General features: G+C 71.0%; 49 protein-coding genes and 5 pseudogenes. 25 read left to right on the plus strand and 29 right to left on the minus strand.

All coding sequences use genetic code 11. The features are described 5' to 3' along the window. Together EV375_RS24195 and EV375_RS29900 are read right to left on the minus strand one after the other, a co-directional pair. The coding region (locus EV375_RS24195) for an AfsA-related hotdog domain-containing protein (protein WP_486588780.1) at positions 1 to 640 on the minus strand (640 nt) is incomplete at its 3' end. Positions 641 to 821: 181 nt separating this feature from the next. Next, the gene (locus EV375_RS29900) at positions 822 to 1,199 is read right to left on the minus strand and encodes an AfsA-related hotdog domain-containing protein (RefSeq protein ID WP_130302091.1); all 378 of its coding nucleotides are present in this window, start codon (positions 1,197 to 1,199) and stop codon (positions 822 to 824) included. 55 nt (positions 1,200 to 1,254) lie between these two features. Here EV375_RS29900 and EV375_RS29905 point away from each other — a divergent pair, with 55 nt between their 5' ends. From EV375_RS29905 to EV375_RS29915, 3 genes and pseudogenes are all read left to right on the plus strand, one after another. Then, positions 1,255 to 1,464 (plus strand): TetR family transcriptional regulator, encoded by a 210-nt coding sequence (locus tag EV375_RS29905; RefSeq protein ID WP_486588781.1) that lies wholly within the window; start codon positions 1,255 to 1,257, stop codon positions 1,462 to 1,464. Positions 1,465 to 2,330: 866 nt separating this feature from the next. Continuing rightward, positions 2,331 to 2,486, plus strand: a pseudogene (locus tag EV375_RS29910) (hypothetical protein); the annotation flags it as partial. A 158-nt stretch (positions 2,487 to 2,644) separates the two neighbouring features. Further along, positions 2,645 to 2,857: an SDR family oxidoreductase gene (locus EV375_RS29915; RefSeq protein ID WP_486588782.1), complete on the plus strand. Its 213-nt coding sequence runs from the start codon at positions 2,645 to 2,647 to the stop codon at positions 2,855 to 2,857. Positions 2,858 to 2,965: 108 nt separating this feature from the next. On the opposite strand, the pseudogene EV375_RS24215 reads toward EV375_RS29915, so the two are convergent. From EV375_RS24215 to EV375_RS24225, 3 genes and pseudogenes are all read right to left on the minus strand, one after another. Beyond that, positions 2,966 to 4,498: pseudogene (locus tag EV375_RS24215) on the minus strand (UvrD-helicase domain-containing protein). 311 nt (positions 4,499 to 4,809) lie between these two features. Continuing rightward, positions 4,810 to 5,073 (minus strand): helix-turn-helix domain-containing protein, encoded by a 264-nt coding sequence (locus EV375_RS24220; RefSeq protein ID WP_130297626.1) that lies wholly within the window; start codon positions 5,071 to 5,073, stop codon positions 4,810 to 4,812. A gap of 648 nt (positions 5,074 to 5,721) precedes the next feature. After that, positions 5,722 to 6,422: pseudogene (locus tag EV375_RS24225) on the minus strand (HNH endonuclease family protein). A 496-nt stretch (positions 6,423 to 6,918) separates the two neighbouring features. Between EV375_RS24225 and EV375_RS24230 the strand changes: the two are divergent. The 4 genes from EV375_RS24230 (at position 6,919) to EV375_RS24240 (ending at position 10,741) form a co-directional block, all read left to right on the plus strand. Beyond that, entirely contained in the window at positions 6,919 to 7,260 is a 342-nt protein-coding gene (locus tag EV375_RS24230) for a histone-like nucleoid-structuring protein Lsr2 (RefSeq protein WP_130297628.1), read from the plus strand. 530 nt (positions 7,261 to 7,790) lie between these two features. Continuing rightward, the gene (locus tag EV375_RS29920) at positions 7,791 to 7,868 is read left to right on the plus strand and encodes a 50S ribosomal protein bL37 (RefSeq protein WP_484600488.1); all 78 of its coding nucleotides are present in this window, start codon (positions 7,791 to 7,793) and stop codon (positions 7,866 to 7,868) included. Between the two features lie 202 nt (positions 7,869 to 8,070). Next, positions 8,071 to 9,903 carry a glycoside hydrolase family 43 protein gene (locus tag EV375_RS24235; protein ID WP_207227954.1) on the plus strand — a complete coding sequence of 611 codons (1,833 nt, stop codon included), beginning with the start codon at positions 8,071 to 8,073 and terminating at the stop codon, positions 9,901 to 9,903. Between the two features lie 163 nt (positions 9,904 to 10,066). Then, entirely contained in the window at positions 10,067 to 10,741 is a 675-nt protein-coding gene (locus EV375_RS24240; protein WP_130302092.1) for a dienelactone hydrolase family protein, read from the plus strand. A 21-nt stretch (positions 10,742 to 10,762) separates the two neighbouring features. On the opposite strand, the gene EV375_RS24245 is transcribed toward EV375_RS24240, so the two are convergent. Then, a complete protein-coding gene (locus EV375_RS24245; protein WP_130302093.1) occupies positions 10,763 to 11,395 on the minus strand; it encodes an ABATE domain-containing protein in 633 nt (210 codons plus the stop codon). Between the two features lie 75 nt (positions 11,396 to 11,470). Here EV375_RS24245 and EV375_RS24250 point away from each other — a divergent pair, with 75 nt between their 5' ends. The 3 genes from EV375_RS24250 (at position 11,471) to EV375_RS24260 (ending at position 13,936) form a co-directional block, all read left to right on the plus strand. Continuing rightward, complete coding sequence (locus EV375_RS24250) at positions 11,471 to 11,920, plus strand: VOC family protein (protein WP_130302094.1); 450 nt, start codon at positions 11,471 to 11,473, stop codon at positions 11,918 to 11,920. Between the two features lie 83 nt (positions 11,921 to 12,003). After that, positions 12,004 to 13,008: a LacI family DNA-binding transcriptional regulator gene (locus EV375_RS24255; RefSeq protein ID WP_130302095.1), complete on the plus strand. Its 1,005-nt coding sequence runs from the start codon at positions 12,004 to 12,006 to the stop codon at positions 13,006 to 13,008. Positions 13,009 to 13,147: 139 nt separating this feature from the next. Then, complete coding sequence (locus tag EV375_RS24260) at positions 13,148 to 13,936, plus strand: SDR family oxidoreductase (RefSeq protein WP_130302096.1); 789 nt, start codon at positions 13,148 to 13,150, stop codon at positions 13,934 to 13,936. A 26-nt stretch (positions 13,937 to 13,962) separates the two neighbouring features. Here the strand turns inward: EV375_RS24260 and EV375_RS24265 are convergent, their stop codons facing one another. Next, a complete protein-coding gene (locus EV375_RS24265) occupies positions 13,963 to 14,394 on the minus strand; it encodes a phosphatase domain-containing protein (protein WP_130302097.1) in 432 nt (143 codons plus the stop codon). Positions 14,395 to 14,468: 74 nt separating this feature from the next. Further along, positions 14,469 to 15,401, minus strand: coding sequence for a hypothetical protein (locus EV375_RS24270; RefSeq protein WP_130302098.1), 933 nt, complete (start codon positions 15,399 to 15,401; stop codon positions 14,469 to 14,471). A gap of 81 nt (positions 15,402 to 15,482) precedes the next feature. On the opposite strand from EV375_RS24270, the pseudogene EV375_RS24275 reads away from it, so the two are divergent. Both EV375_RS24275 and EV375_RS29925 read left to right on the plus strand, forming a co-directional pair. Beyond that, a pseudogene (locus EV375_RS24275) lies at positions 15,483 to 16,427 on the plus strand (GlxA family transcriptional regulator); the annotation flags it as partial. Between the two features lie 81 nt (positions 16,428 to 16,508). Beyond that, a pseudogene (locus tag EV375_RS29925) lies at positions 16,509 to 16,841 on the plus strand (ArsC/Spx/MgsR family protein); the annotation flags it as partial. Between the two features lie 9 nt (positions 16,842 to 16,850). On the opposite strand, the gene EV375_RS24280 reads toward EV375_RS29925, so the two are convergent. The 4 genes from EV375_RS24280 to EV375_RS24295 all read right to left on the minus strand — a co-directional run bounded on the left by EV375_RS24280 (position 16,851) and on the right by EV375_RS24295 (position 20,803). Beyond that, positions 16,851 to 18,017, minus strand: a complete 1,167-nt coding sequence (locus tag EV375_RS24280; RefSeq protein ID WP_130302099.1) for a DoxX family protein — start codon at positions 18,015 to 18,017, stop codon at positions 16,851 to 16,853. Positions 18,018 to 18,351: 334 nt separating this feature from the next. Then, positions 18,352 to 19,026, minus strand: coding sequence for a ScbR family autoregulator-binding transcription factor (locus EV375_RS24285; protein ID WP_130302100.1), 675 nt, complete (start codon positions 19,024 to 19,026; stop codon positions 18,352 to 18,354). Between the two features lie 209 nt (positions 19,027 to 19,235). Further along, positions 19,236 to 20,189: an NAD-dependent epimerase/dehydratase family protein gene (locus EV375_RS24290; protein ID WP_130302101.1), complete on the minus strand. Its 954-nt coding sequence runs from the start codon at positions 20,187 to 20,189 to the stop codon at positions 19,236 to 19,238. Then, a complete protein-coding gene (locus tag EV375_RS24295; RefSeq protein ID WP_130302102.1) occupies positions 20,186 to 20,803 on the minus strand; it encodes a ScbR family autoregulator-binding transcription factor in 618 nt (205 codons plus the stop codon). The genes EV375_RS24290 and EV375_RS24295 overlap by 4 nt, the downstream gene beginning before the upstream one ends. Positions 20,804 to 20,908: 105 nt before the next feature. On the opposite strand from EV375_RS24295, the gene EV375_RS24300 reads away from it, so the two are divergent. The 3 genes from EV375_RS24300 to EV375_RS24310 all read left to right on the plus strand — a co-directional run bounded on the left by EV375_RS24300 (position 20,909) and on the right by EV375_RS24310 (position 23,664). Then, positions 20,909 to 21,907 carry a ScbA/BarX family gamma-butyrolactone biosynthesis protein gene (locus tag EV375_RS24300; protein WP_130302103.1) on the plus strand — a complete coding sequence of 333 codons (999 nt, stop codon included), beginning with the start codon at positions 20,909 to 20,911 and terminating at the stop codon, positions 21,905 to 21,907. A gap of 165 nt (positions 21,908 to 22,072) precedes the next feature. Next, positions 22,073 to 22,927, plus strand: a complete 855-nt coding sequence (locus EV375_RS24305) for a putative protein N(5)-glutamine methyltransferase (RefSeq protein ID WP_130302104.1) — start codon at positions 22,073 to 22,075, stop codon at positions 22,925 to 22,927. Positions 22,928 to 23,379: 452 nt separating this feature from the next. Then, positions 23,380 to 23,664: a hypothetical protein gene (locus EV375_RS24310; RefSeq protein WP_165434839.1), complete on the plus strand. Its 285-nt coding sequence runs from the start codon at positions 23,380 to 23,382 to the stop codon at positions 23,662 to 23,664. Positions 23,665 to 23,737: 73 nt separating this feature from the next. Here EV375_RS24310 and EV375_RS24315 read toward each other — a convergent pair whose 3' ends face one another. From EV375_RS24315 to EV375_RS24345, 7 genes are all read right to left on the minus strand, one after another. Next, the gene (locus tag EV375_RS24315; RefSeq protein ID WP_130302106.1) at positions 23,738 to 24,154 is read right to left on the minus strand and encodes an ATP-binding protein; all 417 of its coding nucleotides are present in this window, start codon (positions 24,152 to 24,154) and stop codon (positions 23,738 to 23,740) included. A 254-nt stretch (positions 24,155 to 24,408) separates the two neighbouring features. Then, positions 24,409 to 24,789: a monovalent cation/H(+) antiporter subunit G gene (gene mnhG / locus EV375_RS24320; RefSeq protein ID WP_130302107.1), complete on the minus strand. Its 381-nt coding sequence runs from the start codon at positions 24,787 to 24,789 to the stop codon at positions 24,409 to 24,411. Further along, complete coding sequence (locus EV375_RS24325; protein ID WP_130302108.1) at positions 24,786 to 25,181, minus strand: monovalent cation/H+ antiporter complex subunit F; 396 nt, start codon at positions 25,179 to 25,181, stop codon at positions 24,786 to 24,788. Before EV375_RS24325 ends, mnhG begins: the two co-directional genes overlap by 4 nt. Further along, positions 25,166 to 25,915, minus strand: coding sequence for a Na+/H+ antiporter subunit E (locus EV375_RS24330; RefSeq protein ID WP_486588783.1), 750 nt, complete (start codon positions 25,913 to 25,915; stop codon positions 25,166 to 25,168). The genes EV375_RS24325 and EV375_RS24330 overlap by 16 nt, the downstream gene beginning before the upstream one ends. After that, positions 25,912 to 27,603 (minus strand): Na+/H+ antiporter subunit D, encoded by a 1,692-nt coding sequence (locus EV375_RS24335; RefSeq protein ID WP_130302845.1) that lies wholly within the window; start codon positions 27,601 to 27,603, stop codon positions 25,912 to 25,914. The genes EV375_RS24330 and EV375_RS24335 overlap by 4 nt, the downstream gene beginning before the upstream one ends. 58 nt (positions 27,604 to 27,661) lie before the next feature. Further along, positions 27,662 to 28,294, minus strand: coding sequence for a Na(+)/H(+) antiporter subunit C (locus tag EV375_RS24340; RefSeq protein WP_130302109.1), 633 nt, complete (start codon positions 28,292 to 28,294; stop codon positions 27,662 to 27,664). Beyond that, complete coding sequence (locus EV375_RS24345; RefSeq protein ID WP_130302110.1) at positions 28,291 to 31,299, minus strand: Na+/H+ antiporter subunit A; 3,009 nt, start codon at positions 31,297 to 31,299, stop codon at positions 28,291 to 28,293. Before EV375_RS24345 ends, EV375_RS24340 begins: the two co-directional genes overlap by 4 nt. 370 nt (positions 31,300 to 31,669) lie before the next feature. Here EV375_RS24345 and EV375_RS24350 point away from each other — a divergent pair, with 370 nt between their 5' ends. Together EV375_RS24350 and EV375_RS24355 are read left to right on the plus strand one after the other, a co-directional pair. Next, positions 31,670 to 31,864, plus strand: a complete 195-nt coding sequence (locus EV375_RS24350; protein ID WP_028434433.1) for a hypothetical protein — start codon at positions 31,670 to 31,672, stop codon at positions 31,862 to 31,864. A gap of 72 nt (positions 31,865 to 31,936) precedes the next feature. Further along, positions 31,937 to 33,541, plus strand: a complete 1,605-nt coding sequence (locus EV375_RS24355) for a hypothetical protein (protein WP_130302111.1) — start codon at positions 31,937 to 31,939, stop codon at positions 33,539 to 33,541. Here EV375_RS24355 and yczR read toward each other — a convergent pair. After that, positions 33,529 to 35,028, minus strand: coding sequence for a MocR-like transcription factor YczR (gene yczR / locus EV375_RS24360; RefSeq protein ID WP_130302112.1), 1,500 nt, complete (start codon positions 35,026 to 35,028; stop codon positions 33,529 to 33,531). The genes EV375_RS24355 and yczR overlap by 13 nt on opposite strands. A 155-nt stretch (positions 35,029 to 35,183) precedes the next feature. Between yczR and yczE the strand changes: the two genes are divergently transcribed. From yczE to EV375_RS24380, 4 genes are all read left to right on the plus strand, one after another. Beyond that, positions 35,184 to 35,921 carry a membrane protein YczE gene (gene yczE / locus EV375_RS24365; protein ID WP_486588866.1) on the plus strand — a complete coding sequence of 246 codons (738 nt, stop codon included), beginning with the start codon at positions 35,184 to 35,186 and terminating at the stop codon, positions 35,919 to 35,921. Next, on the plus strand, positions 35,921 to 36,766 hold the full coding sequence (locus tag EV375_RS24370) for a glycerophosphodiester phosphodiesterase family protein (RefSeq protein WP_130302113.1): 846 nt from the start codon (positions 35,921 to 35,923) through the stop codon (positions 36,764 to 36,766). Before yczE ends, EV375_RS24370 begins: the two co-directional genes overlap by 1 nt. Before the next feature lie 92 nt (positions 36,767 to 36,858). After that, positions 36,859 to 38,208 (plus strand): MFS transporter, encoded by a 1,350-nt coding sequence (locus EV375_RS24375; RefSeq protein WP_130302114.1) that lies wholly within the window; start codon positions 36,859 to 36,861, stop codon positions 38,206 to 38,208. Between the two features lie 255 nt (positions 38,209 to 38,463). After that, positions 38,464 to 38,847: an RNA polymerase-binding protein RbpA gene (locus EV375_RS24380; protein ID WP_028434437.1), complete on the plus strand. Its 384-nt coding sequence runs from the start codon at positions 38,464 to 38,466 to the stop codon at positions 38,845 to 38,847. A 143-nt stretch (positions 38,848 to 38,990) separates the two neighbouring features. Here the strand turns inward: EV375_RS24380 and fxsA are convergent, their stop codons facing one another. The 5 genes from fxsA to EV375_RS24405 all read right to left on the minus strand — a co-directional run bounded on the left by fxsA (position 38,991) and on the right by EV375_RS24405 (position 45,108). Further along, positions 38,991 to 39,623 (minus strand): FxsA family membrane protein, encoded by a 633-nt coding sequence (gene fxsA, locus EV375_RS24385; protein WP_130302115.1) that lies wholly within the window; start codon positions 39,621 to 39,623, stop codon positions 38,991 to 38,993. 3 nt (positions 39,624 to 39,626) lie between these two features. Then, positions 39,627 to 40,397: a polyprenol monophosphomannose synthase gene (locus EV375_RS24390; RefSeq protein WP_130302116.1), complete on the minus strand. Its 771-nt coding sequence runs from the start codon at positions 40,395 to 40,397 to the stop codon at positions 39,627 to 39,629. Next, positions 40,394 to 42,313: an apolipoprotein N-acyltransferase gene (lnt, locus tag EV375_RS24395; RefSeq protein ID WP_486588784.1), complete on the minus strand. Its 1,920-nt coding sequence runs from the start codon at positions 42,311 to 42,313 to the stop codon at positions 40,394 to 40,396. Before lnt ends, EV375_RS24390 begins: the two co-directional genes overlap by 4 nt. Before the next feature lie 670 nt (positions 42,314 to 42,983). Then, positions 42,984 to 44,624: an amidohydrolase gene (locus EV375_RS24400; RefSeq protein ID WP_130302118.1), complete on the minus strand. Its 1,641-nt coding sequence runs from the start codon at positions 44,622 to 44,624 to the stop codon at positions 42,984 to 42,986. A gap of 43 nt (positions 44,625 to 44,667) precedes the next feature. Continuing rightward, positions 44,668 to 45,108 carry an Lrp/AsnC family transcriptional regulator gene (locus tag EV375_RS24405; protein WP_130302119.1) on the minus strand — a complete coding sequence of 147 codons (441 nt, stop codon included), beginning with the start codon at positions 45,106 to 45,108 and terminating at the stop codon, positions 44,668 to 44,670. Positions 45,109 to 45,308: 200 nt separating this feature from the next. Between EV375_RS24405 and EV375_RS24410 the strand changes: the two genes are divergently transcribed. Beyond that, entirely contained in the window at positions 45,309 to 45,695 is a 387-nt protein-coding gene (locus tag EV375_RS24410) for a hypothetical protein (protein ID WP_130302120.1), read from the plus strand. A gap of 127 nt (positions 45,696 to 45,822) precedes the next feature. Continuing rightward, positions 45,823 to 46,485, plus strand: coding sequence for an endonuclease (locus EV375_RS24415; protein ID WP_130302121.1), 663 nt, complete (start codon positions 45,823 to 45,825; stop codon positions 46,483 to 46,485). A gap of 69 nt (positions 46,486 to 46,554) precedes the next feature. Here EV375_RS24415 and EV375_RS24420 read toward each other — a convergent pair whose 3' ends face one another. Then, positions 46,555 to 47,730, minus strand: a complete 1,176-nt coding sequence (locus EV375_RS24420) for an acyl-CoA dehydrogenase family protein (protein WP_130302122.1) — start codon at positions 47,728 to 47,730, stop codon at positions 46,555 to 46,557. A gap of 379 nt (positions 47,731 to 48,109) precedes the next feature. Between EV375_RS24420 and EV375_RS24425 the strand changes: the two genes are divergently transcribed. Then, positions 48,110 to 49,396: a glycoside hydrolase family 18 protein gene (locus EV375_RS24425; RefSeq protein WP_130302123.1), complete on the plus strand. Its 1,287-nt coding sequence runs from the start codon at positions 48,110 to 48,112 to the stop codon at positions 49,394 to 49,396. Between the two features lie 98 nt (positions 49,397 to 49,494). Beyond that, positions 49,495 to 51,252 (plus strand): bifunctional 3'-5' exonuclease/DNA polymerase, encoded by a 1,758-nt coding sequence (locus tag EV375_RS24430; protein ID WP_130302124.1) that lies wholly within the window; start codon positions 49,495 to 49,497, stop codon positions 51,250 to 51,252. A gap of 68 nt (positions 51,253 to 51,320) precedes the next feature. Here EV375_RS24430 and EV375_RS24435 read toward each other — a convergent pair whose 3' ends face one another. The 3 genes from EV375_RS24435 to EV375_RS24445 all read right to left on the minus strand — a co-directional run bounded on the left by EV375_RS24435 (position 51,321) and on the right by EV375_RS24445 (position 56,247). Beyond that, positions 51,321 to 51,734, minus strand: coding sequence for an HIT family protein (locus EV375_RS24435; RefSeq protein WP_486588785.1), 414 nt, complete (start codon positions 51,732 to 51,734; stop codon positions 51,321 to 51,323). Between the two features lie 138 nt (positions 51,735 to 51,872). Next, positions 51,873 to 55,169, minus strand: a complete 3,297-nt coding sequence (locus tag EV375_RS24440) for an amidohydrolase family protein (protein ID WP_130302126.1) — start codon at positions 55,167 to 55,169, stop codon at positions 51,873 to 51,875. Positions 55,170 to 55,338: 169 nt separating this feature from the next. Continuing rightward, entirely contained in the window at positions 55,339 to 56,247 is a 909-nt protein-coding gene (locus tag EV375_RS24445) for a LysR family transcriptional regulator (RefSeq protein ID WP_130302127.1), read from the minus strand. Positions 56,248 to 56,298 lie beyond the last annotated feature (51 nt).

Here is a 56,298-nt window from a genome sequence, read left to right on the forward strand (position 1 = left end):
GATTGGTTGGCATTGCCCAGGGCGGCTCCGCCGGAGCCCGCCCTTTGTCTCTGGCGCGCGTGTACTGGTCACGGGTGTGAGTGCTCGTGGCGTTCTCCTCCAGGGCATGACCCCTCGGGTGAATCTGTCCGGCAGTCGATCCCGGATAAGGGCGTCGCGGGATCGCTTTGACGCGAAGGCCCGGCGTGTGGCTCTTCGGGTCAGTTCTGGGCGACGACGTGCGTGGTGAAGGTGGTCTGCCCGTTCTGCGTTCCGTTGATTTCTGTGTGTGAGATGCCCGGTTGAGGCCTCTCCAACGGTGAGGCTTCGATCCAGCAGGGCGCGTCGAGTTCCGTGTAGCGGGTGAAGCGGGTGCGGCAGGTGACGGGTGTGGCCGGCTCGGGACGGACATGTACTGGAGCGCCTGGTCGACGGCCTCGAGGAGGACCATGCCCGGGATGTGGTCGTGTGCGTGATCGAAGAGGACAGGGGTGAGCGGTGTCGACACGCAGTTGCCAGCATCGCGGCCGGAAGCGGGTGAGAGCACTACGTCGTCGTAATGAGGGCGGGCCGACAAGGTCGGCACAGACGGGGTCAGCGGGAGGAGGCGCGTGCGCGGTGACTTGCTGGGCATCGCGGTGAGCACCGCGCAGTCGCTCATATATGGCGGAGGGTGAGCGGTGTACTTGATGGAGACGGCCCCCAGGGTTCGCCCTCCCGGGTGGCTTGGATGTGCGCGGCCAGACGGGCCGATCCCTCCAGCGCCGTTGAACCGGTGCAAGTGCGTGACGGTCAACTCCACACTGCGGGCTCCTCTTGCAAGGCGTGTAACGCAGTGGGGGCTATGACGGAGCAGCAGTATTCCAGCCCAGCCGATAGTCGAGGGGGATGTGGTAAGCGGTGTGGGAGAGCAGGGCGAGTGTCTGGCGAGCGGTCTCGATGAACAGCAGTGAGCTGTAGGCCTCCGGACGAGGGCGGTAGAAGCGGTGCGAGCTCGGCCACACCGCGGCTACACGGTGGGTGTCGGTGCCGAGTCGGTGCCAGTCGGTGATCAGCACTTCCTCCGGCTCGCTCTTGCGAACCAGGGTGCCAGGCAGGGCGGTGCCCTCAGGCCTGGTGAGGTGCTGTGCGTGCCGTTCGGAGCGAGCATGAGAGTCCCCTTCTTTCGAGACGCCGCGTGCAAAAATTGCGACACGTACTGGAAGAAGCGCAGGCCACATGCCGTAACATAGAGAGCGTTCTTTTTTTGTCGAGTGCGATCGAGCGAGAATCTGGATGACAAGGCGGAATCAGACAGGGGCTGCCCAAGCAGGACAGAGCGGTGCGGACGCGTGCTGCCATCGTGCGGGCGCGGCAGAGGTGTTCGCGGAGCAGGGCTTCGCCGGAGCTACGGTCACGGACATCACCAAGCGAGCAGGGCTGACGCTGGGCGCGATGTACTTCCACTCAAGTCCAAGGAGGCGCTGGCTCGGGAGATCGTGCTGAGCCAACCTGACCGTGTCGCTCCTCGGCTTGATTCAACGGGGCTGCAGCAGGCGGTGGATATTACGTTGACATGGCTCATCAGCTTCTGGAGGATCCGGTCCTACTGCGGGCGCCCGGCTGGTCATGGATCAGGAAGCATTCGTGGCCCGGGAGGAGAACTCCCATCAGCAGTGGTCAAAATCCTGGAGCGGGAGCTGCGCGCTGCCCAGCAACAGGGGGAAGTGCTCGAGAACGCCGATGTGAAGGCTCTGGCTGCTCTGGTGGTCATGCCTGCACCGGCGCACAGATGCACGCGCAGATGACGTCCGGCCGACGTGACCTTCCGGAACGTGTAGCGGAAATGTGGCGGTGTCTGTTGCCCCGCCATCGCAACACCCGCCGCAGCGGCAAGACTGGACGTGAGCAAGACCCGGGGAAAGACCGCGAGGTCTGCACGCTCGCGAAGCGGACGGGAGGGGCGCAGTGACGAGAGCGAATACTGCGGTTACGAGCCGCAGCTTGCGGAGGTCGGCTTGTTGGCCACTGCAGGCGGGAATTCCACCATGCTGCTGACCGGTTCTTACCCGTTCACCACCACTTATGTGCCGGTTCATAGGGTGAACCGGCAGGGGGGAACAATGGTGCTGACAGGAGAACTGAGGGACTGCTCAGCGAAAAGACTGTGATGATCACTGGCGCCTCAGTGGGATCGGCGCGGCAGCCGCCCGATTCTTCGCGGCTGAGGGAGCCAATGTGGTGCTGATGGCTCGCCGCAAGGACAAGTCTCCGGTGCTTCCGTGAGATCAGCCTGACAGGTGGTCAGGCCCACTGTCGTGGTGGGGGATGTGACCCGGCCCGAGGACGTCGAGAGAGCGGTGGCCGCGGCGATGGAGGACTTCGGCGCGGCTCGACGCGGCGTTTCAACAACGCAGGGGCAAGGACGTTGGCCGGCGGCTGCACGAGACCGATCAGGCCGATTACGACCGGATCATGGAATGAACGTGGGGGGCGTGTGGAACTGCCTGCGCGCTCAGATCCGCGTCATGCTCAGGCAGGGCAGTGGCGGAGCGATCGTGAACACTTCCAGCACGGCTGGCCCTTCGCCACCGGGCCCTGGCACCTTATGTGGCTTCCAAGCATGCTGTGCTGGGGCTGACGAAGAGCGCCGCGGCGGAGTACGGCGACGAAGGAATCCGTGTCAATGCCCTCGTCGTGGGGCGACGCGGACGAGATGATCGAGAACGTACTGGAGTCTTCACCGGTCGAGGAAAGCGATCTGGTCGCCCGTGCCATACAGACCCGCCTGGCGTATCCGGAGGAGGTAGCGCGTATTGCTGCATGGCTGTGCAGCGATCACGCATCCTTCATCACAGGCGGTGCGGTGCCGGTGGACGGGGGCTGCACCGCCGTCTGATCACGCGACCGTGGTGGATGGGGCTGATTCCTTGCGGCAGGACTCTCTCCCTTACCAGTTTTCCGGCTCTTTCCTTCCCCGCGCCAGCGCGGGGAAGGAAAAGAGCCGTCATTTCGTTGACGGCGGACCGGCTGGCGTGTGTCCAGAGACGTGCGGCGTCCGCTGTCTTTGGTCGGGGTTGCCATCTGGGTGGTGGTGGATCCAGGAGAGGCCGCCGAGGTCGGGTGGTGGCGTGCGCGGGTGACGGCGACGTAGGACAGGCGTGCTTCGGCAAGGATTGATGGGGCCGGGCAGGGGGTTGCCGTCCTCGTCTTTGCGGTCTTCGTCGTCGTGGGGTGGGGGGAAGTCGTCGGCGATGCGGACGGTGGGCCATTCGCGGCCCTTGGCCTTGTGGGCGGTGGAGATAGTGATCTGGGCGCGGTCCTCGTGGGTGAGCTGGTTGATGGCTTGGAGGATGGTGTCGGTGCCGTGTTCGTCGACGAGGTCGACGAGGGAGGCCAGGTTCGCGGCGGCGGGATCTTTCTCGGCGTAGTCCCTGCAGTTCGCCCCAGCTCTTGAACAGGAGGAGTTCGGGGTGAGTGGTGGGTTTGCCGGCTTTGAGGTCTCGAGCGGCCAGAGCGAGGGATTGGAGTGCTCCTCCCCCGCCGGCGAGGGCGACGCGGTGACCGGCTGAGAGGTGGCGGAGGACTTCGACCATGGCGCCGACGTTGGTGCGGCACAGTACGCGGCGGGTCGCTGACCGCTGTCACCGATGGTGGTGGGGATCTCGGAAGTGCCGGTGAGGCGGATGGGAGCTTCGGCGATCGCCAGCCAGCGGTTGGCTTCTGTGGCGAGGTCGGGCCCGAAGCGGAAAGAGCGGGAGAGGTGGAGGTGTTGGCCGTCGAAGCCGGTCATGACGTCGCGGGCGCCGCGCCAGCCGTAGATGGCCTGGGCCGAGTCGCCGACCACCACCAGTTGGGCGTGGCCGCGTTGGGCGTGGACGACGTGTTCGAGGACGGGGTTGGTGTCCTGGGCTTCGTCGAGGAGGAGGAAGTCGGCGGGGATGCGGGGGTCGGTGAGGGCCCAGATTTTCAGGTAGTGGTCGTGGTCGAAGCGGACGATGCCTTCGTCGGGCTGTTGGAGGTCGTCCCAGGCTTTGCGGGCGTAGGGCAGTACCAACTCGGCAAGTTCCGCGCGGTCTTGGGGTGCTTCGATGCCGCGCAGCGCGGGGACGTGGCGGGCTTGGATCTCGCGGTCAGCTGAGTGGCAGAAGCGGGTGACGGTCTGCAGGAGGGTGTGGGAGAGGGCGCGGGTGCTGGCCTCTCGCGTGCCGATGCGGGCGGGTTTGGTGATGCCGAGGTCTGCTCCGGTTTTCCAGCTGGGGATGCGAGGGGCGTTCATGCGGGTTCGGTAGCGGTGGCCGACGGCGGCGTAGGCCATGGCGTGGGCGGTCTTGCACAGCACGTGGCTGGGGAAGGTGCGGGTGGCGGCGGTGGCGATGGCTTTGTTGAAGGCGATGTAGCGGCCGCGGGTGGTCACGCTGTCGGCGAGCAGCGCGAGGGTGGTGGTCTTTCCGGTGCCGGCGCCTGCTTGGAGGGCGAGGTGGTGGCCGTCGCGGAAGGCGTCGATGGCGGCGAGTTGTTCGTCGGTGGGGTCCAGCATGGCGGTGTCGTTCCTCGAGGCAGGCGTGGGCGTGAGCAGGAGACAGCGCTGTGCGGCCTCAGCGCTCTGGGTGGGAGGGGGCGGTCGGGCGTGGGGTGCCGGTCGGCGGGGCTGCAGGGGTGTGCGGCGCATGGCGGGAAAGTGGCACGCGACACGCCGCGTTCTGGGAGGGCTGGCGGATAAGTCCCTCTCACGCACGCACGGATTCGCTCAATATTTCGATGCGTGGCACGTGTGTTTGAGGTCGCTCACCACTTCGGGGATGTTCTGCCGACGGGGTGGCGGGGCTGGGGGCAGCCGGCGGTGAGCGGTCAGGCGGTGGGAGGCGTGGGCGGGGTGTGGTCCTCGCAGAGGGAGGCGAGGAGGTCGCCGACGGGTACGCCGAGGGCGTGGGCGATGGCGTGCCAGGTGGCCAGAGTGCCTACGGTGCGGCCTTGTTCGATCTCGATGAGGGTGCGCCTGGCCAGACCGGTGCGCTCGGCGAGCTGGTCGTAGGTCCAGCCGTACTCCGCCCGCCTGCGTGCGAGCTCCATGCGGAGAGCTTCGAGGTCAGGGTCGGGCGGAAAGATCGTCACTCAGTTATCGCACGGTGCAGACCCCTGCCCTGTCAGTGCAGACCTCTGCCCTATTTGACGCGTTTTCAGGAGAATCACTGAAGGGCAGGGGTCTGCACTACAGTGCGCGCCGCCCGGCCCTGGAGGTCTGGTCCGTCCACGTCGCGCATGAAGGAGTGCAGAGATCGTTCCGGCCCGTATCCCGCCCCCTGCTCCGCCACCGCCGCGGATCTGGACTGTCCAGGTGCTCCCTTGCTCCGGTGGTCCACGGCTGCGCTGCGGCGTGTGCGGAGTTCTGCCCGTGCCCTGCGGCGGGGTGCGCGAAGAGGTGCTGGCGCACCTTGCCCGTCACGCTCGGGAGAATCCTCTGGCCCGGCATCTGCGTACCTGTCGCTGCCGTGAAGCCGGCTGCACCTGGCATCCGCGACGCCGGGGGTGTGACGGGGAGATCCTCCTGGTTCTCAGCCGCTGCGGGCACGCGTGGCGTCTGGCCGACCTGTGTCACGGCTGCGCCGCGGTCACTCCCCACACAGCTCCTGTCATGGAAGGTCTCGGGGAGACCGCTCCTGGCCCCGGGCCGGTCGAAGGTGTGGTCCCCTCCGGGTGGGCACAGGTGTGGGAGGAGGATGCGCAGGCCTGGTGGCCTGCGCTGTAGGGGTAGTTGAGCTGTTACGGCGCGGGTGAAGGAGTGACGGTGGCCTCCGGGCAGTCGCCGGCGAGGTGTTGCAGCTTGGTTCGCTCTGTTGCGTCGACGGCCAGTTTCCAGCGCAGTTTGGTCTGCACCCAGTCGGTGGCGTACCGGCAGTGTGAGGAAGCGGTGGGGGAAGCCACTGGGCGGGGTCTTGGTCGCCTTTGGAGCGGTTGGTGCTGAGGGTGACGGCGACGAGTGAGCGTTCGGCTTCCAGGTCGTTCGCGTAGCGTTCCCGCTTGGCCGGGCTCCACCTCGAGGCGCCTGAGTCCCATGCTTCGGCGAGCGGGACGACGTGGTCGATGTCCAGGTCACCGTCGTCGGTGACTGTCTTGCCGTCGTAGTACGACGTCCATTGCCCGCCTGTCAGCCGGCACTCCTCCCCTTGGTCGGGCTTTTTCGTTGCTTCGGACAGGAGGACTTCCTTGCGTGTGTCGCAGCCGTCGTGGTCGGCGTCGACCCACAGTTTGAACTTCTCCCGCTCATAGCCGTCTCGGGATTCCTTCCTGACTGTCAGCTGCTTGACTGCTGCAGTTAAAGGAAGGGATCCGGCGGACGTGGTCGGGGCGTTTGCTGGTGGTTTTTGAGGTTGCGAGTCGCGTGACGCCCCCTCGTTGATTGAGCAAGCGGTGAGCAGCGCGAGGCAGGAAGCGAGGAGGAGACCTAGGCGTCGAGTGATCATGTGGCACTCCCTTTGGCCGGTGCCGGCCTGGTGTGGGTGGACTCGCGACGACGTCTTGGTCCTTCCGTCTGAGCCGGCCGCCGGGGCTCGATCGCTGTGAAGCGGCATGGATGCGATACCCCTTTTGCTTGGGGGAGTTACGCGAGGCAGGCGTTTTTGAGACGCGGTCACATATGCGTGGGTGCCAGGAGGCGTCAGATCTCTTCAGGCGCTGGCCTGGTGGCTCGAGCCGACGTGGGCCCAAGGGTGGTCCGGGTCGGGTTCTCTTGGCGGCCCTCTCCCCCCGTGGCGAACGCAGTCGCCTCATGCCTCACGTTGAGTCTGCTGTCTTGGGAAGCGCCGGAGGTTCGACGGCCGGGCGTTGGGAAAGAAAGCCATTTGTGTGTGTTCCAGCGCATGGTGCGGAGCTGGATTCCGTTACCTGGAATTGACGTGGTGGGATGCGGCCGATCATCATGTTCCTTTCTGGCAGGTGGATATCTGGGAAGGAAATGTCATGGCGCAGCGAGTCGTTACTCTCCTCATCGACGATCTTACGGGCGAGGAGTCGGAGGACGTGACGAATGTGCAGTTCTCCGTCGCCGGTACGGACTTCGAGATCGACCTCAACGACAAGAACCATGATGCGTTCATGAATGCTCTGGCGCCTTACATGAAGAACGGTCGACGTATCAAGCGCAGCCGGAAGGCGGGCAGGGGTTCGGGGCGTGCGCTGGCGGCCAGTGGCGGCACTGAGACCGCGAAGATCCGGGAGTGGGCCAAGGAGCAGGGTTACGAGGTCAACGAGCGGGGCCGGGTTCCTGCAGGTGTGCGTGAGGCATACGAGAAGGCTCACTGACGCACCGTCGTCCGGGGGCGGACAGGCCGGTGCGGAAACGTTCGGGGGCCCAACAGGCAGGGGGTCCGGCTGGTGTTGGGAACTTGTGCTGTGCTTGTTTCTCCGGCGCGGCCCTGTGGTGGGTGTGCCCGGGGTATCGGGCCGTTGCTGCCCCGGCGTCGGAGTCTTCGCGCTGCGCTGTGGCAGGAAGTCGCGGAGGACGAGGGGCTGTCGGAGGCGCGGTGAAGTCTGCTGCGCCTCCGACAGCTTGTGGTGGCTGCATCCCTGGGACGGGCTTTGCACTGGGGACTGTTCCACCTTGGGTCCGGCTGCACAGGTGGCGTGGCTGAAGTCGATCGAAAAGGCCAGGTCCAAGCTGCACGACCGACCATCTTGGAGAGTCTCGGGCTGCGGCGGCAGGGCGAGCCGGCCCCGGGTGCGGACTGCTGTGAGCGTGGGTGGTGTGCTCGTAGCCGGGTACGCGCCCACCATGATCGTGATCCGCTGTGCGCGGATCCGCTCAAGAGAAATCACTTCGGAGAGGAGTCGACATGTCGTCGAAGCGTCGTCGCAAGAAGAAGGCACGCCGCAAGAACGCGGCCAACCACGGCCGCAAGCCTCAGACTTGAGGGACGGTCCCGCTCCGGCCGGGCCGGAGCCCGGCCGCCCGGGACGATGAACGGCCGCCCACCGAACGGATTCCGAGCGGTGGGCGGCCGTTGCGTGCGGGGCAATGTGCTCAGAGGCGCAACAGTCACGGTCCACCGTCTTTACAACGTTGTAGCGGACGCAGTACACATGCTCTGCCGCCGACAGCGCCCTGGAGGAGAAGTGACCGTACGGAGAGCCGGATCCCGCATCCGTCAGGCAGTGGCAGGGCTGGCCCTGCTCGTCATCGCCACCCTCCTTCCGCAGGCGCTCGGTTCGACCGCCTCCGCCGACCCGCGGCCGTCACCTGCGGACTCCGCTTACGGCCATACCTACGTCAATCCGGTCTCGCGCGGTTTCGCCGACACCTTCGCCGATCCCGCTGTCGTCCGCGGCAAGGACGGCTACTGGTACGCGTTCGGGACCACCGACCCCCTGCGCAGCGGTGAGGGCAAGGCGCACTCGCTGCCCGTCGCGCGCTCGACCGACCTGGTGCACTGGTCGTACGTCACGGATGCGCTCGGCGACCACAACGAACCGGAGTGGGCAGACAAGGACGCGGCCTACTGGGCTCCGGACATCAGCTATCACGACGGCCGCTATTGGCTGTATTTCGTGGCCACACAGACGAAGGTCACCGGAGAACGGGACGACAGCGCCATCGGCGTGGCCACCGCGCCGAGCCCGGCGGGCCCCTGGCAGAGCCACGGTGAGCCGGTGGTTGCGCCCCGGCACGGCAGCGGCGGCGAGGGTGACTTCCTGTGGACGTTCGACCCGGCCCACGTCGTGACCCCGGACGGGCGGCGCTATCTGTATTACGGCTCGTACTACGGCGGCATTGAGGTGACGGAGCTGTCCGGGGACGGCACGCGGACCAGGGGCGAGCCCACGAAGGTCGCGACGGACAACCGATTCGAGGGCGCCTATGTCATCCGGCGGGGCGGCTGGTGGTATCTGTTCGCCTCGTCCGGGGACTGCTGCGCCGGGCCGACGACCGGCTACTCGGTGTTCGTCGGCCGGTCCCGCTCGGTGCGGGGTCCCTTCCTCGATCGGGAAGGCACCCCGCTCACGGCCTCCCGCACGGGCGGGACGATCGCCCTCACACCCAACGGCAACCGATGGGTGGGCACCGGGCACAACGCCGTGGTGAAGGACTTCGCCGGGCAGGACTGGATGGTCTACCACGCCATCGACCGCTCCGACCCGTACCTCGACGAGCCCTTCGGCATCAACCGCCGTCCGATGCTCATCGACCGTCTCGACTGGAGCGGCGGCTGGCCCGCCGTCCGCGGAGGCAAGGGAGCCTCGGCCGACAGGCAGCAGGCGCCCGTCGCCTCCCCGAAGGCAGTCCCGGACAAGGGTGTTCACCGCTCCGACGGCGGACCGGGCAGCGGCGCAAAGGGCACATGGCCGGGGCGCCTGGACCCCTCCCGCAGCGACGAGTTCGACGGCCGTCCCGGTCCCGGATGGCAGTGGGTGCGCGAGCCCGCGGGCCGCGTGGCCGACGGCCGGTACGTGTGGCCCACACAGGACGCCGAACTGCACAAGGACGAGAACACCGCCTCGCTGATGCTGCGGGACGTGCCGCGCGGCGACTTCACCGTGGAGACGAAGCTGACGATCGACCTGGGCGAGCAGAGCGAACGGAACTATCAGCAGGCCGGCCTCGTCGCCTACGCCGGCGACGACAGGTATCTGCGTCTGTCGCATGCCGCCATCTGGAACACCCGGCAGACCGAGTACGGCAAGGAGCAGCCGTACGCCTCAGGCATCGCCTACGGTTCGACCTCCGTCGGTCCGCCTGCTCGCACCACCTGGCTGCGGTTGAAGCACACCACCGCTCCGCGCAGCGGCGAGCACCGTGTCCAGGCTTTCACCAGCCGCGACGGGAAGAAGTGGATCGCGGGCGGCACCTGGACGGTTCCCGCCGAGAAGCGACTGCGCTTCGGCCTGGCCTCGATGGGCGGGGAGGGAGCGACGGCTCAGTTCGACTACTTCCGCCTCTACAAGCGCTGAGCACCGCGGCCGGGCCGCCCCTCGACAGGCATCGCTAGGGCCGGGAGGCACATCGGCACGGCCCGCTTCGCGGTCACCGCGAAGCGGGCCCGTACGTGCATGACACGGCCGCGATGCGGCTACCCCGGAAGGCACAGATCGCGAGCCGGAAGGGGAAGCACTGATGATCTCGGAGACGGTGTCGGTTGCGGTGCCGGGCAGTGTGGAACTGCCGGGCGACATGAATGTGCCCCCGTCCCCGCGTGGTGTGGTGCTGTTCGTGCACGGAAGCGGAAGCTCCCGGCACAGCCCCCGCAACCGCGCGGTCGCCGAGGATCTGCGGCGGCACGGGTGGGCAACTTTGCTGACGGATCTTCTCAGTGAGGAGGAGGAGCGGGCCGACGCTGCGACAGGCCAGTACCGCTTCGACATCTCCCTGCTCGCCGAGCGGACGGTGGCGACGGTCGACTGGCTCGGCAAGTACCCGCGGACCGAGGCGCTGCCGGTGCATCTCTTCGGTGCGAGCACAGGCGCGGCGGCGGCGCTGGTCGCCGCGGCGGAACGCTCGGGTCCCGTCGTCTCCGTGGTCTCGCGCGGCGGACGGCCCGACCTGGCGGGGGGTGCGCTGGGACGGGTGGATGTACCCGTACTGCTGCTCGTGGGAGGCCGCGACCAGCAGGTGCTGGAACTCAACCGGGAGGCGGCCCAGCAGTTGGATGCCGAGCACCGGGTCCAGGTCGTGCCCGGCGCCACCCACCTCTTCGAGGAACCGGGTGCGCTGCAACAGGTCGCTGCCGCCGCTCATGAGTGGTTCCTGTACGCGGCGGAAGCACAGGCCGGCGGTGACGGCCTGAGGTGACCCGCGGAGGGACGGGCGCTGTCAGGTCACAGAGGCTTCCGCTTCCGCGTCGTGCGTCTGCGTGTTGCGTCTGGCACGCAGTGAACGAACCTTGTGCCGGTTGCCGCAGCGCTCCATTGCGCACCACCGGCGCCGCCCGGGGCGCGAGGTGTCGACGAAGACGAGCGAGCAGTCGGGAGCCCCGCACTCGCGGACCCGTGCGGCGAGCGGGCCGGTGAAGAGGTCGACGGCGTCGCGTGCGACCGATGAGAGGACCTGGAAGGCGTCGGCGGGAAGGTGCATGCCGTGCCGTCCGTCGGCGGCGATCTGCGGGACGAGGGGCGGCAGCTGCGCCGTCTGGTTCACCTCGTCGACGTCCCGGGGGTGCGGGGGCCGGCCGTGGACCACGGCGCGGGCGAGGCGCGACAGCGCGTCGCGCAGCCACCGCGCGGCGCGGAACTCGTTGCCAGTGATGTGGACGTCGCCGGGGTCGAGGCGGAGCCGTGAAGCGGCACACCATCCGGCCAGGTCGTCCGGTGTGTGAAGCGTCTCGTAGCGGGCGAGAGCGCCGGGACCGCCGGTGGTGAGGAACTCCAGGCACAGCGCCCCGGCGTCGAAGACGAAGCGCGTGCCTTCCGGTGAGCGGAGAACGAGTCCGCTTGCCGCCACAGTCATGTAACCATTATGACTGGTTTCACCGATCGGACTCCTCTCCCGCCCGCGAAGCGTGCCCGGCATCTGGAGAATCGGATGGCTCTTGGATGGAAGCTCGTCGTCGACTGCGCCGACCCGCTTCAGTTCTCCCGCTTCTGGGCGGCCGCCCTCGGATACGAGGTCGAGGACAACAGCGTGCTCATCGAGCAGCTGACCAGCGCGGGAGCCGTGAACGAGAGCGACTGCACGACGGTCGACGGGCGCAAGGCATTCCGGGCCCTGGCCGCGGTGCGCCACCCCGACGATCCCGTCGAGGAATCCAGCGGTACCGGGCTGGGGAGGCGGATCCTCTTCCAGGCGGTGCCCGAAGCCAAGCACGGCAAGAACCGTCTCCACATCGACCTGCATGCCGGCCCCGCGCAGCGTGATGCCGAGGTACGGCGGCTCACGGAGCTGGGCGCGAAGGTGCTGCAGCGGATCGAGGACCGGGGCAGCAACCACGTCACAATGGCGGACCCGGAGGGCAACGAGTTCGACGTTCAGTAGCCGGGGCGCTTCCCAGGGCCGTCCGCACAGCGCCCGGTACGATGCCGTGATCACGCTGCGAAGTCGAGGAGAGCTGAGGGCAGTTGCCGCGCCGGGCCACCATCTACGATGTCGCCTCCGAGGCGGGCGTGAGCATCTCGACCGTGTCTTTGGCGCTCAACACACCCGCCCGGGTCAGTGACCGTACGCGGCAGCGGGTCCTTCAGGCTGCGGACCGTCTCGGCTACACGCCCAAGCCTGATGCGGTGGCCAAGGCACGCAAGGGAGTCGGCCGGATCGGGGTGATCGCCCCCTACACCTCGTATCCGTCGGTGGCGCGGCGCCTGAAGGGTGTGCTTCAGGCGGTGGCCGGCGGCCCGCTGGAGGTGGTTGTCTTCGACCACCCGTCGGCTGCCCGATCCGCTTCGCCGCTGCTCGCCGGGCTGCCCCTGACCGGGCGCCTCGACGGTCTCATCGTTGTGAGCCTCCCGCTGGAGGACAGCACGGCAGAACGCCTCAGCGGCCTTGGGCTGCCGGCCGTGCTGGTGGATGGGAGCCGCCCCGGCTTCGACTCCGTCCGCACGGACGACACCGAGGGCGGGCGCCTTGTGGCGGAGCATCTGGTGGAGCGCGGGCACGGCAGTTTCGGGTTCCTCGGTGAGTCCCAGGAATCCGACGCGTACGTCTCTCCCGGGCAGCGGCGCCTCGCGGGGTTCCGGGCCGCTCTGGAGCAGGCCGGTCAGCGGCTGCCGCCGGAGAGTGTCCACTTCACGGGGCACGCGCTGGAGCAGGCGGCTGCCGCGGCGGAGGTACTGCTGTCCGGGCCTCGGCGGCCCACCGCGCTGTTCGCCGGCGACGACCTCCTCGCCGCTGGTGCGCTTCGCGCGGCGCGGGCGCTCGGCCTGAGGGTGCCGGAGGACCTGGCGCTGGCCGGTTTCGACGACACCGATCTGGCCCAGGCCCTGGATCTGACGACGGTGCGGCAGCCGCTGGAGGATTCTGGCCGCGCCGCGACGGAGCTCCTGATGCGGCGCATGAGCAGCTCGGAACCCTCGGCGGTTCGGGAGGTCACGCTGCGGCTGGAGCTCGTCCGCCGCGGTTCCACCTGACGGCCTGTGGACGGCTTCACCGCGTGCGTGTGCGCCAATTGCATATCGAAGTGCTTCGACAGATGCTGTTGACATGGTGTGTGCGGCGGGTGAGGCTGCCCTCGTGGACGCAGCGAGGCGAAGGACGGAGACGGCATCCATGAGCAGCGCCTACGTGGTGACCGGAGGAGGCCGCGGCATCGGACGGGCAGTTGTGGAACGGCTGCTCGCCGACGGCCACAGCGTCGTGGCAGTCGACGTGGATCCGGACTCCCTGCGGTGGACCGCCGGCCATCCGGCCCGGTCACGCGTCATGATCGTCGCGGGCAGCGCCTCCGACGAGGCCGTGACCGAACATGCCGCGGATCTCGCGGAGTCGGTGGGCACCCTTCGCGGCTGGGTCAACAACGCGGCCCTCTTCCGCGACGCTTCGCTCGGCGTCTCCCCCACGGGGACCGTCCTGGAGCTGATATCGGCCGTCATGGACCCCGCCGTCACCGGGTGCGCCACCGCCGTACGCCGGTTCCTCGCCGAAGGCACCCAGGGCTCCGCCGTCAACATCACGTCTCACCAGGCACGCCGTCCCGTTCCCGGATGCACCCCGTACGCGACCGCGAAAGCGGCCATCGAAGGGCTCACTCGCGCGCTGGCCGTGGAGTACGGGCCCCGGGGGATCCGTGTGAACGCCGTCGCGCCGGGCTCGATCGGCACGGAACGGTACGCCTCGCTGCTCGCCGCCCAGGAGCCGGACGTCGCGGCACGCGTGGAGTCGGAGATGCGTGCGCTGCATCCGCTGGGGCGAACCGGCCTCCCGGAGGAGGTCGCCTCGGCCGTCGCGCATCTGCTCTCGCCCGAGGCGGCCTACATCACCGGGGTCACTCTGCCCGTCGACGGCGGACGCACGGTCCTGGGACGGGATCCGGACCTCCTCCAGAGTGCGGGGGCATGACCGGGCGGCGTGGGGGGGGCGCCCGGTCACTTCGTGAAGCGCAGCACGTAGCGGCGCTGCCACGGCGTCTCCACGGCACGGGGATCGTAGTGACGTCGCACGAAGGCGACCGCCTCCCCGGCCGGAACTCCGTCGAGCACTGCCAGGCAGGCCAGCGCCGTGCCCGTGCGTCCGCGTCCTCCGCCGCACGCCACTTCGACGCGCTCGGCCTCCGCCCGTGACCAGGCCTCGCTCAGCAGGGCCAGGGCCTGCGTGCGACTCGTGGGCAGCCGGAAGTCCGGCCAGCGCAACCACCGTGAATCCCAGTCCACTTGGGGCGGCTGCCTGCCGAGCAGAAAGACGGAGAAGGCCGGGTCGGGGCCCGGCGGAAGGGGACGGCGAAGACCGCGTCCGCGCAGCAGCCGCCCCGACGGAAGACGCAGCACACCGGCGCCGTCCGGATCCCAGGTCTCGCTCACGGGCCCAGGCTAGCCCTTCTCCGCCGGGGCACCGGCGGGATACCCGTCGGGCAAGGTCCCGCGCCGCTTCCCCGCTAGCGGGAAGCCGTCGGCACGGCCCGGCGTGCGGGGACCGTCTCGGTTCGCAGTTCGTGACGTCCGTCCGCGAGCGGCGCTTCGTAGAAGATGCGGTAGCCGCCCTGCGGCGAGGCCAGGACCTCGAGATACCGAACGTCTCGGACGGGCCTGTCTCCGGAGGTCTCCAGGAGAGGGACGCCGCCGGGTTCCGACCGTGCGGCCAGACCGGTGCGTTCGGACCAGTTCTCCTGCGCGGAGGCCCGTCCGTCGTAGGCGGCGCGACCGTCCGGCAGCACACTGGTCAGCCGTGCGCCTCGCGCGTCCCATGCGCCCGGCGTTCCGGTGAGCACCGTGCCACGCCACTGCCATCGCAGTCCGTCGCGGCTGGTGGCGTACGCGGTGAACATCCTGTCCTCCTCGCCCGGTTCGTCCAGGGGGTGGCAGCACAGCCATGCCTCCCACCCCTCACCCGTTCTCCGGATGACGGGATCCTTCACGGCTGTCCGGCGGTCTCCCTCGAAGACGGGGCGCACGGGAGCGTCTGCGAGTCCTTCCGGACTCGCAGACTCGGTCACGCCGATCCACCAGTGCTTGCTGCCGGGCGTCGCGCAGCTCACGTACAACCGCCACGAGCCGCTTTCAGTGCACACGAGAGCGGGGCGCTCGACCATCGCCGCGCCCAGCCGGTCGCGGGTGAGCACGGCGAGCGTGGTGAAGGCGGCGCCGTCCACGGAGCGCGCGATGACGTTGTAGTCCTCCTCGGCCCGTACGCGGTAGGCGAGCAGGAGCGACCCGTCGGTGTCCCAGTGCGCGCTGGGCGCCCCGGCCCAGCGCTGCGGGCCGTTTCCGGGTGCGGGGACGGCCACGGTGGCCAGGCCGTCCTGGAGGCCGGGCAACGGGAAGTCGCCGGCGGCGGAGTCCGGTAGGTGTCTCTTCCGAGGTGGTTGCATACCGGGATCCTGCTGCCGCCCGTACGGAAGAGACAGTGGCAGGACTGCCATGGCTCGGGCATTTCCTGCCATGATGAGCGCGTGCTTCGGAATGTCGTCGCCCTCGTCGGTGAGCAGGCCGCCGCCTTCGAGCTGGGGGTGGTCGCTCAGGTCTTCGGGCTGGACCGCTCGGACGACGGCCTCCCCGTGCACGAGTTCGCGCTGTGCGGTGCTCGGCCCGGTCCCGTGCCGACGACGTCGGGCTTCACGCTTCAGGTCGCGCACGGTCCGGAGCGCATCGCGCAGGCTGATCTCGTCACCGTCCCCGCATGGCCGCAGCTCGAGAGGGACCCGCCGGAGCCGCTGCTCGAGGCGCTGCGCGAAGCGGTCGCGCGCGGGGGCCGCGTCCTGTCGGTGTGCACGGGCGCCTTCCTGCTGGCCTCGGCCGGAATCCTCGACGGCCGGACGGCTGCCACGCACTGGCAGTTCGCCGGGCGCCTCGCCCGCCTCCATCCCCGTGTCCAGGTGGACAGCGCTGTTCTCTACGTCGAGGACGGCCCAGTGCTGACCAGCGCCGGAGCGGCGGCCGGGGTGGACGCCTGCCTGCACCTGGTGCGCCAGGAGCACGGCGCTGCCACTGCCAACGCCCTGGCACGGCGCATGGTCGTGCCGGCCCATCGGGCGGGCGGACAGGCGCAGTTCGTCGAGATGCCGCTGCCCGAAGCCCGCGCCGGATACGGCATGACGGATCTGGTCGACTGGATCCAGGCTCATCTCGACCGGCGGCTGACGGTGGAGGATCTGGCCGCACGCGCCTCCATGTCGCCGCGCACGCTGGCCCGGCGGTTCAAGGAGGCGACCGGCACGACTCCGCACCGGTGGATCCTCGACCAGCGTCTCCAGCTCGCCGAGGAGCTATTGGAGAACACCCCCTTGCCCGTGGAGGCCGTGGCGGTCCGTTCCGGCTTCGGCAGCGCGGACACCTTGCGGCATCACTTCGCCGCCCGGCGTGGTGTCGCGCCCGCGGCTCACCGCCGGATGTTCCAGGCCGGCAGCCCGGTAACGGGCGGCGAGCAGGGACCAGAGCCGACGAAAGGACGCGATATGGAGATCTGGATCAACCCCGCCTGTTCCAAGTGCCGTTCGGCGCTGTCGCTGCTGGACGCGGAGGGAGCTGAATACACGGTCCGCCGTTACCTGGAGGAGCCGCCGAGTTCAGCGGAACTGGAGGATGTGCTGCGGCGGCTGAGCCTGGAGCCGTGGGACATCACCCGCACCGGTGAGCCGGTCGCGGGCGAGTTGGGCATGGAGTCGTGGCCGCGCGATGCGGACAGCCGGGGTCGGTGGGTCGACGCGCTGGCGGCCCACCCCTCCCTGATTCAGCGGCCGATCATCACCGCTGACGACGGGAGTGCCGTGGTGGGCCGCTCGCCGGAGTCGGTCAGGTCCGTACTGGAGTGAGGGCCGCGCTCAAACAGCGGTGTTTCCACGTCCGTCGGACCGCCGCACGAGTCCAGGCAGTGCGGTGAGGGTGTCCCTGCGGCCCCATGCGATGAGGGCGAGCGGCAGGATCATCAGCAGCGGCGTGGCCGCGTACTCACCGTCGAAAACGGTCAGTTGGGTGATGAACGCGCCGATCATCAGGCCGATCAGCGAGATCGCCGAGAGGCCCGGGAGCCACGGAGTGGCCAGGGCGATCCCGCCGGCCAGTTCCAGCGCACCCACCAAGTACATGAACCACATGCCGAAGCCGATGTCCTCGAAGGGCTCGACCGCCGATGAATGGGCGATCAGCTTGGGGACGGCGCTGGCGATCACGAAGAACAGGCCGAGTATCACCTGCAGCGCGAGCAGTGAGATGTGCTTGACGCGGTCGTGACGGACAGCGGGCGCCGGGGCCGGCGCGGCGGCGGATTCCGGGGATCCGGAGGGCGTGCCGGGTGACTGGTTCATGACGGTCTCCTCTCGGGGCGCGTACGGGACGTACGCACCTGGAGCAGACCCTGCTGCCGCGTACTTCTCATCGCGGCCGCGGCAGCCTTTTCGTACGAGCCCGTGGGGCGCGGACGGGCCTCCGGGGAGCGAGAGCCGGTGCGGCCCGGGCGGCCGGTCCCCAACCGCCGGAGCGGGACGGAAACCGGCCGTGCGCCGGGGCAGGCTCCTCAGCGGCGGCTTCCGCCTCCCGTCAGCCACGTGCCCAGCTTCTTCACCGTCGACCAGCGGCCGACGACGACGATCGCGAGCGGGATGAGGATCATCGCCGGGGTTTTCGACGCCCTTGCCGTCGTAGAGAGTGAGGTGCGTCAGGCAGGCACCGGACATGACGAACATCAGGCCGAGCGCGGCGAGCCCCGAGAACCAGGGCGTGATGAGACCGATGGCGCCGAGCAACTCCAGTGCACCCGTGAGATACATGAACCACAGGCCGAAGCCGATGTCCTGGAATGTGCCCTTGGCGCCGGAGTCGGCGGTCAGCGCCGGCACGGCTCCGACGGTGACCATGAAGTAGGCCAGGTACAGCTGAAGAGCCCACAGGGCGACTTCGAGCGCGATGCGGGCCGGACCTTTGGGTCGTGAGGAGCGGGCGGCCGGGGAACCTGCGTGGGCGGTCGGCGGATTGCCGCTCGCGTTCGCCATGATGGACTCCTTCTGCGGACGGTGCACCAGCGGTTGACCGGGGGCGGCCCGTCAGCTGACCTTCTGCCGGCGCACCCGCGGCGGGACTCCCCCGCCACGGCGGAAGCGGGGGCGGCACCCCCGCGCGGCAGCGCCGGGGCTTGCCAATTGCGTATCACGTGCGCGGTAAGCAGCGCAGACAGTTGTCCATCATGGTCAACATCCCGCTCGGCGAGCCTTCGGCCGCCACCGGGACGACCGGATTCCACGCACTCCCGGTGACCGTGCGGAGCGCTCGCCGTGACTCTCGGCTGCGGCCTCCACAGCCGTGCCTTGGCGGGACGTCCGCACCGGTTCAGTGTGCGGGCCCGGGCCGTCCGCCCCGCGCGGCCCGCGCCCAGTCCGTCTCGGTGCCGGCGCTCCACAGCTCCTCCGGTTCCGGCTGCGTCACGAGACCATGCAGCAGCAACCGCCAGTGGGCTGCGAGGCGTTGGTGGACGTCGACGGTGGAGTCGTTCAGCGAGCTTGTCTGCACCGAGTGCGCACCGGAGGCGAGGCAGAAGGCGAGTTCGGCGACGGCTTCCGTGGTGGCCTCGCAGCGCAGAGTTCCTTCCTTCTCCGCTTCCCGGGCCACGTCTGTGAAGACCTGCTGCCAGCCGGCCAGCGGATTCGTCTCCGGGTCGGAAGGGGTGCCCAGTTCGCGCGCGAGTTTCACGGCGGCCCTCGCCAGGTGGTCGTGTTCGAGTTGATGGGCCACGAGGTGCGTCAGGTCGATGAGCGTCTGCAGCGCGGGGAGCTCCTTCCCCCGCAGCGCTTCGGCGGCACGGTTGGCCCGCGTGCACGCCTCGCGCCGTACTGTGTCGGCCAGTTCCTCCTTGCTCCCGAAGTGGAAGGAGAGCGCGCCCTTGCTCATCGCCGCGCCGCGGCTGACCTCCAGGAGGGTCGTACGCTGGTAGCCGAGGCGGTCGAACGATTCTGCTGCCGCCATCGTCAGTGCCTGACGAGTGAGTTCTGCTCGCTCTTGCCTCATCGGCTGTGTCCCTTCGTGCGTTCCGGTCCGCGGGGAGACGGGCCGTCAGAAGCGGCGGCTGCGGGGAGAGTTGAGATCGCCGCCCCCACAAACATACAAAGTGTTCTGTTTTTTTGCGCCGGAAGGGCGGCCCTCGCTGCGTTGACGGAGTAAGTCACCGGGACTGCGGGCGTGACCAGTGGGACGAACGGTGCGGAACGCTCGTGCTGTCAGGGGCCGTCGGTGAGAGCGAGGCGGGTGCGGTACCAGGAAGCCGCGTCGGCGAGCGCAGCCAGCGGGCCCGGCCCCGGAGCGGATTCGCACGCCTCCCACAAGTCCGTGGCGTAATGGTGGTCGAAGGCCAGGAGTGCGAGTTGACGCTCGCTGATCCGTCCCGGGTTCGCCTCCATGAGGGTGAGGCACTCCTGCCAGGTCAAGTCTCTTGTGACGGAAGGCAGTACCTCCAGCCGCGCGAGCGTCTCCAGCAGGTCCCGGGCGCGTACGGGAACAGGGTGTACCGCGTGGTGGACGCCCCGCACCCCTCCCGAGGACTCGCCCGGCGCGGCAAGCCGGAGCGCGATCAGCGTCACCAGCCGCGCCAGGTCCTGCACGTCGATCAGCGACAGGCGTGCCTGTCCGCCCCGCCAGAACCCCGGTGCACGGCGGACGAGTTCGGCCAGCGCCGGAACGACCCAGCGGTCTCCGGTTCCGGTGACCAGACCCGCTCGCAGTACGACGGCACCGTGGCGAAGGCCGTGCGCCTCGCCGGCGAGGCGGCTGCGGCTCGCGGCGGAGCCGGGGTCGGGGTCCACGTCGCCGACGGCCGCGTCGCGGTGCGGTCCGCGCCCGTAGACGGCGGTGGTGGACAGCTGCACGATGCGCTCGACGCCGGCGCGCCGCGCCTCACGCATCAGCGCTTCCGTGCCCAAGTCGTTGATCCGGGTGGCCAGTTGCTCGTCGGAGCCGACGTAGGAGGCCGCGTGGATGAGAACGCGCGAACCGGAGCAGCTGCCGCGAAGGGTCTCGGGGCGGGCCAGGTCGGCGCGGACCTGTTCCACCTGTGCGGGCATCGGATGCTCCCGGCGGGTGAGGGCCCGTACCTCCACATCGTGACGCTCCAGCCGGCGCAGGACGGCGGAACCGATGAAACCACTCGCCCCCGTCAGCACCACCCGGATCGTCATCCGGCGGCCAGCAGCCGGGGATCCGGGTTGACGATCATGTCTGCGGCGACCTGGGGCGGGGCGATGCCCAGGAGCATGTACTGCCACAGGTCCGCGATGCGGTGCGGAAGGTCGGCCCGTTTGCTGGAGAGCTTGGAGAAGTGCTGCACGCCGGTGTAGCAGCCGACGAGGAGCACCGCGAGCCGTTCCACCTCGACTCCGCTGCGCAGCTGCCCCCGTTCGGCAGCGGCGGCGAGCTGGCCGCGGAAGACCTCCGCCCACTCGCGGTACGGGGAGTCGTCGTGGAAGCCGATCTCCTCCTGCTCCACGGCCAGCCGTACCCCCGCGCGCAGGAGCTTGTTGGTCTGCAGCTCGCGTGCGAGGAGGAGGGTGGTGTCGATCAGACGCTGGAGACCGTCGGGCCCGGGAGGCAGGACCACGGAGTCGCGCTGGGAGAGCATGACTGTACGGGCAAGGTCCAGCTTCGACGAGAAGTGGAAGTAGAGGGCGCCCTGCGTGATGCCGGCCCGGTGCATGATCTCCGAGATCCTTGCCGCCTTGTAGCCTCCCTCGTCGAAAACCTCGGCCGCCGCTTCCAGGATCAACTGCCTTGTCTCGACAGCCCGTTGCTGCATCGGCTTTGCTCTTGCTGGCGCCATCGGACCTCGCCCCCAGAAGGTTCTATCGTTTTCAGGCACAGATCACGTCAACCTCGGACACCATCCCACCCGGAGGGCCGCATGGCTCACACCCCCGCTGTGCCCGATCTGCCGGAGAGCACAGCGTACTCGTGGCCGGTGCCACGGGAGTTCGTACACAAGACCGCCCACTCCGAAGTGCTGCTGACGGGCTGGCGGCGGTGCGGACAGCGCGAGTTCGAGGTGGGCGCGCAATGGCCGCGGGACCACGGCTTCTGGCGTACGGACGAAGACGGCGTACAGGATCCGATGCTGCTGGTGGAGACGACACGGCAGGTGCTGCCGCTGATCGCCCACGCCGCATACGGGGTCCCTCCGGGGCACCAGCTCATCTGGGACCACCACCACTGCGCGTTCTCCACGCCGTTCTTACCGGTGACCGGCGCGCCGGCCGAGGTGGTGCTGCAACTCTCGGCCGCGGAGGCGCCCGTTCGCGGCAAGCGGCCGCGCCGGATAACGCTGAGCATGACCGTGCGGAGCGCGGGCCGGGTCATCGGCAGCGCCTCCACCGTGTACACCGCGCACAGCCCCCAGATCTACGGCAGGCTCCGTGGGCCCGGCACTCCTGCGCCGCCGGACGCCATGGCCGCCGCCCTCGCACCGCCGCCGGCGCTGACTCCCTCGCTCGTGGGCCGCGAGAGCGAACGCGAGGTGGTGCTCGCGCCGGCCGGTGACGGGAGCGGGAGCCGCCGTCAGCTGCGGGTACTCACGAAGAGCCCCTGGCTCTTCGACCACCCGGTCGATCACGCTCCCGGCATGCTGCTGATGGAGGCCGCCCGGCAGTCGGCGCACCTCGCCGCTGCGCCGCACCGTCCGAGGCTGACCCGCATGGAGGCGGAGTTCCATCGCTACGTCGACCTGGACGCCCCAAGCTGGGTCGAGGTCTCACCCGGCCCGGACGATGCGGGGGACGAGCACCGGCCCGCGCGCGAGCGCACCCTGACGGTGTCCGTCACCCAGCACGGCAAGGAGGCCTTCACCGGTCTCGTCGGCTTCAAGACGGAGGACGGGACCGCTGCGCGCCCCTCGGCGCTCGGGTAGGGTTACCGGCCGAGCCGCACACGAGACCCGGGGAGGTGGGACCGATCACCGCTGTGGAACAGGGTGCGCCGCTCCTCTCCTGCGGGCGTGCCGTCCCGTCGGCCTGAGCCCGCGCCGGAGCCCGGAGTCGGAAGCACCCTCCGGAATCCCGAGAGGCGTGCCCGTATGTCTGTGACTCCTTCTTCCCTCCCCTCCTCGCTCTCCCACTCCGCGCTGGAAGCCAGGCTGCGCGACGCGGGCTGTGTCTTTGCCGAGGAGGAGGCCGACTTGATGCTCTCCGCGGCCGCTACCGCCGGGGAGCTCGCCGCCATGGCGGAGCGCAGGGCCGCCGGGCTCCCGCTCGAACACGTCCTGGGCCGTGCGGAGTTCTGCGGTCTGCGGATCGCGTTGGAGCCCGGGGTCTTCGTGCCCCGGCGGCGCACCGAGTTCCTCGTGCGGTGTGCCGCAGCGCTCACCCGTGCCGGGGCTCTCGTCGTCGATCTGTGCTGCGGCTCCGGCGCGTTGGGCGTGGCGCTGGCGGCGGCGGTGGCCGAGCCGGGTCAGGAGCCCTACGGAGCGGTGGAGTTGCACGCCTCCGACGTCGACTCCGTGGCGGTGCGCTGCGCTCGGCACAACGTCGCGGCCGCCGGCGGCCGGGTCCATGAGGGCGACCTCTTCGACGGACTGCCTGCCGAGCTGCGCGGCCGCATCGAGGTTCTGCTCGCCAACGTCCCCTATGTACCGACGGATTCGCTGAGTCTGCTTCCGGCGGAGGCACGCGTCCATGAACCGCGGGCGGCACTGGACGGCGGCAGCGACGGACTGGACGTACTGCGACGCGTCTCGGCTGAGGCGCCGCGGTGGCTGGCGCCGAACGGACATCTGCTCATGGAGGCCGGCGAGGCACAGGTCGAAGCGGCGACCGCAGCGATGGAGGGCAGCGGGATGGCGGTGCGGGTGGAGCGTTGCGAAGAGCTGGGCGCGACGGTCCTCACCGGGACGGAGCCGGGCGTGCCGCGGAGCTCAACGCGCCCTGGCTAGAAGCTGGTTGGGGGCCCGACTGCACGGAGGGCGGCCCGGCCACTCCCGGGCGTCAACTCGAACCGCGCCCCCGGAGCCGCTGTGAGCCGAGCAACCGCGTTCTGCCGTGATCTGCGAGCCCCTTGAGGGGTGCGGCGGCCCCGCGGATGACGGCCGGCCACCAAGCGCCCGCTGCCGGCTGCCGCTGCCCGCCGAGAACCGGGGTGTTCTCGTCAGGAAATGCGGGGAGAACGTGCCGGTCGGTGACCCACCTGCCCGAATGCCGCACCGGCCGTGATAGTTGTGTGCGCCAACGAGAACCGCCTGCACCGGATGAATCCATACGGACCCGCGCCGGCAGGTGTGTTGCTCGTTCAGCGCCCGAACACACCGTCTCGACAAGGGCTTTCATGGGGACGCCGACGATTCAGGTCAGAGTCCTTGCGGTCGCGGGCCGGCGTGTGTGGATGGCGGTGAGCGGCACCCTGTGCACCGCGACACTCAGAGTCCTGCACTACAGTCTCTGCGCCCGTGCCACGGACGAGCGGACGCAGTTCTACCTCGATCTCAACGCGGTGCGCCCGGGCGAGCCGCTCCCCACACCCGACCTTCCCCGGCTGTTACCGCCGGGCGGCCGTCTGCGCTTCCACATCGTCGGAGTGCACGAGAGTTTCCGAGCCCCGCTGGGAGCGGACAGCCGGTGCCGCTTCCACTCGGACGTCGCCTCTGCGTGGGCGGAGTGGTCACGGCAGCCCTGAACGGGGCGCGCAGCCCGCCCACGCAGACCGAAGTCGCTTGAACACGGCCGGAGTCGGGCTGGAAGGAGAAGGGCTACGCGGCGTCCAGGACGGCGCTGACGGTCTTGCCTCCACCAGGTGCGGTGGTGACGTCGAGACGCCGGGCGAGACGACTGACCATCGCGATGCCACGACCGCTTTCGCCTTCACTTCCCGCGCGGTGCACTCGGGGCAGCAGGCCGCCGTCGTCGCGGACCGCCACGGTGACCGTTCTCTCGCCGCTGCTCAGCCGCAGCCGGCAGCGGCCCCCGCCGTGCAGCGCGGCATTGGTGACGAGTTCGGAGACGACCAGCGCGGCCTCCTCAACCTGCCCCGCCGCCTCGGGTGGTGTGCGGGTGCCGGTGAGGAATCCGGTCGTCAACTGGCGGGCCGTGCGGGCCGATGCGGCATTCCGCGGCAGTGTGTACTCGACGCGTGCGGTGCGCCGCGACGGACGCGGGCTCACGCGCATGACGCTCACTTCCTCTCGGTTCCGGCTCACACGCCTGTGGAACGGGCGGCCGGCTGGCTGCGCGAATCGAGACCTTCGGAGGTTCTTCCCGCGGGACGCGGGGGCATTCACCGGCAAACCGCGGCGGAGGCCTCCGGTCACGGAAAATCCACCGTTTCGCCGCCTTCCGCGCGAAAGCAGGCCGTACCCCACGGCTCTACCCGGACGCGGATGCTCGTCCGTCGGCGCTCCCGCCCGATTGTCCGCTCAGCCCGCTAACTGTCGTGCCCGTCGAGGGACTTGCCGGGTGCCGTGCCGAGCTCGTCGACCACGAGATGTTCACGGTCCGTCCTTCCGGTGCGGTAGGCGGCCCGGCCGACCATGTGCGCCGCGACCGGGACCGTCAGCAGCTGGAAGAAGCCGACCAGGGCCAGCGTCCCCAGGTCCGCGACGTTGCGCAGCCGCAGCCCGGCCCCGACGAGCACGAGCAGCAGGCCCAGCACCTGTGGTTTCGTCGCGGCGTGCATGCGCGTGAGGACGTCGGGCAGCCGCACCATCCCGATTCCGGCGAGCAGACACAGCACGGCACCCGCGAGCATGCAGAGCAGGGACGCCACGTCCGCGGCCTCCGACCAGTTGTGCTGCGTCCAACTCATCCGCCACTCCCCTGCTCCGCCGTTCCGCCGCTCGCTTCAGGACCGCCGCCTCGTCCGCCGGCCGGAGCGGCGCTGTCCTGCCCTGCCGTCTGTCGGCCTCTTCCGTCGTCCACGTCGGGATCCTCGCTCCCGGCCTCGTCCCGCAGGGCGAGGAAGCGGGCGATGCTCACGGAGCCGGTGAAACCCAGGAAGGCAAGGACGAGCAACGCCGGGAGGTAGTACGGGATCTGGCGCGCCGCGGTCAGTACGCCGATCCCGGCCATCACCACCGCGACGAGCGCGTCGAGGGCGACCGCCCGGTCCAGCGTGGTGGGTCCGCGCACCAGCCGCACGGTGACGAGCACGCCGGAGGTGAGCAGCAGCGCGATGACGATGCTCAGGACCGCTTCCACGGGCCGCTCCTCCCACCGGTGTCATCTGTGCCGCCCGGGCCGGCTCCGGGCCCGGGCCCGCCGAATCCGGGAGCGCCGCCGCTGCCGTTCGACGGCCCGTGACGTTCCCAGGCGTCGAGCGCGGCGATGTCGGCGCGCGTGCCGAAGGCCCGCACGACACGGTCCTCCAGGCGCAGCACCTCGTGGCGGGCCCGCTCCCGCTCCGCCTCGTCCCCGGCCCCCACCACGTGCACGAACAGCGTCCCGGACGAGCGGTGCACGTCGAGGACGTTGCTGCCGGGAACGGCTGCGACCGCGACGGACGTCGCCGTCAGCATCAGGTCGCTGGGGGTACGCACCCGTACCCCCAGCACCGCGCACAGCGGCGGCCGAGGCCCGAGGATGTACCGGTTGAGGCGCCAGCTGGAGACAGCCATGTCGATGACGAACCGGCCCGTGAAGCGCAGAAGGCCGAGAGGACGCAGCCGCACCTGGGTCTCGATCGGCGGCAGCGGGAAGACGACGCACACGATGACGCCGACGAGGATGCCGGTGGCCACGTTGGCGACGCTGAGCGTGCCCCACAACAGCACCCACACCACGGTCAGTCCGAGCACCGTCGGCCATTGCGCCGCCGAGAGACGTCTGCGTCCGCGGGGGCGGCCGCCCGGTGGCCCGCCGCGTGCCGCGTCCGGAGGTCCGTCCGGTGGGGTGCCCCGGGGCATGTCCGGTCCGGTCTGCGGTGGTTCGCTCATCGTCCCGTCACCGCCGTCACATAGGGCGTACGTGCGGTCAGTTCGTCGGCCACCCGGACCGTCAGGGAGGACAGCGGCCCTGCGAACACCATGAAGGCCAGCCCGAACGCGACCAGCGCAACCGTCGGTCCGAGCATCGCGGCCGGCGGCTGACCGGTGGTGATGGCGCGGCCGCCGAAGCTCGCGGCCTCGGCCCGCCCGGCGAGCACGTCGACGTCGACTGCCCCGCTGCCCCCGGAGGTGGCTCCCGCTTCGGACACCGCCGCCGGTTCCCCCGGTGTCTCCTCGTCCGTCTCGACGGTGTCGAGGACGACCCCCACCACGTACAGCTGCGGCGGCGCGGCCCGCCAGAACCCGAGGTTCCACGCCTTGGCGAGGGCGTAGAGGGTGAGCAGGCTGGTGGCGGAGCCCGCGGCGATCAGTACGTACGTCATGGCGCCGCCGTGTGCGACGCCCGCGCGCAGCAGCCCGAACTTGCCCAGGAACCCCGACATCGGCGGCACCCCCGCGAGGTTCATGGCCGGGACGAAGAAGACCAGCCCCAGGGCGGGTGAGAGTTTCGCGATGCCGCCGAGCCGCCGCAGGTCGGTGGTGACACCGCGGCGTTCGACGAGCCCGACGACGAGGAAAAGGGTGGTCTGCACCGTGATGTGGTGCACGACGTAGAAGACCGAGCCGGCGAATCCGGCGCGGGTGGCCAGGGCGATACCGAAGACCATGAAACCGATGTGGCTGATGAGGGTGAAGGACAGGAGCCTCTTCAGGTCGGTCTGCGCGACCGCGCCCAGGATTCCCACGAGCAGTGAGAGCAGCGCGAGCACCATCAGTACGTCGCTGAGCCTGTTTCCCGGGAAGAGCAGGGTCTGCGTGCGCAGTATCGCGTAGATGCCGACCTTGGTGAGCAGTCCCGCGAAGACTGCGGTGACGGGGGCGGGCGCCGTCGGGTAGGAGTCGGGCAGCCACGCGGCGAGGGGGAAGACGGCGGCTTTGGTGCAGAAGACCGTCAGCAGCGAGATCTGCGCCAACAGGGCCACCCCGCCGGGCAGTTCGTCGAAGCGGCGGGCGAGTTCGGCCATGGTCACGGTGCCCGTGGCCGCGTAGACGACAGCGACCGCCGCGAGGAATAGCACGGAAGAGAGCAGCGAGACGATCGCGTAGGTGGCTCCGGCCCGGATGCGCGTGACGGTACCGCCCAGCGTCAGCAGCACATAGCTGGCGGTCAGCATGATCTCGAACCCGACGTAGAGGTTGAAGAGATCGCCGGCGAGGAAGGTGTCGGAGACCCCCGCCACCAGCACCAGATAGGCGGGGTGGAAGACCGACATGGGGGTGCCCTCCTCCCGGTCTGCCATGCCCTGGCCGACGGAGTAGAGCAGCACGCACAGCGTCACGGATGAGGAGATCACCAGCATCAGCGCCGAGAGCCGGTCGGCGACGAGGACGATGCCGACCGGCGGCTTCCAGCCTCCGGCGTACATGACCTGCGGGCCGTACCTGTCTGCGTCGATGAGCAGCACCAGGGCCACGGCCAGGACGGTCGCGAGGACGACGGTGCTGATGACGCGCTGGGTGCGCTGCAGCCGTACGCCGACACCGAGTTTCAGCCCCGCGGCGAAGAGGGGCAGCAGCACCGGCAGGGCCACCAGCGCGGATGCCGGGCCGTCGGTGCCCGGGGGTACCGCGGCGATCACCGGAGGTCTCCCGCAGCGCGGTTGGCCGAGGGTGCGGATGCCGGGCGGGGGGCGTTCAACGGTCCGCCCCGAGGATCGTCTCCCACAGGTCGTCGGTCAGGTCCTCGTCCCTGCGTGCGGCGCGGACGTGGGACGGACGCGTCTCGGCGCGGGCCCGGCGCCGTGCCTCGTGGTAGTGGGCCCCGGCGCGCCGCGGACGCCCCGGGGCGCCCTCCCGGGCCGGCCGCTCTTCCTCCTCGCCGAGGGCGAGCAACTCACGGCGCCTGGCGCGGCGTTCACGTTCCCGCGGCAGGCGCCGTGAACCCTCCTCGCGGTGTTCCTCACCGTGCTCGGCACGGTGTGCGACGTGCAGGTCCTCCGCGTCGTCCTGTACGTCGTCGCTGCCGGAGAGCTGCCAGGCGCGGTAGGCCATCGCTGAGAGGAACGCCGTCAGGGCGAGGGTGATGACGATGGCGGTCAGCACGAACGCCTGCGGCAGGGGGTCCGAGATCTGCTGGGGCCCGGCGACCTTGTAGAGCAGCGGGGCGCGGGACGCGGCTCCGGAGGTGGCCAGCAGCAGGAGATTGACGCCGTTGCCCAGCACGACCGCGCCGAGAACGATGCGCGTGAGGGGACGGCTGAGCAGCAGGACCGTGCCTGCGGCGATGAGCACGCCGCCGGTGGCCACCAGCGCGACTGTCTCGTTCATCTGCCGGCCTCCCCTCCGGCGCGGGCTGTGCCCTCGCCCTCGCGGAGTGAGCGCTCGACGCGCCGGTCGATCTCGGAACCGAGGCTGCGCAGCACGTCCAGGACGACTCCCAGGACGAGCAGGTAGATGCCGGTGTCGAAGAGCACGGGGCTGGCGGCGTGGAAGTCTCCGATGACCGGCAACTCCCCGTGGTAGGTGCCCGACTTGAGGACGGAACCGTGCAGCACCAGCCCGGCGAATCCCGTCGCGGTCATCGTCATCAGGCCGAGCCCGAGCAGGAAGCCGGCGTCGACGGGTGCGGCCTCGTCCAGTTCGTACCGTCCGCCTGCGAGATAGCGGACCGCCAGCGCCAGACCGGCGACGAGGCCTGCGCTGAAGCCGCCGCCCGGCAGGTTCTCGGCGCAGAAGAGCAGGTAGAGGGAGAGCACGACGATGGGGTGGAAGACCAGCCGGGCCAGCACCTCGAAGATCACCGACCGCCGTTCGGGGTCGAGGGTGCGGCTGGCGGTCAGCCAGGTGCGGCGAGGGCCGGCCGTTCCTGGGCGTGGCGAGGGGGCACCGCTCCCGGCGTGTTCCGCGTGGACCGGCCACACGTGCCCGGCCCGGTGGGTGCCGCGGCCCTCGGCACCGAGGCCGCGGCGCACATGCGCGGACGGGCCCGCGCCATGCGGCGCGGCCGTGACGGGGCTGCCGGCTCGGCGGCGCAGGAAGACGAGGCTGGTCACACCCACGGCGGCAACGCCGAGCACGGCGGACTCGCCAAGGGTGTCCCAGGAGCGCAGGTCGACGAGGGTCGTGGCGACGACGTTCTTCAGTCCGTCGGCCGAGGTCGCGGCGGTCAGTTCGGGGCCCGCGGGCTGCGCCTGCCGGGCGGCTCCGGCGACGTACGTCTGTACGGCGACGAACCCTCCGGCTGCCAGTCCGGTCACGAGCCGTGTGACGCGCCGCGGCACGCTGGTGCGCCGCTCGTCGGGGAAACGGGCAGGCAGTCTGCGCAGGACGAGCACGAACACCACGAGGGAGACGGTCTCGACGGCGAACTGGGTCAGTGCCAGGTCGGGTGCCCCGTGCAGCACGTAGAGCACGGCTGTCCCGTAGCCCGTCACGCCGGCCAGGACCACCGCCATCATGCGCTGCCGGGATGCCACACACAGCGCGGCCACCACGCACACCACGACGGCGACGCCGAGCTGCGGCACGGAGTCGAACCAGCGCACCGGGCCGGCGTGCCGCCACGGCGGGGCGATGATCATGGCTGCGCTCTGCGCCGCGATCAGCACGGCGAGGACGGTTCCGAGGTAGACCGGGAGCGATCCGCGCTGCACCGTGCCGGTGACCTCGAGGGCCGTGCGTTCGAGGCCGGACAGCAGGCGGGCGAAGGCGTGCCGGGCGTCGGTGACCGCCAGCCTCTCCCCCAGGCGTTCCATCCGGCGTCCCATGAGGAAAAACGCGCCGCCCGCGAGCCAGGCCAGCGCGGAGAGCACGAGCGCGAGGTCGGGGCCGTGCCACAGCGCTAGCTCATACGTCCCACGGGACGGGGGAAACGCCTGGGCATAGCGGGAGAGCAGCGGCGCGATGCTGAGGACGCCCGGCCCCAGAGCCACTCCGGCCAGGGCGCACACGGCGGGGGGTGCGGCCAGGAAGAGTCCGGTGCCGGCGCGGATGGGCGTGGGCTCGTGGATGCCCTCACCGGCGGGTTTAGTGGCGAAGGCTCCCCACAGGAAGCGCAGCGTGTACGCAGTCGTGAGCGCGGATCCGGCCGTCACCGCCGCCGTCACAGCAACCGACACCAGGCCGGGCACGCCCGCGCCGCCGTGCAGAAGGGCGGCGAACGCGGCCTCCTTGGCGGGAAATCCGAGCACCGGCGGCAGCGCGGCCATGGACACACCCGCGGTCACGGCGATGGCGCACACGACGGGCATGGAGCGTGCCAGACCGGAGAGCCGGTCCGTCCGACGGGTTCCGGTCGAGTGGTCGATGATGCCCACGACGAGGAAGAGCGGGGCCTTGAACAGGGCGTGCGCCAGCAGCACGGCGGTACCGGCGAGCGCAGCGTCACGTGTCCCCGTGCCGGTCAGGACGGTGAGGAGGCCGAGCTGGCTGACGGTGCCGAAGGCCAGAAGCCGCTTGAGGTCCCTCTCGCGCAGCGCACGCCACCCGCCGAGCAGCATCGTCGCCGCCCCGAGGGAGAGCACCGTCACCTGCCACGGCGGCGCGTGGGCGTAGGCCGGAGCCAGCCGCGCCACCAGGTAGACGCCCGCCTTGACCATGGCCGCGGCGTGCAGATACGCGGAGACGGGCGTCGGCGCGGCCATCGCTCCGGGCAGCCAGAAGCTGAAGGGCCACAGGGCGGACTTCGAGAGGGCACCGGCGAGGATCAGCACGAGCGCGACGGCGACGGTCCCGTCGGCGGGCGGCGGATCGGCGAGGATGCCGGAGATGCGGTACGTGCCGGCGGCGTGGCCCAGCATCAGGAAGCCGACCAGTATGGCCAGTCCGCCGGCGACCGTCACGATCAGCGCCTGAAGCGCGGCGAGCCGGTTGCGGCGGCGCTCCGGTACGTGGCCGATGAGGAGGTAGGAGAAGACCGTCGTCAGTTCCCACATGACGTACAGCACGATCAGGTCGTCCGCGAGGACCAGTCCGAGCATGGCGCCCGCGAACGCGGTGAGGGTCCCGGCGAACTGGCCCAGCGAGAACGCCGGGCGGCTGAAGTAGCCCGCGCAGTAGACGAGCACCAGCGCGCCGATGCCGCTGACCACGGCCGCCATCAGCAGGGCGAGCGCGTCGCAGCGCAGGTCCAGCCCCACGTCCAGGTCGGGCATCCACGGCCACCGCTCGATGAGCGCATCCCCGTCCGCGACGCCCGTGTACTGCCGGACCGCCCACCCCAGTGCCGCCGCCGGAATCAGGGCCAGCAGAAGGAACGCACGCGTGCCCGTCCACCGCACCAGGAGCGGAGCGCAGCAGGCTCCGGCGAAGTGGAGAAGGATCAGCGACAGCACAGCGCGAATGATTCCATGACGAATCAGTCAATCCACGGACAAAGCCCTCGGCGGAATCCCGGAAGCGCCCCGGCCGTGGAGCGAACTGCCGCGGGGCGTGCAACCAGCGCACGAGGGGCGACCGGCCGGACGCACCCCGGTTCACGGGCTCGGACCTGGAAGCTTCGGAACCGGCTGCCGGAGGGCGACGGGGCACCCTCCGACAGCCGGACCGTCAACACCCGTCGCTGCGGCAGGAGTTCCGGCCGTAGTACCTGCGCCGCCCAAGGCAAGGTCCGGCAAATCACCCGTGTGCCAGTTTCCCCGCTCTCGCACTTTCTGTGACTCTTGGAGGACTCAGGGTGACCACCCCCGACATCAGGAGTCCCCCATGATCCTCAGCATCTCCGGCGTCCTCCTGCTCGGCTTCATCATCTTCCTCTTCACCCGCAAGGACGGGCTCAAGATCTCGCATGCGCTGGTGTGCGCCCTCTTCGGCTTCTACCTGGCCGGCACCGCCCTCGCCCCCAGCATCAAGGCGGGCGGTGCCAGCCTCGCAGGGCTGCTCAGCGGGCTGAAGTTCTAGCGCGGCGCACACGTCGCGTGCGGGGGCCGCCCCGCCCGGCGTGCTGTGCGCCGCTTCGTCACAGGAGGTTCCGTGGTGCGTTGGCCGTTCTCCCGGCAGCCGGCGGGCGCGGGTGCTGCCGTACGTCCGGCCCGCCGTGCTCTGCGGGCCGGCACGGCCGGGGCGCTGGACGTGCTGCATCCGCTGGTCGTGCTCGCACGCGGTCTGGCACGGCTGACGATGCTGGTGCTGCGCTGGTGGGCCCGTGCCCCCAAGGAGCGACGCGGCCCCGTGTTCTTCCTGGCAGCGGTGGCCGTGATGGTGGTGGCCCTGATGCCGTGGGGGCCGGCCCTCGCCGTCGCGGTCGTCGTGGGCACAGCCGCCTGGCAGGGACGCGACGGTGCGCGGACGGCAGGCGGAGCGGCCCGCGAAGAGGAGGAGAACGCACGCCTCCAGGCTGTCTACGACGCGCTGGTGCCCGTCTTCACGCTGCGGGACGATCCCGACCCGGACCCTCTCTACGCGCACGACGGCGCATGGGAACGGGCCTTCGAGGAGGCCGAGTTCACCGATGACGGCCGCATCGGACGTCTTCTGCTGCGGTATCCGCCCCACTTCCCCGACGGCGATCCCGCGCACCGGCTTGCCGTGGAGCAGCGCGTCGGCGCCAAGTCCGGACGCGACCGCGAGTACCGCTTCGTATGGGACGAGGAGCGCAACCAGCTGGAGATGACGGTCCCCCCGCCTCTGCCGCAGGGTGTCCGGGCTCAGCGCTTCGTGACGGGCCCCGGCGAGATCGTGCTCGGGTTCACGGACGCCGAGGCGGTGCCCCGCCGTATCCCGGTGAACGACGACGGGCAGGCACGCGACGTCCCGCCGGTGGTATGGCGCACGGGGGCGCGCTCGGGAGAGCCGCATCTGCTCGTCGTCGGGGCGCCCGGCGCCGGGTCGAGCACACTGCTGCGGTCGGTGGTGCTCCAGGCACTCCAACACGGAGACGTGGTCGTCGTGGACGGCAGTGGCTCCGGGGGATTCGCATGCCTGACGGGGCGTGAGGGCGTACTGGCCGTGGAGACCTCGGCCGGCGGGGCCGTCGCGTCGCTGGAGTGGGTGGTGCACGAGACGGAACGGCGGCTGACGACGGCGAGCCGCGCCCGCCAGGCCGGCCGTCCCGTTCCGGAGGACGTGCGGCGGCCGCTGTGGGTGGTCGTCGACAGACCCGCGGCTGTCTGCCATCTCGCACGTACGGAGGGGCGACGCGACCCCCGGGAGCTGCTTCAAGTGCCGCTGCGGCACGGGCGGGCGGCGCAGGTGACGGTCGCGGTGGCGGAACACTTCGAGTGCGCACCCGAGTTGGGCCGGGCGCTGCACTCGTGCACCAGGGCCCGGGTGCTGCTCGGCAAGGCGTCGCCGGAGGATACGTGGGCGGTGCTCGGCGAGGTCACCGCCCCGCCGCCCGGAGCGCATACGGCGCCCGGACGTGGCTTCGCACGGCTCGGCGCCGGCCCCGTGCTCCGTCTCCAAGTGCCCGCGGCGCCCGACCCCTTGGACGACGCGGCTGGTGAAGCCGACCGCCAGGCCGTACTGGGGCTGCTGCCTCCGCTGACCACGGCACAGGCCAAGGCGCTGGGGGCGCAGGCCGGGCAGCCGTCCGGTGCGTCGCGGACGAAGCCGGAGGCGAAGGCTCAGGCCACGTAGGTGCGGGGCACGTCGCCGTCGGCGACCGCTCCTGTGCGCACGAGATCGGCCGCCTTGGCAAGCCTGGTCACGGCCTCGTCGACGACCGGGCCGGCGACGGTGAACAGCAGCCGCACATAGCCTTCGAAGGCCCCGTCCACGCCGAAGCGGGTCCCGGCCGGAACCCGCACTCCGATCCGCTCCCCCGCTTCGGCGATGCGCGAGCCGGACAGGCCGCCGGTGCGTGTCCAGAGGGTCAGTCCGCCGCTGGGAACGGTGAACTCCCAGTCGGGCAGCCTGTCATGGAGAGCAGCGACGAGCGCGTCGCGGTTGGCGCGGGCTCCCGCCCGGCGTGCCGCGACCGCCGCCTCCCAGCCGTCGCCCGTCATCAGCCGTGCCACGGCAAGCTGTTCGAGCACGGGGCTACCCAAGTCGGCGTAGACACGGGCCGCCACGAGACTGCGGATCACCTCGGGTGCCGCCCTGACCCAGCCGATGCGCAGCCCCGCCCAGACGGCCTTGCTGACCGAGCCGACGGTGATCACGGCGGAGCCGCCGGGGTCGAACGCGGCCATCGGGCGCGGCAGTTCGACGTTGTCGTCGAGCGTCAGGTCGGTCATGGACTCGTCGGCGACGAGGACCGTGCCGGCGGCGCGTGCCGCCGCCACCATCTCCCGCCGCTGGTCGTCCGGGGCGAGCGCGCCCGTGGGGTTGTGGTAGTCGGCGATGACGTACGCCATGCGCGGGGCGCTCTCGCGGAACGCCTGCCGCCACGCGGGCAGGTCCCAGCCGGCCAGGCCGTCGGCCATGGGCACGGGCACGAGGCGGGCGCCCGCATCACGCAGCAGGTGCAGGACGTTGGCGTACGAGGGGTGTTCGACGGCGACACGCTCGCTGCGGGGGACGAGCTGCCGTGCGAGCGCGGCGACGGCGCCCATCGCGCCGGTGGTGACCATGATCTGCTCGGGCATCGTCGGGACGCCGCGGGCGGTGTAGCGCGCCGCCAGTGCCTCCCGCAGGGCGGGCAGCCCTCCCGGGTAGTTCCCGTGGGTGTCCGTGTAGGGCGCCAGGTCCGAGACCGCGCCCTGGAAGGCCTCGGTGAGGTGCGGTTCGGGCGCCAGGAAGGTCGCACAGGCCAGATCGATCACCGACCCGGCGGACTCGGGCGGCAGCGGCTCCAGTCCGCGTGTCGGCAGCGGCTTGCCCGCCGGCACTGCCGTCCAGCTGCCCGAGCCGCGCCGCGAGGCGAGGAAACCCTCGTTGCGCAGTGCCTCGAAGGCGGCGGCGACGGTCGTACGGCTGACGCGCAGTGCCGCGGCCAGCTCCCGCTCGGCGGGCAGGCGGGCGGCGACCGGAATGCGGCCTTCGAGCACGAGGAGGCGCACACCGTCCGCGAGCGAACGGTAGGCCGGTACTCGATGCCCGGCGTCGGCCGCGGTGGCCGCGCGCTGCGACGCCAGCAGCCGGGCCAGCTGAGGAGCACCCACCGCCGAGGTCCACTGCACCATGATTGCGGTCCACCTCTCCCTGATTGGCCATGGATGTGGCCTGATTACTGGCACCAGACTGCCACGCAACCGCACACCGGAGCCAGCAGAGCACCGGCACAGCACCGGAGGGGAAGGAGCGTCCCTTGTCACGTCCGTCACGCCTGTCCGGTCCGATGCGGCCGGGCCGGCACACCGGCAGGCGCCTGGTGCAGCTGTACGCGGGGCTCCTCCTCTTCGGGGGAAGCATCGGACTGATGGTGGAGTCCGGTCTCGGCCTTCCACCGTGGGACGTGCTGCATCAGGGACTTGCCCGGCAGACCACCCTCTCGATCGGCACCGTCTCCGTCGTCGCGGGAGCCGTGGTGCTGCTGCTGTGGGTGCCGATGCGGCAGCGGCCGGGCCTCGGCACCGTCTCCAACGTCGTCCTGGTCGGCGTGGCTATGGACGCCACGATCCTGCTCACTCCCGCACTCGACGCGCTCGCGCTGCGGATTCCGGCGGTGGCCGCCGGGGTGGTACTCAACGGTGTGGCCACCGGCCTGTACATCTCCGCACGTTTCGGCCCGGGCCCGCGGGACGGCCTGATGACCGGCCTGCACCGGGTCACGGGCCGCTCGGTCCGCCTCGTACGCACGGGGATCGAAGCGACGGTGCTGGTGTCCGGACTGCTGCTGGGCGGCACCGCCGGCGTCGGCACCGTCGTGTACGCGCTCGGCATCGGCCCGCTCTCGCAGCTCTTCCTGCGGGTCTTCGCTGTGCCGGCAGCACCGGCGGGACCGTCCGACGGTGCACCGCGCACCTCCCCCGGCGGCTCGCACGTGGTGGCACGCTGCGCTGGCCGGCGCAACGAGGACGAGGCCGGGGGACGCAGGCGCGCATGGTGGCGCGGGGGCGCGATACTGCGGCGGTGATGAGCACCGATCCACGGAACCCCCCGGTCTCCGTCCCCTCGCATCCGGCATCGCTGCGCCGCAAGCCGCGCCATCCGTTCCTCGGCCATCCCGGCCCGCTGGCCCTCGCCCACCGTGGCGGCGCCGCGGACGGGCTGGAGAACACGCACAGCGCCTTCGCCCGCGCGGTCTCCCTCGGCTACCGCTATCTCGAAACGGACGTGCACGCCACGGCCGACGGCCGCCTCGTCGCCTTCCACGACGAGACGCTGGACCGCATGACCGACGCGAGCGGCCCGATCAGTGAACTGACCTGGTCGCAGGTGAGCCGTGCCCGTGTCGGCGGCAGCGAACCCCTCCCCCTGATGCGGGATCTGCTGCGGGCCTTCCCGGAAGCGCGGTGGAACATCGACGTCAAGGCCGAGTCCGCTCTCGTACCGCTGCTGGAGCTGCTCTCGGAGCAGGACGCGTGGGCCCGTGTGTGCGTCGGCTCCTTCGAGGAGGACCGCGTGGCGCGGGCGCAGGCCATGGCCGGGCCCCGGCTGGCCACCTCGCTCGGCACGCGCGGCGTGGTGAGGCTGCGGCTGCGTTCGTACGGCCTGGTGCCGGCGAGGGCGGTGCGGGAGAGCGCCGTGTGCGTCCAGGTTCCCGAACACCGCTCGGGGATCCGGGTGGTGGACGCTGCGTTCGTACGGGCGGCACATGCCCGGTGGATGCAAGTGCACGTATGGACCGTCAACGAGCGAAACCGGATGCGGGAGTTGCTCGACCTGGGAGTTGACGGCATTGTGACCGATCACATCGAAACACTGCGCGACGTCCTCACCGAGCGGGGCGCGTGGATGCCGGGGCCGGGCCCGCGGTAGAGCGGCTCCGCGGCACTCGCGCCGCTTCGCGCACACGCCGGGCGGCCGCGCACCGGGGCCGGGCACGCCGCCGGAGACGAGGGGGCAGGGCAGTGACTGCTGTGGTGACCGGTACCGGGGACGGCACGGCCGACCGCCGTCGTGAACAGCGCGGCTGGTACTTCTACGACTGGGCGAACTCGGTCTTCTCCACCAGCGTCCTGACCGTCTTCCTCGGCCCGTACCTGACGGAGGTCGCCAAGTCGGCGGCGGACGGGGACGGTTACGTGCATCCGCTGGGCCTCCCGGTGCGCGCGGGCTCCTACTTCGCCTACACCGTCTCGCTTTCGGTTCTGCTGTCGGTGCTGGTGCTGCCGATAGCGGGGGCGGTCGCCGACCGGACGGGCCGCAAGAAACCGATGCTGGGGGTCTTCGCGTACCTGGGCGCGGGCGCCACGGCCGCAATGTTCTTCCTCGAGGGCGACCGTTACGTGCTGGGGGGCGTACTGCTGGTCGTGGCAAACGTCTCGTTCGCGGCCTCCGCCGTCATCTACAACGCCTTCCTCCCGCAGATCGCCACGCCCGAGGAGCGGGACGCGGTCTCATCCCGCGGCTGGGCCTTCGGCTACGCGGCCGGCTCGGTGGTGCTCGTGGGCAACCTGGCACTGTTCCTCCAGCACGAGGCACTGGGGGTCTCCGAGGGTTCCGCGGTGCGGATCTGCCTCGCCTCCGCCGGCGTGTGGTGGGCGGTATTCACGGTGGTGCCGCTGCTGCGGCTGCGGGAGAGGCCGGGGGCGGTGGCGGGTTCGCGCGTCTCGCTGCTCAGCGGATGGAGGCAGCTCGCCCATACCTTCCGTGAACTGCGCCGCTACCGGCTGACGATGCTCTTCCTGCTTGCCTACCTCGTCTACAACGACGGGGTGCAGACGGTGATCACGCAGGCGTCGGTCTTCGGCTCAGAGGAACTGGGCGTGGACCAGACGACGCTCATCGGTGCGGTGCTGCTCGTCCAGGTCCTCGCCGTGGCGGGCGCGCTGCTGATGGGCCGGCTGGCGGTCCGCCACGGCGCCAAGCGCACGGTGCTCGGCTCTCTCGTGGCGTGGACGGTGATCGTCGGCGCGGGATACTTCCTGCCCGCCGGGGCGCCGGTCTTCTTCTTCGCCCTCGCGGCCGGGATCGGCCTGGTCATGGGGGGAAGTCAGGCTCTCTCCCGGTCGCTGTACTCGCAGTTGGTGCCGGCGGGCAAGGAGGCCGAGTTCTTCTCGCTGTACGAGGTGAGCGATCGCGGAACCAGCTGGCTCGGCCCGCTCGTCTTCGGCCTCGCCTATCAGCTGACGGAGAGCTACCGGGCTGCAATCATCTCGCTGGTGGTCTTCTTCGTGCTGGGTTTCGTCCTGCTGCTGAGGGTACCGGTGGAACGGGCGGCCGCTGCGGCAGGAAACCCACGGCCCGACCGGATTTAGAACTTGGGGCGGCGGCGCGGTAGTGTACGCCCTCGGCTCGCCGGATGGACCGTTACTGCATGCCAAAGAGATGGGAACGCTGGGTTACATCTCCTGTCAGTTGTGACAAACCGGTCATTGGTGGGTACACGAAGGGCGGCACGACGGGCGACGCATCTCCCTATTCGGGAATCTTCACCGCCGACCGGACGTTGAGCAGATGACGACGACAGCGACACCTGTCCTGTGGGCGAGAAGCCCGGGAGGCACGAATTCATGAGTGAGCGAGCTCTTCGCGGCACGCGACTCGTGGTGACCAGCTACGAGACCGACCGCGGTATCGACCTGGCACCGCGCCAGGCCGTGGAGTACGCATGTGAGAGCGGACATCGTTTCGAGATGCCGTTCTCTGTCGAGGCCGAGATCCCGCCGGAGTGGGAGTGCAAGGTGTGCGGGGCACAGGCACTCCTTGTGGACGGCGAGGGGCCGGAGGAGAAGAAGGGCAAGCCCGCGCGTACACACTGGGACATGCTCATGGAGCGGCGCACCCGTGAGGAGCTGGAGGAGGTCCTCGCGGAGCGGCTGGCCGTGCTCAGGTCCGGCACGATGAACCTCGCGGTACACCCGCGCGACGGCAACAACAAGCGCAAGTCCGCGTAAGCGCGCGGGGTACGCGCCCTCGGACCCAGCGGATCCACACAGCGGAGCGCGGGCCGTGACCTGCTACTGGTCACGGCCCGCGCTCCGATGCGTACAGAAAGTTCGAAGCGGCGCGGGGGCGGACCCGCACCGCTTCGCGGGCCTCAGCGGGAGGGCGGCTCGTCGTCCCGGACGACCTCGCCCTCGACGACCTTGCCGTCCGGCCTGTGCATGCGCATCTGGTTCTCCGCCCTGCGGGCCTGCTGGTAGGCGTCGCCGAAGGTGCCCGGCGTGAACCCGGAACGCCGCTCCAGATGACGCTGGGCGGTGCGCCTCATCAGGGCTGCCGTGGGGGGAAAGATGCACATGAGGCCCAGCGCGTCCGAGATGACGCCCGGCACCATGATCAGCAGTCCGCCGAGCATCGTCAGCGCGTTGCCGCCGCGTGAGCTCTCAGACCCCTCCGGCGGGGCCTCCCCCTTCTGGGCGGCCTGCTGGGCCTGCTGAATGCTCTCCGTGAGCCGCTGCCACGCGCGGCGCCCGGCACGCTTGATGACGAAGACACCGAGCACGAAACCGGCGGCCAGAAGTCCGAGAACCGCGAGGCCGCCCACGGCCTCGCCGATGAGGATCAGCAGCCAGATCTCCAGGAGCGCCCACGCCGCCACCGCCAGAGGCAGGAACCTGCGGGTACGTGACGGACGGGGGCCACCCGGGCCCTGCCGCCCGCTCGTGGAGCGGCCGGAGCCCTGCTCGTCGTGAGGCGGCTCGAACGGGTACGGTGCGCGACTCGTCATGCCTCAAGTGTGCCTGCGGTCGAGGGCCCGCTTCACGCGGCCCTCGACGCCCCAGGCGGTCACCCGCCACAGGGCCTCGACCATGATGTCGCGGCTCATCTTCGAATTCCCCCGCACCCGCTCGACGAACGTGATCGGCACTTCGACGACGTGATAGCCGGCGCTCACCGCCCGGTTCGCGAGGTCGACCTGGAAGCAGTAGCCCTGCGAGGCCACATCGTCCATACCCAGACCCTTGAGGGTCTCGCTGCGGAAGGCACGGAATCCGCCGGTGATGTCACGCAGCGGCAGGCCGAGCATCACACGCGAGTAGACGCTGCCGCCACGGGAGAGAAGACGGCGCGAGCGTGGCCAGTTGACGACCCGTCCGCCCGGGACCCACCGCGAACCGAGCACCAGATCGGCGCCCTTGAGTGCCGTCAGCAGGCGCGGCAGCTCCTCGGGCTGGTGGGACCCGTCGGCGTCCATCTCCACCAGTACGCCGTAGCCGTGGTCGATGCCCCAGCGGAAGCCTGCGAGGTAGGCGGCGCCGAGGCCCTGCTTGCCGGGCCGGTGCAGGACGCGGATGTGCTCGTCCTCCTTGGCGAGCCGATCCGCGATCTCGCCGGTTCCGTCCGGACTGTTGTCGTCGGCGACCAGGATGTGCGCGTCGGGCACAGCCTCACGCACGCGGGCGGTGACGGATTCGATGTTGCCGGCCTCGTTGTAGGTCGGGATGATCACCAGAACCGTGCCGAGCGGGCCGTACTGCCGCGCCTGTCCGCCGTCCGTCACCGCTGCTGCCCCTCTTGCTTCCGCTGTGCATCGGTCTGCTGCACCTGCCCCGTCCGCTGTGTCCGCCGGTGGCCGGTCCGGCTGCGCCGCCCCGTGTACCAGGCCGCGGCACAGGCGAGAACGCCCACCATAGCGATCACCCACTCCGGTACGGCGCCGACGCGGTCGGCCAACGTGATCTCGTCGCGAAGCGGAAGCCTGGCGCTGAGCACGTCGCGCTCGAATTCCTGCGTGCGCTGCTTGATCGTGCCGTCGGGGCCGACGACGGAGCTGATGCCGCTGGTGGCCGCCGTGACAACGGCGCGGCCGTGCTCGACCGCCCGCAGCTTGGACATCACCAGCTGCTGTTCGGGCTGGCCCGTCCTGCCGTAAGTGGCGTTGTTGGTCTGGACGACCAGGGCGCGGGCTCCGTCCTTGACGGTGGCCCGGGGGATCTCGTCGTAGGCGACCTCGAAGCAGATCACGTCGCCGAGGCGGGCGGGCCCGGTCTGCAGGACGCCAGTGCGGTCACCGGGCCAGAAGTCACGGGGAATCTGCTGGAGGCGGGTGATGACCTTGCTGAGCTCGTCGCGGAAGGGCACGTACTCGCCGAAGGGCACGGGGTGCTGCTTGGTGTACGAAGCGCCGGGCCCCTTCTCCGGGTCCCACACGATGCCCTGGTTCTCGACGTACCCCCTGGTGCCGGGATGGTCGACGAGGGCCCCCACCAGAATGGGGACGCCCACTGCCTTCGCGGCCTGGTCGATGCGCTCGCGGGCCTCGGGCCACCGGTACGGGTCGAGGTCGGAGGAGTTCTCGGGCCAGATGACCAGGTCGGGCTGCTCGGCCTTCCCCGCCTTGATCCGGCGTGCGAGGTCGAGGGTGGTGTCGACATGATTGTTGAGGATCTTCATGGGGCGGCCGAGGAAGTTCATCCCCGGCTGCTCAACATTGCCCTGCACCACGGCGATGTCCGCCGTGTCGTCCGCAGCGGTGGGCACGGGCACGGCGTACCCGGCGGCGGTCACGAGCGTCGCCAGGGCCAGTGAGGAGAGCAGCGGCATCAGCGGACGGCGGGATCCTGTGCGGGCACGGGCGGCCGCAGCTCCGTGCTCCCGCGTCGCGTGCTCTTGCTGCTCAGCCCGGTCTTCCGCCCGCACGCCGCGGAGGCGCCAGAGCGCGAGCGCCGCGGCGGCGAGCGCGGTGCCCGTCAGTGCCGCGGCGAAGGTGACCAGCGGCGCCCCGCCCAGCGCGGCGAGCGGTGTGTAGGGCGATCCGGTATTGGCGAAGGCGAGCCGCCCCCACGGGAAGCCTCCGAAAGGCACGCGGTCACGGGCCCATTCCTCGGCGACCCACAGACAGCCGCCCCACAGCGGCCACAGCGGCAGGCGGGAGGTGGCGGCGAGTGCGGCACCGAGGGCGGCGACGAACAGCGACTCGATGAAGGCGAGCCCCAGGACCGCGTCCCACCCGACCACGTGAAGCCACTTGAGCAGCATGACGAAGAAGGGCCACCCGAAGGCGAAGCCCGTCCAGGCGCCCTGGCGGACGGTCCGGCCGCGGGTGAGCAGGCTGAGCGCGGCGACCGTCAGCAGCGACAGCGGCCACAGACCGTAGGGCGGGAACGCGAGGGCGAGAGCGACACCGGCGAGGGCGGCGGCCGCCGTGCGGGCCGCTTGGCGCCTGACGAGGGTGCCGAACCGTCGCAGCCTGCCGCCCCGTAGCGCTGCCACGGCCCGGGCGTCGCCGCTGCCGGGAGGGGCGTCCGCGGTGACGGGTGGTTGCTGCGCCGCCGTGGCGGTGGCCCCGTCCCGGTCCGCGGCTCCGCTTCCGCTCTGCGGGCCTTTGGTGCGCGGCGACTCCTCCGGACCGTTCGGCCGGTCGGCGGACTGGCCGCCGGCGGCGGATTCGGCGGTGGTGTCGGAACCCGGTGGCAAGGTCGCGCCCTTCCTGCAGGTCGTGCGGTGGTGAAGCGACCGTATAACGGCGGTGCGCCTCCGCGGGGGCGGGGCAGGGAATGCCACAGCGGACCAGGCGGGGTGCGGCGGCCGCAACGCCCCGAGGCGTCCGCGCCGCCGTGCAGAAGGCGTCACGGCAGGCAGCGGCGAGGAGCCGGGAGCGGATTGGGCAGAGCGGCAGGGCAGGAGCGGAACCGGAAGGCGGCGGCCCGCCCGGTGATCGCGGGGAGCGAGGTGCGGGGACATCTGCGGGTCGGGGCCCGGTGCCCTTCGGGCCGACCTGGGACCCGCTGGCTGCGAGTCGACCGAGAGCCGTTGTCTACTGAGCATCCGGGCCCCACCCGGGTCACACCCGCCGGCCAGCCTCGACCTTCAACCCCCGTGCCGCTGGCGCTGGACCTGGCTCCCAGTGGTGATGTCCCGGTGCGGTACACCACCCCCTGGCCCAGCGGCGTTCGACGACTGCGCGGGGAACGGCTGGCCGGACGTCCTGTGGTGGACCTGGCCGAACCTACCCGTCGCCGGGCATCGCCTGTCAACAGCGACGCTACCTGCGGCGTTTCGCCGAATCAGCAGGTCAGTAAGGCGCAAGGAGCGCGGCGGTCACAGCCTGAGGGCCCGTCGGCGGCGCGTAACGGACACCCATACATCACTCGTTCGGCCGCTCGTGGACGATCACTCCTCCCACCACCGTCCGCAGGCAGACGGGCAGTTGGCCGCCTGGCGTGAGATCGGGCAGGCCGGGGGTCCCGGAGCGGGGGTCGGTCGACCAGTTGGCGACGCGCGAATCGGGCGTCTGCACGACCAGTTCACCGGTACGCCAGAGCGCGTAATCGGCGGGTGCGCCGGGGACGAGCACCCCCGCCTCGTCGGAGCCGACCGCGCGCCGCCCGCCGCGGGTGTGCGCGGTGAACCCGCCCCGCACGGAGATGCGGTGCCCGGGCGTGCGGTGGAAGGCGGCAGCCCGGATGGCTGCCCAGGGGCCCAATGGCGTCACGGGGCTGTCGGAACCGAAGGCAAGGGGCACCCCGGCGCGCTGCAGTGCCGCGTACGGGTTGAGGCCGGCGGCGCGCTCCTGCCCGAGCCGCACCGCGTACATGCCGCCGGGGCCGCCCCAGGCCGCATCGAAGGCGGGCTGTACGGAGGCGGTGAGGGCGAACTCGGCGAACGCGGCGATGGTTTCCTCGTTCAGCATCTCGGCGTGCTCCACGCGGTGGCGGGCCGCGCGCACCCGGTCCGTGCCCACGCGTTCCGCGGCGGCCCGCACGCCGTCGGTCACGGCCGCCAGCGCCGCGTCTCCGATGGCGTGGAAGCCGGCCTGGAGACCGGTCTCGGTGCACGCGGCGACGTGGGCGGCGATGCCTGCGGAGTCGAGATAGGCGTTGCCGGTGTGGTCGGCGTCGGCGTAGGGCGTGCACAGGTGCGCGGTACGGGAGCCGAGGGAGCCGTCCACGAAGAGGTCACCGGCGGCGCCGACGGCGCCGAGGGCACGGATACGGGCGGCGTCGGCCTCGGAGGTGACGGGTTGTGCCCAGTAACCGTGCACGCGGGGCCCGTCGCTCTGCGCGGCGAGGGAGAGCAGCGCGGTGAAATCGTCCTCGCTGGAGATGCCCGGGCCGGCGCACTCGTGGACGTCGCTGATGCCCAGGGAGGCGGCGTGGGCGAGCGCCGCCCCCTGGGCCTCGGCGCGGCGGGCCGGTGTGAGGGTGGAGTGGGCCTGTTCGCGTACGGCGTGGTGGGCGTCGCTCGTGAGGGGCTGGTCGTCGGCGAACCCGGTCAACTCGGCGATGCCTGGGACGAGTTCGAGGGCCGGTGTCGAGACGAGCGCCGAGTGCACGTCCGTGCGGGAGAGATACAGGGGCCGCCCGCCCGTGGCCTCGTCCAGCTCCGCGCGGCTGGGATGACGTCCCTCGGGCCAGTGCGTGGCGTCCCAGCCGTGACCGAGGAGCACCCGGTCGCCGGGCCGCGAGGCGGCGTAGCCGCGGATGCGGGCCAGAGCGTCGCGGAGTGTGGCCACGCCGGTCAGGTCGAGGCCCGTCAGGGCCAGCCCCGTGGCAGTGGTGTGCACATGTGCGTCTGTGAAGGCGGGGGTGACGAGCGCGCCCTCGAGATGGACGACTTCGTCGACTCCGTCGACGAAGGAGTCGGCCGCCCCCTCGGAGCCGATCCAGGCGATGCTGCCGCCCTGCGTGACCATCGCCGTGGCGAAGGGATCCGCGGGGCTGTGCACCTCCCCGCCGCGGAGCAGGACGGTGCGGTTCTCGTGCCCGGGGGCGGTGCGCTCGCTCATGGCGACAAGTCTCCCGCTCCGCAGCCGCCGGGCACCGGGCGGGTCAGAGTGACGGGGGGCGCGCCTCGTACGGGGTGGAGAGGACGACCGTCGTACGAGTGGAGACGCCGGAGAGGGTGCGGATGCGGGCGAGGAGGTGTTCGAGCGCGATGGGCGTGCCGACGCGGACCTTCAGGATGTAGTTCTCGTCTCCGGCGACGCTGTGGCACGCCTCGATCTCCGGTACCTCCGCGAGGCGTTCGGAGATGTCGTCGGGCGCGCTCGGATCGAAGGGCTTGACCGAGATGAAGGCCGTGAGCGGCAGGCCGACGGCCTCGGGGTCCACGAGAGCCGCGTATCCGCGGATGACACCGCGCTGTTCGAGCCGCCGCACCCGCTGGTGCACGGCCGAGGTCGACAGGCCCGTCGCCTTGCCCAGGTCGGTGTAGCTCATCCGCCCGTCCTTGACGAGCAGCTCCACGATTCGGCGATCCACTTCCTCCACAGCAGGTCAACCTACTGTGCCGGGCGCACTCCGGCACAGCGGGCGCAGGGAGGAGCGCACGTCGGAGCCCGACGTGTGACGAAGGCCACACCCATGCTCCCGTGTCCCCGGGCGTGCGGCGATTATGCGAATGACGCCACGGGAAGTGCTTGCTGAGGCCGGGGCACGATGCCCGGCAGGTCCACCAGAGGGGGATTTGCATGCGTACTGAGAAGCGGGTCCGTACTTCCGAGGATGCCGCCGTGGCGGTACGGGAGGAGACGGCCGCCGAGGGGGCGTACGAGGAGGAAACCTTCGACATCGTCCGGGTCACCTGCCCGGACTGCGGCCGGCCGATCGCGCTTCTCGCGCAGGAGGAAAGGCTCCCCGAGCACGCGCTGTGCGCCTCGCCGTGGAATCCGTTCGGGCTGACGGTCTGCCAGGGCTCCGGCCGTGCCGCGGGCGAGGCGGCGATGCGTGACGGTGAAGCGGTCCAGGAACACGGGCTGACGGCGCTGCTGACGCTCCCGGAAGGGCTGGACTGGCGGAGGCAGCCGTTCTCGCACGTGGGCGGCCGGCGCACGCTGTCGGTGCTGGGGGACGCGTAGCCGGCAAGGGGCAGAGCGGCCGGTCTCCCGCGGGTCGCATCTTCGCCGCCCGGCAGGTGGATACGGCGCCGTCCCTGGGCACTCGTGTTGTCTCCGAAGGCACCGCATCGACACGAGCGAGGCCCCCATGACACAGACGCAGAGCAGGCCCGGGACGAAGCGGTCCTCGGACCGGGCGACGGTCCGGGCGCTGCTGGAGACGCACGGCCGTACGTACGCCGAGCAGGCGGGCATCAAGCTGCGGGACACCCCGTCGCCGCTGTACCGGCTGCTGGTGCTCTCGTTGCTGCTCTCCGCCCGTATCCGCGCGGACGTCGCCGTCGCCGCGGCGCGGGCACTGTCGGACGCCGGCATGACGGATGCCCGGCGGATGGCGGAAGCGACGTGGCAGCAGCGGGTGGACGCCCTCGGCGTGGGCGGCTACCGCCGCTACGACGAGCGCACCTCCACCCAGCTCGGTGACGGCGCTGAGCTGCTGCTGCGCAAGTACAAGGGCGATATGCGGCGCATGCGCGAAGAAGGACAGGCCGCGGAGCTGCTGCGCGAGGTGCCGGGGATCGGGCCCACAGGCGTCGACATCTTCCTGCGTGAGGCGCAGGAGGTGTGGCCGGAGTTCGGCCCATACATCGACCGGAAGGCACAGCAGGGCGCGCAGCGGCTGAGTCTGCCCACCTCGCCCTCGAAGCTGGCCGGTCTTGTCGCCGAGCGTGACCGGGCGCGGTTCGCGGCGGCGTTGGTGCGTGCGGCACTCGACAAGAAGGTGGTCGAGGACGTGGAGGCGGCAGTTTAGCGGTATCGCCCCCGCGCGGACGCGGGGGCGCCGTGCTCCTGCGGCAGGGCGGCACGATGCCGCCCTGCGTCAGCGGCGGCTCTCGGGGCCCGCGAGCTGACGGGCGATCACCATGCGCTGGATCTGGTTGGTGCCCTCGACGATCTGCAGGACCTTGGCCTCTCTCATGTAGCGCTCGACGGGGAAGTCGGCGGTGTAGCCGTATCCGCCGAGGAGCTGCACGGCGTCGGTGGTCACCCGCATCGCGACGTCGGTGCAGAACAGCTTCGCCATGGCGGCCTGCCGCCCGAAGGGGACTCCCGCATCCCGCAGGCGCGCGGCGCTCAGGTACAGGGCACGGCCGGCCTCGATCTGCGTCGCCATGTCCGCGATCATGAAGCGCAGGCCTTGGAAGTCGGCGATGGGGCGGCCGAACTGTTCACGTCCGAGCATGTATGCGAGCGCCTCGTCCATGGCGGCCTGTGCGACCCCGACAGCGCATGCGGCGATGCCCAGCCGTCCGGACTCCAGGGCGGAGAGCGCCACGGTCAGGCCCTGGCCCTCCTCGCCGATTCGGCGTGCGTCGGCTACGCGTACGCCGTCGAAGTGGACCTGTGCGGTGGGTGATCCGTTCATTCCCATCTTGCGCTCGGGCGCCGCCGCGCTCAGGCCGTCGGCGTCGCCGGGCACGAGGAACGCCGTGATGCCGCGTGGGCCTTCGCCGCCCGTGCGAGCAAGAACGGTGTAGAAGTCGGCGACCCCCCCGTGGGTGATCCACGCCTTGGTGCCCTCCAGGACCCACCCGTCGCCGTCCCTCGTGGCGCGGGTGCGCAGGGAGGCTGCGTCGGATCCGGAGGAGGGTTCGGACAGGCAGTACGCGCCCAGGGTGCCGCCGCCGAGCATGGCCGGAAGGTGATCCGCGCGCTGCTGCTTTGTCCCGAAGACGGCGAGCGCGTGGCAGGAGAGGGTGTGGACGCTGGTGCCGAGCCCGACGGTCAGCCGCGCCGCGGCCAGCTCCTCGAGCGCTTGCAGATAGACCTCGTACGGCTGGCCGCCACCGCCGAACTCCTCCGAGTACGGGAGTCCCAGCAGCCCCGCTTCGGACAGCAGCGTGAAGATCTCGCGCGGGAATCGGCCCGCGGCCTCTTCTTCGCCCGCGTCGGGGCGGATCTCCCGCTGTACGAGCTCGCGCACGAGGGCCAGCAGGTCACGGGCCTCCTGCGTGGGCACTTGACGCTGGACCGGCTGGGGTCCGTGTTGAGGCATCACGACGCTCTCCTCCTGTTCGGGGGCTGCGGCGGCGGTCCGGGGTGTGGATGGCGCCGCCGTAACAGGACCACGGCCGGGGGCCGGACCCTGCGCGGGACCGCTTCGCCTGTGACGCCGTGCCGGGTTGCGACGGGGCTGACCAGGGGTTGCGGCGAAAAAATTATGCCCGATGGGCGGCATCCCGTCACCGGCGGCAGGAACTGGAGCGCGCTGCGGGAGGGGAACCCCGCCGGGAATTGGTACAAACCATTGACACACTGGTCTAGTCCTTCTAGATTTCGGCGGTAACTTGCCATCGCACTCGTGGCGGTCGGTCACCCCGCCCCCAACCGAGGGGCCTTCAGCAGCGTCTCCCCCAACTCCCTTGAGGAGAGCCATGACCGGACTGTTCGTACGACGACGCAGACCCGCTCCTCCCGCTCCCCGGCGCCGCCCCCTCGTCCTCGCCGCCGCCGGATTCGCGGCCGTCCTCGCGCTCACGCTCCCGGGCACCGGCGCGGCGGCGGCCCCCGCGGCAGGCTCGCACGCGGCCGCACAGCCCGCGAAGGGCCAGCAGCAGGCCGGCGGAAAGCTGGTGGGCTACTTCGCCAACTGGGACGTCTATCAGCGCAATTACCACGTCAAGGACATCGAGACCTCCGGGGCTGCCGCCGAACTCACGCACATCAACTATGCGTTCGGCAACGTGCAGGGCGGACAGTGCACCGTCGGCGACGGATTCGCCGACTACGAGAAGGCATACACCGCCGAACAGAGCGTCGACGGGAAGGCCGACAGCTGGGACCAGCCGCTGCGCGGCAACTTCAACCAGCTCCTCAAACTCAAGGAGAAACACCCGGGGTTGAAGGTGCTGTGGTCCTTCGGCGGCTGGACCTGGTCCGGTGGCTTCGGCGAGGCCGCGAAGAACCCCGCAGCCTTCGCGGACTCGTGCCACAAGCTGCTCAACGACGAGCGCTGGGCAGGGCTGTTCGACGGTATCGACATCGACTGGGAGTACCCCAACGCGTGCGGACTGTCCTGCGACGAGAGCGGCCCGGGCGCCTTCACGGAGCTGATGAAGGCGCTGCGCGCGAAGTTCGGCGGGGAGAAGCTGTTGACGGCCGCGATCACCGCCGACGCGTCGGCCGGGGGCAAGCTGGAGGCGGCCGACTACGCGGGAGCCGCACAGTACGTCGACTGGTATCTGCCCATGACCTACGACTACTTCGGCGCCTGGGACGCTCAAGGGCCCACCGCGCCGCACTCCCCGCTCACGGGTTACGACGGCATCCCCAAGGACGGCTTCAACGCCGCAGCCACCGTCTCGAAGCTGACCGGAATGGGCGTGCCCGCGGAGAAGCTCCTGCTGGGCCTCGGCTTCTACGGGCGCGGCTGGGACGGTGTGAGCCAGTCGCAGCCGGGCGGCACCGCGACAGGACCCGCACCCGGGACTTACGAACAGGGCATCGAGGACTACGAGGTGCTCAAGAGCCGCTGCCCCTCCACCGGCACGGTCGCGGGCACCGCATACGCACACTGCGGCAGCCAGTGGTGGAGCTACGACACCCCGGCGACCATCGGAAGCAAGAGCGACTGGGCCGCTCAGCAGGGGCTCGGCGGTTCCTTCGTGTGGGAGCTCAGCGGTGACACGCCGGGCGGTGAGCTGATCAAGGCCATCCGGTAGGCGGGCCCGCTCTCAGGCCGTCGGCCGTCACCCGTCTCGCGCCCCGTGAACGTCACGGGGCGCGAGGCGTTGTCAGTGCCCGGTGGAAGACTCCCCGCATGACCGGTGACCTGGGCACGGCGGTGCGGTGGGCGCTGGTCGAGAGTGAGGACGGACGGGCACAGGTCTGCCCGCTGGGCGGTGACGGGAAGCCGGCGGGGCCCGTCCGCACCGAGAAGTCCTGCGTCTCGGCAGTGCGTTCCCGTCCCGGCGTCGCGCGGTGGGTGTGGCGGTCGAGTGCAGCGGTGCATCCGCGGCTGGCCGACGCGGACGTCCACGTGGAGCGGTGCTACGACGTGGAGACGGCGGAGGCGCTGCTGCTCGCGCACGAGGGGCGGCACGGTGCGCCCCGCTCGCTTGCCGCGGCGTGGGCCCGTCTGCACGGGCTGCCCGTACCGCCTGACCCTCCGGCAGCCTCACGGGGCGCGGAGGCGGCGCCGTCGCTGTTCGACGCGGGCCCCGCGCCACTGCCGGAGGGCGTCGAACCGATGACGGCGCTCCTGGAGGTGTACGCGGCGCAGCTGGAGCGCACCAGAGCCGCAGAACATCCTGAGCGGATGCGGCTGTTGCTGGCGGGTGAGTCGGCGGGGACGCTCGTCGCGGTGGAGATGGGGCGGGCGGGGGTGCCGTGGCGGGCGGACGTCCACCGCGAGCTGCTGGAGGAGCTGCTCGGCGAGCGGTACGGCGGCGGCGGCCTTCCGCGGCGGCTGGCCGAGCTGGAGGAGGAGGTGTCCGCGGCGTTCGGCCCGGGGATGCGGGTGCGTCCCGATCTGCCGGCGGACGTGCTGCGGGCGTTCGCGCAGGCGGGCGTGAAACTCTCCTCGACGAGGGCGTGGGAACTGCGCAGTGTCGATCATCCGGCGGTCGAGCCGCTGCTGGCGTACAAGAAGCTCTACCGGCTGTGGACCGCACACGGCTGGTCCTGGCTGCGCTCGTGGGTGCGGGAGGGCCGCTTCCGCGCCGAGTACGTGCCGGGCGGTGCGGCGTCGGGCCGCTGGACGACGAACGGCGGCGGAGCGCTGCAGATCCCGAAAGTGGTTCGGCGCGCTGTCGTCGCCGACCCGGGATGGCGGCTGGTCGTCGCCGACGCCGGGCAGATGGAGCCGCGGGTGCTCGCGGCGGTCTCGCGTGATCCCGGGCTGATGGCGGTCGCCGGCAGCGACGAGGACCTGTACACGGCGCTGTCGCAGCGGGCGTTCGGCGGGGACCGCTCGCAGGCCAAACTCGCCCTGCTCGGCGCGGTGTACGGACAGACGAGCGGCGACGGGTTGCGCAACATGGCGGCGCTGCGTCGGCGCTTCCCCCTCGCGGTCGCCTACGTGGACGAGGCGGCGAGGGCCGGTGAGGAGGGCAGGCTGGTGCGTACGCATCTGGGGCGCACCTGCCCGCCCGCCGGGTCCGCGGCCGCGGACGGGGACGGTGACGGGGAGGGGGAGCGCACCGGACCGGAGTCGGAGAGCATCTGGGAGGGCGGCGGCGAGACAGCGCCCCCGCCCCCTGCAGGGTCCGGTGCGGTTTCGGGCGCGGCACGCGCGCGGGGGCGCTTCACGAGGAACTTCGTGGTGCAGGGAAGTGCGGCCGACTGGGCGGTGCTGATGCTGGCGGCGCTGCGCCAGAACCTGGCAGGTTCACCGGCCGAGCTGGTCTTCTTCCAGCACGACGAGGTGATCGTGCACTGTCCCGCGGAACAGGCGGAGCAGGTCGCCGAGGCGGTCACCGAGGCGGGAGAGCGGGCGGGACGGGCGGCCTTCGGCGACACCCCCGTGCGGTTCGCCTTCAGCACTGACGTCGTGGAGTGTTACGCGGACGCCAAGTAGGCCCGGCACAACCCTTGATGACAGGCGAGACGACCGGCTGCGCCGCCGAACGGGCGGGCCCTTCCGGCTCACTCCTCCAGCGCGGAGCGCAGCCGGGCCGCGACTGCCGCTGCCTCGGCCTCGCTGCCGTAGCGGGTGCGGGGCCAGAAGAAGCCGCGCAGACCGTCCTTGCGATTGCGGGGGACGACGTGCGTGTGGAAGTGGGGCACGGACTGGCTGATCCGGTTGTTCGCCGCGACGAACGAACCGGCCGCTTCCATGCCGGCCTCCACGGCGGCGGTGATGCGCTGCACCCGCTCGAAGAACGGGCCCACGCCGCCGGCGGGCAGGTCGGTCAGCGTCTCGTGGTGCTCACGCGGTACGACGAGGGTGTGGCCGGGGAAGAGCGGCCGCACGTCGAGAAAGGCCACCACGAACTCGTCCTCGAGGACGCGGTGGCTCTCGCGACGGCGGGCGACGATGTCACAGAAGATGCAGTCCACGCCTCCAGTCAACAGCCTCCCGTCGGCCCGCGGGGAACGGACCGCCGGCCGCCGCCGGCGGCGGCAGTGGCGCATGGATCGGGACGCCTGCGGACCGCCGACCCGGCCCGAACGGTCGGGCCGGGGCGGGACCCGCGTTCACACGCCCGCGTCGCAGCAGCCCTCCCGGCGCAGTTGTCGGCTCACGAGGCGCCAGCCTGCGACCGGGTCCGCCGAATCGGGTCCGCTCGTGGTGAGGGCGTCGCGCTCGGGGAAGGCGTCGGTCAGTTCGGACGCCTCGAAGAGTTCACCGCCGCGCAGCACCGAGACCGTGCGTACGAGGTCGTCGAAGTCCGTGAAAGGGTCACCGTCGACGAGGGTGAGGTCGGCGAGCTTGCCCTCCTCGACCGTGCCGAGGTCGTCTTCGGCGCCGAAAACCCGCGCCGGCATCACTGTCGCGGTGCGCAGTGCCGCCGCCGGCGACAGGCCGCCCCGGTGCAGCGCCCGCAGCGCGAGATGCAGGTGGAGGCCGACCGGGACGAGCGGCTGGTCGGTACCCAGCGCGATGTACCCGCCGCCCTCGAGCACGCGGCGGTAGACCGCCGTCTCCCGTGCCAGTGTTGCCAGTTGGGCACCTGTGGGCGGTGTACCGGCGAGCTCCTCGACGGCTTGGGTGTCCCACGGCGGCATCAGCCGCGTCACCCTCGGGTCGTCCGCGAGGGACGGATCGGCGCCCAGCAGCGGCACGGCCGTGAACGGGGTCGCGACGAGGTGGAAGCGGGCGCCGCGCGCGGTGTAGATCTCCTCGACATCTTGGTACGCGCGGCCTGTGGCGGTGGTCGCGTGTCCGAACTCCAGGCGCTGTGTGGCCTGCAGATGGGTGGTCAGGTCACCGCCGAGCTGTACGCCGGGAGTGCACAGATGGCTGCCGCAGCGCACGCCCAGCCGCTCGTGCGCGAACCGCGCCGCCTCGGCCATGATCCAGCCGGGCGCCCGCACGTACGTCTTGACGAAGTCCCAGTCGAGGCCTTCGGCACGCTCCAGTGAACGGCGCAGCCCATCCCGGGTGCGGTGTGCCCGGCCCATGCTGTAGGCGACGCGCGCACCGTCGAGGAGTTCGCCGGTGGCAAGCAGCCGCGGTCCGGCGAGCGCGCCGGCGGCGACGGCCTCGCGGATGCGGGCCTGTTCGTAGGCGAAGCCGCCGAGGGAGACGGCGGTGGTGATGCCGTACGCGAGCTGTGCTGCGGTCTGCCGCGCGCCGTACGTGCTCTGCCAGGGGTGCGTGTGGGAGTCCCACAGGCCCGGCACCACGGTCATGCGTTCCGCATCGACGTGGCGGGCTGCCGCCCTTCTGCCGCGGTGCGGGTGCACCGCACGGATGCGGCCGTCGCGCACCACGATGTCGACGTCCTCGCGGACGCCTTCCCCGGTGCCGTCCCAGAGCCGGCCGGCCCGTACGACGGTGTCCCGGGCCCGCGGCGGGCGGTGGTGCAGCCGGACGGACACGGTGCGCGCGTCGCCGCTGCGCAGGTCGAGCCGGCGCAGCCTGCCCGCCGACAGGTACAGCAGCGTGCGCGAATCGGCCGACCAGGAGGGGTGGTCGGCGCTCTCGTCGGTGAGGCGGCGCGGCTCGCCCCGTGGGGTGCCGTCGGCGCGTACGGGCAGCAGCCACAGCGCCGATTCGCTGATGACGGCGAGGTGAGCGCCGTCCGGTGACCAGACGGGACCGCTGTCGTAGCGGTCGGACAGCGAGGTGTGCGGGGCGAGGGCGTACAGCCGGTCCTCCCCGCTGTCCGCGTCGACGACGCGTATGACGTTGTACCCCTCGCGGAAGCGCTGGTTGAGGCGGTTGCGGTCGCACAGGGCGAGGTACCGGCCGTCGGGTGACCAGCTGGGCCTGCCGGGCAGACCGGCGGCGCCGAGGGGTTCCGCGAGTACGCGTTCGCTCCCGCCGTCCAGGTCCCGCACGAGGAGGTTGCCCGTCATGTCCAGGCAGGCGAGACGGGAGGCGTCGGGAGAGAGCACCGGGAATACGCGGCCGCCGTCCGCGAGCACCGACTCCTTGCCGCTGCGCAGGTCGTGCCGGCGCACGGCGAGGAGCCCGTCGCGGTCGTCGGAGTAGACGAGGCCGTGCCCGTCGGGCGTCCAGGTGGGGGCGAGGGGGTAGCGGGTGCGGCTGCCCTTGACGACCTCGCGGGCTCGTCCGCCGCCCGGAACAGGTGCGATCCAGAGCGAGTTGAGGGCGGCGAAGGCGACGCGACGGCCGTCGGGCGAGAGCGCGGGAAGGTGCAGGGCGCGCACGGGTCCGCCGCCGTTGTCGAAACCGTAGTCCTTGACCCGGTATCGGGGGCGTTCGACGGGCAACGAGGCGGCGAGGGGGATGTGTTCGGCGTCCTCCGGGGCGGCGGTCCGTACGACGCTGAAGCGGCCGTCGACGGTGAGCAGCAGTTCCCCGGCGGAGACCCACCGGGGCGGAACGGGCAGCAACTCACCTTCCACGTCGAGGACTTCGCCGTCGATGAGCAGCGTGCAGGTGGCGGCGGGCGCGGGCGTGGTGCGCACCACCGCGAGCCTGCCGGCGGGTGAGACGGCGGGGGTCATCACGTCTGCGTCGGTGCTCTCGGTGTACTCCGTGCGCACCGCTCCCCCGCCGTCGGCCAGCACGGACGCGACGGTGCGGCTGCGCAGCACCGGCCCGTTCTCCCCCTGGGTGGGCGTGCCGCGCACGAACAGCACGCGCTCGCCGTCCGGCGACCACGCGGGGTCGAAGTCCTCCCATGCACCGTCCTGGTGGGGCCCGTCCTGGCCGGGCAGGCCCGTCAGCCGGGTGAGCCGGCCGTTGCGGACGTCGAGGACCCAGATGCGGTACGGGCTCCCGGTGACGGTGTCGCCGCCGCGTTCGGAGGAGAAGGCGATGCGGGTTCCGTCGGGGGACCAGGCCGGGCCGCGGTCGTCCCAGGGGCCGTCGGTGCGCTGCCGCAGTCCGGAGCCGTCGGGGCGCAGCGTCCACAGGTGGAACTGGCCGCCTTTGAAGGCGCAGACGGCCAGTTGTCTGCCGTCAGGTGAGAACTCGGGGCGGGTCGGTTCGAGTTCGGGATCCGTGAGCGGCACGGCGCGTCCGCCCTTGCGCGGCACGGACCACAGGATGTTCTGCACCTCCGCGACGAGCCGGTCGCCGCCGGGTGCGAGGGTGGCCGCGCCGTTCGTGGCGGCGGTGAAGGAGAGCGTGACGCGGGAGGCGGAGCCGGAGAGCGCGGCGGCCGGAGCTGCGGCGGCGGAGCCCGGTGACCCCACGACGGTGCCGGCGGCGGCGCCCGCGGCGGCCGTGGTGAGGAAGCGGCGGCGTGAGAGCCGCGCGGCCCGGGAGAGCGGGCTGCCCGGGTGTCCGTGCTCCGGCGCCGGCCCGGGGCCTTCCGGTTCGGCGGCGGGATGGTCGGCGGGTTCTGCGGAAGTCATCGGCCCTCCCGGGCACCGGTCCGGCGTGGGGTGCCGCGGGCGGAGTCGGTCGTGTGCGTTCCCGGACGCGGCAGATCACCGATGGTGTCCACGGCGGCAGCGCTGGTCAACACCGCGCACCCGCACGGCTGTTGGGCCTGGGGCTGTTACGCGGCGGCGGCGCGCCGCGTCACGGGAGGGGCTTGTCCTCCTCGCTCCGCGGCAGGTCCAGCAGGGCGCAGAGTTTCCGCGCGGCGGGGCTGGCCGCGTCCCCCGTCGGGCGCGCGAGCGAGACCTCCCACACCGGCTGCGGCCCTTCCGTCAGCGGCACGGCGCACACGCCCGCGGCCTGGGGTTTGCGTGCGAAGTGGCGTGGTACGACGGCCACTCCGAGGCCCTGCTCGACCAGTTCGATGAGGCTGTGCACGTCGTTGACCTCCAGGGCGACCTGCCGTTCCACGCCGGCCGCGGCGAAGGTGCGGTCGGTCAGCTGCCGCACGCCCCAGTCGGGCTGGAAGTCCACCAGCGCCTCCCCCTTGAGCTCCGCCCATCTGGCCGCCTCTCCTCCGGCGAGCGCGTGGCCGGGGTGGCAGAGCAGGACGAGCGGTTCCCCGGTCAGCGGCGTGAGGTGGACGCCCTGCGGGGGCGGGCCGCACAGGGCCACGAATGCGAGGTCCAGCCGGCCGGCGCCGACGTCCTCGGCCAGCCGGCGCGAACCGGCCTGCCGCAGCCGGATCTCCACCTGGGGGTGCTCAGCACGGAACCGGGCCAGCAGCCGCGGCACGTGCACACCCGCTATGCACTGCTCGGTGCCGACGGACAGGGTGCCCCGCAGGAGCCCCTGCGCCGCGGCGACGGCCTCCTTCGCGGCGCGGACGCTCGCCAGCGTGCGGGTCGCCTCGTCCAGCAGTGCCCTGCCGGGGCCGGTCAGTTCCACGCTGCGGGTGGTCCGCACGAACAACTTGGCGCCCAGTTCCCGCTCCAGCGCCCGCACGGACGCCGACAGGCCGGACTGGGAGACCACGAGCCGCTCGGCGGCGCGGGTGAAGTGCCGCTCCTCGGCGACGGTGACGAAGTACTCGAGATGCCGAAGTTCCATGATTGAGAAGGCTAGCTGCTGAATCTGTTCGCTTTCTTCTATTGGACGCGT

Source organism: Streptomyces sp. CNZ301, from assembly GCF_004217425.1.

Excerpts from the sequence above, each read along its gene's own strand:
- EV375_RS29900 (WP_130302091.1), bottom strand. The coding sequence starts at position 1,199 with ATGTGGCCTGCGCTTCTTCCAGTACGTGTCGCAATTTTTGCACGCGGC.
- EV375_RS29905 (WP_486588781.1), top strand. The coding sequence starts at position 1,255 with ATGACAAGGCGGAATCAGACAGGGGCTGCCCAAGCAGGACAGAGCGGT.
- EV375_RS29915 (WP_486588782.1), top strand. The coding sequence starts at position 2,645 with ATGCCCTCGTCGTGGGGCGACGCGGACGAGATGATCGAGAACGTACTG.
- EV375_RS24230 (WP_130297628.1), top strand. The coding sequence starts at position 6,919 with ATGGCGCAGCGAGTCGTTACTCTCCTCATCGACGATCTTACGGGCGAG.
- EV375_RS29920 (WP_484600488.1), top strand. The coding sequence starts at position 7,791 with ATGTCGTCGAAGCGTCGTCGCAAGAAGAAGGCACGCCGCAAGAACGCG.
- EV375_RS24240 (WP_130302092.1), top strand. The coding sequence starts at position 10,067 with ATGATCTCGGAGACGGTGTCGGTTGCGGTGCCGGGCAGTGTGGAACTG.
- EV375_RS24245 (WP_130302093.1), bottom strand. The coding sequence starts at position 11,395 with ATGACTGTGGCGGCAAGCGGACTCGTTCTCCGCTCACCGGAAGGCACG.
- EV375_RS24250 (WP_130302094.1), top strand. The coding sequence starts at position 11,471 with ATGGCTCTTGGATGGAAGCTCGTCGTCGACTGCGCCGACCCGCTTCAG.
- EV375_RS24260 (WP_130302096.1), top strand. The coding sequence starts at position 13,148 with ATGAGCAGCGCCTACGTGGTGACCGGAGGAGGCCGCGGCATCGGACGG.
- EV375_RS24270 (WP_130302098.1), bottom strand. The coding sequence starts at position 15,401 with ATGCAACCACCTCGGAAGAGACACCTACCGGACTCCGCCGCCGGCGAC.
- EV375_RS24280 (WP_130302099.1), bottom strand. The coding sequence starts at position 18,017 with ATGGCGAACGCGAGCGGCAATCCGCCGACCGCCCACGCAGGTTCCCCG.
- EV375_RS24285 (WP_130302100.1), bottom strand. The coding sequence starts at position 19,026 with ATGAGGCAAGAGCGAGCAGAACTCACTCGTCAGGCACTGACGATGGCG.
- EV375_RS24290 (WP_130302101.1), bottom strand. The coding sequence starts at position 20,189 with ATGACGATCCGGGTGGTGCTGACGGGGGCGAGTGGTTTCATCGGTTCC.
- EV375_RS24295 (WP_130302102.1), bottom strand. The coding sequence starts at position 20,803 with ATGCAGCAACGGGCTGTCGAGACAAGGCAGTTGATCCTGGAAGCGGCG.
- EV375_RS24300 (WP_130302103.1), top strand. The coding sequence starts at position 20,909 with ATGGCTCACACCCCCGCTGTGCCCGATCTGCCGGAGAGCACAGCGTAC.
- EV375_RS24305 (WP_130302104.1), top strand. The coding sequence starts at position 22,073 with ATGTCTGTGACTCCTTCTTCCCTCCCCTCCTCGCTCTCCCACTCCGCG.
- EV375_RS24315 (WP_130302106.1), bottom strand. The coding sequence starts at position 24,154 with ATGCGCGTGAGCCCGCGTCCGTCGCGGCGCACCGCACGCGTCGAGTAC.
- mnhG (WP_130302107.1), bottom strand. The coding sequence starts at position 24,789 with ATGAGTTGGACGCAGCACAACTGGTCGGAGGCCGCGGACGTGGCGTCC.
- EV375_RS24330 (WP_486588783.1), bottom strand. The coding sequence starts at position 25,915 with ATGAGCGAACCACCGCAGACCGGACCGGACATGCCCCGGGGCACCCCA.
- EV375_RS24340 (WP_130302109.1), bottom strand. The coding sequence starts at position 28,294 with ATGAACGAGACAGTCGCGCTGGTGGCCACCGGCGGCGTGCTCATCGCC.
- EV375_RS24350 (WP_028434433.1), top strand. The coding sequence starts at position 31,670 with ATGATCCTCAGCATCTCCGGCGTCCTCCTGCTCGGCTTCATCATCTTC.
- yczR (WP_130302112.1), bottom strand. The coding sequence starts at position 35,028 with ATGGTGCAGTGGACCTCGGCGGTGGGTGCTCCTCAGCTGGCCCGGCTG.
- yczE (WP_486588866.1), top strand. The coding sequence starts at position 35,184 with ATGCGGCCGGGCCGGCACACCGGCAGGCGCCTGGTGCAGCTGTACGCG.
- EV375_RS24370 (WP_130302113.1), top strand. The coding sequence starts at position 35,921 with ATGAGCACCGATCCACGGAACCCCCCGGTCTCCGTCCCCTCGCATCCG.
- EV375_RS24380 (WP_028434437.1), top strand. The coding sequence starts at position 38,464 with ATGAGTGAGCGAGCTCTTCGCGGCACGCGACTCGTGGTGACCAGCTAC.
- fxsA (WP_130302115.1), bottom strand. The coding sequence starts at position 39,623 with ATGACGAGTCGCGCACCGTACCCGTTCGAGCCGCCTCACGACGAGCAG.
- EV375_RS24400 (WP_130302118.1), bottom strand. The coding sequence starts at position 44,624 with ATGAGCGAGCGCACCGCCCCCGGGCACGAGAACCGCACCGTCCTGCTC.
- EV375_RS24410 (WP_130302120.1), top strand. The coding sequence starts at position 45,309 with ATGCGTACTGAGAAGCGGGTCCGTACTTCCGAGGATGCCGCCGTGGCG.
- EV375_RS24415 (WP_130302121.1), top strand. The coding sequence starts at position 45,823 with ATGACACAGACGCAGAGCAGGCCCGGGACGAAGCGGTCCTCGGACCGG.
- EV375_RS24420 (WP_130302122.1), bottom strand. The coding sequence starts at position 47,730 with ATGCCTCAACACGGACCCCAGCCGGTCCAGCGTCAAGTGCCCACGCAG.
- EV375_RS24425 (WP_130302123.1), top strand. The coding sequence starts at position 48,110 with ATGACCGGACTGTTCGTACGACGACGCAGACCCGCTCCTCCCGCTCCC.
- EV375_RS24430 (WP_130302124.1), top strand. The coding sequence starts at position 49,495 with ATGACCGGTGACCTGGGCACGGCGGTGCGGTGGGCGCTGGTCGAGAGT.
- EV375_RS24440 (WP_130302126.1), bottom strand. The coding sequence starts at position 55,169 with ATGACTTCCGCAGAACCCGCCGACCATCCCGCCGCCGAACCGGAAGGC.
- EV375_RS24445 (WP_130302127.1), bottom strand. The coding sequence starts at position 56,247 with ATGGAACTTCGGCATCTCGAGTACTTCGTCACCGTCGCCGAGGAGCGG.